Annotated in this window: 52 protein-coding genes (2 of these 52 only partly in view); 17 read left to right on the plus strand and 35 right to left on the minus strand. The window is 38.8% G+C overall.

Going from position 1 to position 57,671, the window contains the following annotated elements:
- Nucleotides 1-280 carry the 5' portion of a hypothetical protein gene (locus ACLCDV_RS13775; protein WP_317666518.1) on the minus strand. It extends 218 nt beyond the left edge of the window, so 280 of the gene's 498 nt are visible here — the first part of the coding sequence; the start codon lies at nt 278-280; the stop codon falls past the left edge of the window.
- Between the two features lie 384 nt (nt 281-664).
- Complete coding sequence (locus tag ACLCDV_RS13780; RefSeq protein WP_317666516.1) at nt 665-1,279, minus strand: hypothetical protein; 615 nt, start codon at nt 1,277-1,279, stop codon at nt 665-667.
- Between the two features lie 434 nt (nt 1,280-1,713).
- On the opposite strand from ACLCDV_RS13780, the gene ACLCDV_RS13785 reads away from it, so the two are divergent.
- The 3 genes from ACLCDV_RS13785 to ACLCDV_RS13795 are packed head-to-tail and all read left to right on the plus strand — an operon-like array spanning nt 1,714 to nt 3,022.
- Nucleotides 1,714-1,926, plus strand: coding sequence for a hypothetical protein (locus ACLCDV_RS13785; RefSeq protein WP_317666514.1), 213 nt, complete (start codon nt 1,714-1,716; stop codon nt 1,924-1,926).
- A gap of 2 nt (nt 1,927-1,928) precedes the next feature.
- Nucleotides 1,929-2,474 (plus strand): hypothetical protein, encoded by a 546-nt coding sequence (locus tag ACLCDV_RS13790; RefSeq protein WP_411971425.1) that lies wholly within the window; start codon nt 1,929-1,931, stop codon nt 2,472-2,474.
- 59 nt (nt 2,475-2,533) lie between these two features.
- A complete protein-coding gene (locus tag ACLCDV_RS13795; RefSeq protein ID WP_317666510.1) occupies nt 2,534-3,022 on the plus strand; it encodes a GNAT family N-acetyltransferase in 489 nt (162 codons plus the stop codon).
- A gap of 23 nt (nt 3,023-3,045) precedes the next feature.
- Here the strand turns inward: ACLCDV_RS13795 and ACLCDV_RS13800 are convergent, their stop codons facing one another.
- Nucleotides 3,046-4,206 (minus strand): redoxin domain-containing protein, encoded by a 1,161-nt coding sequence (locus ACLCDV_RS13800; RefSeq protein WP_411971426.1) that lies wholly within the window; start codon nt 4,204-4,206, stop codon nt 3,046-3,048.
- A gap of 242 nt (nt 4,207-4,448) precedes the next feature.
- Between ACLCDV_RS13800 and ACLCDV_RS13805 the strand changes: the two genes are divergently transcribed.
- A complete protein-coding gene (locus tag ACLCDV_RS13805) occupies nt 4,449-5,171 on the plus strand; it encodes a DUF6090 family protein (RefSeq protein ID WP_317666506.1) in 723 nt (240 codons plus the stop codon).
- A gap of 122 nt (nt 5,172-5,293) precedes the next feature.
- On the opposite strand, the gene ACLCDV_RS13810 is transcribed toward ACLCDV_RS13805, so the two are convergent.
- Together ACLCDV_RS13810 and ACLCDV_RS13815 are read right to left on the minus strand one after the other, a co-directional pair.
- Nucleotides 5,294-5,758: a GNAT family N-acetyltransferase gene (locus tag ACLCDV_RS13810; RefSeq protein ID WP_317666504.1), complete on the minus strand. Its 465-nt coding sequence runs from the start codon at nt 5,756-5,758 to the stop codon at nt 5,294-5,296.
- A gap of 49 nt (nt 5,759-5,807) precedes the next feature.
- Nucleotides 5,808-6,596: a hypothetical protein gene (locus tag ACLCDV_RS13815; RefSeq protein WP_333575328.1), complete on the minus strand. Its 789-nt coding sequence runs from the start codon at nt 6,594-6,596 to the stop codon at nt 5,808-5,810.
- Between the two features lie 325 nt (nt 6,597-6,921).
- Between ACLCDV_RS13815 and ACLCDV_RS13820 the strand changes: the two genes are divergently transcribed.
- Nucleotides 6,922-7,743 (plus strand): AraC family transcriptional regulator, encoded by an 822-nt coding sequence (locus ACLCDV_RS13820; RefSeq protein WP_317666500.1) that lies wholly within the window; start codon nt 6,922-6,924, stop codon nt 7,741-7,743.
- Between the two features lie 39 nt (nt 7,744-7,782).
- Here the strand turns inward: ACLCDV_RS13820 and ACLCDV_RS13825 are convergent, their stop codons facing one another.
- Nucleotides 7,783-7,905, minus strand: a complete 123-nt coding sequence (locus ACLCDV_RS13825) for an iron-containing alcohol dehydrogenase (RefSeq protein WP_411567707.1) — start codon at nt 7,903-7,905, stop codon at nt 7,783-7,785.
- Nucleotides 7,906-7,966: 61 nt separating this feature from the next.
- Between ACLCDV_RS13825 and ACLCDV_RS13830 the strand changes: the two genes are divergently transcribed.
- Nucleotides 7,967-8,248, plus strand: a complete 282-nt coding sequence (locus ACLCDV_RS13830; RefSeq protein WP_411971427.1) for a hypothetical protein — start codon at nt 7,967-7,969, stop codon at nt 8,246-8,248.
- Nucleotides 8,249-8,573: 325 nt separating this feature from the next.
- Here the strand turns inward: ACLCDV_RS13830 and ACLCDV_RS13835 are convergent, their stop codons facing one another.
- The 11 genes from ACLCDV_RS13835 to eat all read right to left on the minus strand — a co-directional run bounded on the left by ACLCDV_RS13835 (nt 8,574) and on the right by eat (nt 20,277).
- Nucleotides 8,574-10,301, minus strand: a complete 1,728-nt coding sequence (locus tag ACLCDV_RS13835) for an amidohydrolase (RefSeq protein ID WP_411971428.1) — start codon at nt 10,299-10,301, stop codon at nt 8,574-8,576.
- A gap of 321 nt (nt 10,302-10,622) precedes the next feature.
- A complete protein-coding gene (locus ACLCDV_RS13840) occupies nt 10,623-11,324 on the minus strand; it encodes an HAD family hydrolase (protein WP_317666494.1) in 702 nt (233 codons plus the stop codon).
- A gap of 27 nt (nt 11,325-11,351) precedes the next feature.
- The gene (locus ACLCDV_RS13845) at nt 11,352-11,840 is read right to left on the minus strand and encodes an NUDIX hydrolase (RefSeq protein ID WP_317666492.1); all 489 of its coding nucleotides are present in this window, start codon (nt 11,838-11,840) and stop codon (nt 11,352-11,354) included.
- A gap of 53 nt (nt 11,841-11,893) precedes the next feature.
- Nucleotides 11,894-12,115, minus strand: a complete 222-nt coding sequence (locus tag ACLCDV_RS13850; RefSeq protein WP_317666490.1) for a hypothetical protein — start codon at nt 12,113-12,115, stop codon at nt 11,894-11,896.
- On the minus strand, nt 12,105-12,944 hold the full coding sequence (locus ACLCDV_RS13855; protein WP_411971429.1) for a class I SAM-dependent methyltransferase: 840 nt from the start codon (nt 12,942-12,944) through the stop codon (nt 12,105-12,107). Before ACLCDV_RS13855 ends, ACLCDV_RS13850 begins: the two co-directional genes overlap by 11 nt.
- 433 nt (nt 12,945-13,377) lie before the next feature.
- On the minus strand, nt 13,378-13,953 hold the full coding sequence (locus tag ACLCDV_RS13860) for a DUF3267 domain-containing protein (protein WP_411971430.1): 576 nt from the start codon (nt 13,951-13,953) through the stop codon (nt 13,378-13,380).
- A gap of 373 nt (nt 13,954-14,326) precedes the next feature.
- Entirely contained in the window at nt 14,327-15,703 is a 1,377-nt protein-coding gene (locus tag ACLCDV_RS13865) for an aldehyde dehydrogenase family protein (RefSeq protein WP_411971431.1), read from the minus strand.
- On the minus strand, nt 15,681-16,430 hold the full coding sequence (locus ACLCDV_RS13870) for a gamma-glutamyl-gamma-aminobutyrate hydrolase family protein (protein WP_411971432.1): 750 nt from the start codon (nt 16,428-16,430) through the stop codon (nt 15,681-15,683). Before ACLCDV_RS13870 ends, ACLCDV_RS13865 begins: the two co-directional genes overlap by 23 nt.
- 1 nt (nt 16,431) lies before the next feature.
- Nucleotides 16,432-17,589: an iron-containing alcohol dehydrogenase gene (locus ACLCDV_RS13875; protein ID WP_411971433.1), complete on the minus strand. Its 1,158-nt coding sequence runs from the start codon at nt 17,587-17,589 to the stop codon at nt 16,432-16,434.
- Nucleotides 17,590-17,596: 7 nt separating this feature from the next.
- The gene (locus ACLCDV_RS13880; RefSeq protein ID WP_411971434.1) at nt 17,597-18,958 is read right to left on the minus strand and encodes a glutamine synthetase family protein; all 1,362 of its coding nucleotides are present in this window, start codon (nt 18,956-18,958) and stop codon (nt 17,597-17,599) included.
- A complete protein-coding gene (eat, locus tag ACLCDV_RS13885) occupies nt 18,955-20,277 on the minus strand; it encodes an ethanolamine permease (protein WP_411971435.1) in 1,323 nt (440 codons plus the stop codon). The genes ACLCDV_RS13880 and eat overlap by 4 nt, the downstream gene beginning before the upstream one ends.
- Nucleotides 20,278-20,468: 191 nt before the next feature.
- On the opposite strand from eat, the gene ACLCDV_RS13890 reads away from it, so the two are divergent.
- On the plus strand, nt 20,469-20,933 hold the full coding sequence (locus tag ACLCDV_RS13890; protein ID WP_333627564.1) for an Lrp/AsnC family transcriptional regulator: 465 nt from the start codon (nt 20,469-20,471) through the stop codon (nt 20,931-20,933).
- 192 nt (nt 20,934-21,125) lie between these two features.
- On the plus strand, nt 21,126-22,703 hold the full coding sequence (locus tag ACLCDV_RS13895) for a Na+/H+ antiporter (protein ID WP_317666472.1): 1,578 nt from the start codon (nt 21,126-21,128) through the stop codon (nt 22,701-22,703).
- Nucleotides 22,704-22,780: 77 nt separating this feature from the next.
- Here the strand turns inward: ACLCDV_RS13895 and ACLCDV_RS13900 are convergent, their stop codons facing one another.
- Both ACLCDV_RS13900 and ACLCDV_RS13905 read right to left on the minus strand, forming a co-directional pair.
- Entirely contained in the window at nt 22,781-23,047 is a 267-nt protein-coding gene (locus ACLCDV_RS13900; protein ID WP_317666470.1) for a hypothetical protein, read from the minus strand.
- Between the two features lie 39 nt (nt 23,048-23,086).
- The gene (locus tag ACLCDV_RS13905; RefSeq protein WP_411971436.1) at nt 23,087-24,892 is read right to left on the minus strand and encodes a serine hydrolase; all 1,806 of its coding nucleotides are present in this window, start codon (nt 24,890-24,892) and stop codon (nt 23,087-23,089) included.
- 262 nt (nt 24,893-25,154) lie between these two features.
- Here ACLCDV_RS13905 and ACLCDV_RS13910 point away from each other — a divergent pair, with 262 nt between their 5' ends.
- Nucleotides 25,155-25,814 (plus strand): FadR/GntR family transcriptional regulator, encoded by a 660-nt coding sequence (locus tag ACLCDV_RS13910; protein ID WP_317666465.1) that lies wholly within the window; start codon nt 25,155-25,157, stop codon nt 25,812-25,814.
- Nucleotides 25,815-25,902: 88 nt separating this feature from the next.
- Nucleotides 25,903-27,114: an MFS transporter gene (locus ACLCDV_RS13915; protein WP_317666463.1), complete on the plus strand. Its 1,212-nt coding sequence runs from the start codon at nt 25,903-25,905 to the stop codon at nt 27,112-27,114.
- 193 nt (nt 27,115-27,307) lie between these two features.
- On the opposite strand, the gene ACLCDV_RS13920 is transcribed toward ACLCDV_RS13915, so the two are convergent.
- Entirely contained in the window at nt 27,308-29,185 is a 1,878-nt protein-coding gene (locus ACLCDV_RS13920; protein ID WP_411971437.1) for a RagB/SusD family nutrient uptake outer membrane protein, read from the minus strand.
- Between the two features lie 35 nt (nt 29,186-29,220).
- Nucleotides 29,221-32,436 (minus strand): SusC/RagA family TonB-linked outer membrane protein, encoded by a 3,216-nt coding sequence (locus tag ACLCDV_RS13925; RefSeq protein WP_411971438.1) that lies wholly within the window; start codon nt 32,434-32,436, stop codon nt 29,221-29,223.
- 493 nt (nt 32,437-32,929) lie between these two features.
- Here ACLCDV_RS13925 and ACLCDV_RS13930 point away from each other — a divergent pair, with 493 nt between their 5' ends.
- On the plus strand, nt 32,930-33,472 hold the full coding sequence (locus ACLCDV_RS13930) for a GNAT family N-acetyltransferase (protein WP_411971439.1): 543 nt from the start codon (nt 32,930-32,932) through the stop codon (nt 33,470-33,472).
- A gap of 43 nt (nt 33,473-33,515) precedes the next feature.
- Here the strand turns inward: ACLCDV_RS13930 and ACLCDV_RS13935 are convergent, their stop codons facing one another.
- From ACLCDV_RS13935 to ACLCDV_RS13960, 6 genes are all read right to left on the minus strand, one after another.
- Nucleotides 33,516-34,412: a polysaccharide deacetylase family protein gene (locus tag ACLCDV_RS13935; protein ID WP_075992649.1), complete on the minus strand. Its 897-nt coding sequence runs from the start codon at nt 34,410-34,412 to the stop codon at nt 33,516-33,518.
- Between the two features lie 247 nt (nt 34,413-34,659).
- Complete coding sequence (locus tag ACLCDV_RS13940; RefSeq protein WP_313188369.1) at nt 34,660-35,409, minus strand: succinate dehydrogenase/fumarate reductase iron-sulfur subunit; 750 nt, start codon at nt 35,407-35,409, stop codon at nt 34,660-34,662.
- 11 nt (nt 35,410-35,420) lie between these two features.
- Nucleotides 35,421-37,337, minus strand: coding sequence for a fumarate reductase/succinate dehydrogenase flavoprotein subunit (locus ACLCDV_RS13945; RefSeq protein WP_317666455.1), 1,917 nt, complete (start codon nt 37,335-37,337; stop codon nt 35,421-35,423).
- A 12-nt stretch (nt 37,338-37,349) separates the two neighbouring features.
- Nucleotides 37,350-38,006 carry a succinate dehydrogenase cytochrome b subunit gene (locus tag ACLCDV_RS13950; protein ID WP_333627576.1) on the minus strand — a complete coding sequence of 219 codons (657 nt, stop codon included), beginning with the start codon at nt 38,004-38,006 and terminating at the stop codon, nt 37,350-37,352.
- A gap of 15 nt (nt 38,007-38,021) precedes the next feature.
- Nucleotides 38,022-39,452: an anion permease gene (locus ACLCDV_RS13955; protein WP_075992653.1), complete on the minus strand. Its 1,431-nt coding sequence runs from the start codon at nt 39,450-39,452 to the stop codon at nt 38,022-38,024.
- Between the two features lie 20 nt (nt 39,453-39,472).
- Entirely contained in the window at nt 39,473-40,639 is a 1,167-nt protein-coding gene (locus ACLCDV_RS13960; RefSeq protein ID WP_411971440.1) for a porin, read from the minus strand.
- Between the two features lie 323 nt (nt 40,640-40,962).
- Here ACLCDV_RS13960 and ACLCDV_RS13965 point away from each other — a divergent pair, with 323 nt between their 5' ends.
- The 5 genes from ACLCDV_RS13965 (at nt 40,963) to ACLCDV_RS13985 (ending at nt 45,099) form a co-directional block, all read left to right on the plus strand.
- Nucleotides 40,963-42,354: a hypothetical protein gene (locus ACLCDV_RS13965; RefSeq protein WP_336836283.1), complete on the plus strand. Its 1,392-nt coding sequence runs from the start codon at nt 40,963-40,965 to the stop codon at nt 42,352-42,354.
- A 104-nt stretch (nt 42,355-42,458) separates the two neighbouring features.
- Entirely contained in the window at nt 42,459-43,490 is a 1,032-nt protein-coding gene (gene glsA, locus ACLCDV_RS13970) for a glutaminase A (protein WP_411971441.1), read from the plus strand.
- A 27-nt stretch (nt 43,491-43,517) separates the two neighbouring features.
- On the plus strand, nt 43,518-43,883 hold the full coding sequence (locus ACLCDV_RS13975; protein WP_333627579.1) for a VOC family protein: 366 nt from the start codon (nt 43,518-43,520) through the stop codon (nt 43,881-43,883).
- A 124-nt stretch (nt 43,884-44,007) separates the two neighbouring features.
- Nucleotides 44,008-44,448, plus strand: coding sequence for a carboxymuconolactone decarboxylase family protein (locus ACLCDV_RS13980; RefSeq protein ID WP_336836279.1), 441 nt, complete (start codon nt 44,008-44,010; stop codon nt 44,446-44,448).
- 138 nt (nt 44,449-44,586) lie between these two features.
- Nucleotides 44,587-45,099, plus strand: coding sequence for an SRPBCC family protein (locus ACLCDV_RS13985; protein WP_088163555.1), 513 nt, complete (start codon nt 44,587-44,589; stop codon nt 45,097-45,099).
- 78 nt (nt 45,100-45,177) lie between these two features.
- On the opposite strand, the gene ACLCDV_RS13990 is transcribed toward ACLCDV_RS13985, so the two are convergent.
- The 8 genes from ACLCDV_RS13990 to ACLCDV_RS14025 form a co-directional block, all read right to left on the minus strand.
- On the minus strand, nt 45,178-45,921 hold the full coding sequence (locus ACLCDV_RS13990; protein WP_317666439.1) for a Bax inhibitor-1 family protein: 744 nt from the start codon (nt 45,919-45,921) through the stop codon (nt 45,178-45,180).
- Between the two features lie 68 nt (nt 45,922-45,989).
- On the minus strand, nt 45,990-47,429 hold the full coding sequence (locus ACLCDV_RS13995; protein ID WP_411971442.1) for a TolC family protein: 1,440 nt from the start codon (nt 47,427-47,429) through the stop codon (nt 45,990-45,992).
- Nucleotides 47,422-50,586 (minus strand): efflux RND transporter permease subunit, encoded by a 3,165-nt coding sequence (locus ACLCDV_RS14000; protein WP_411971443.1) that lies wholly within the window; start codon nt 50,584-50,586, stop codon nt 47,422-47,424. Before ACLCDV_RS14000 ends, ACLCDV_RS13995 begins: the two co-directional genes overlap by 8 nt.
- A gap of 21 nt (nt 50,587-50,607) precedes the next feature.
- The gene (locus ACLCDV_RS14005) at nt 50,608-51,690 is read right to left on the minus strand and encodes an efflux RND transporter periplasmic adaptor subunit (protein WP_145326753.1); all 1,083 of its coding nucleotides are present in this window, start codon (nt 51,688-51,690) and stop codon (nt 50,608-50,610) included.
- Nucleotides 51,691-51,868: 178 nt separating this feature from the next.
- Nucleotides 51,869-52,270 (minus strand): hypothetical protein, encoded by a 402-nt coding sequence (locus ACLCDV_RS14010; RefSeq protein ID WP_336836272.1) that lies wholly within the window; start codon nt 52,268-52,270, stop codon nt 51,869-51,871.
- Between the two features lie 84 nt (nt 52,271-52,354).
- Nucleotides 52,355-53,569 (minus strand): DUF763 domain-containing protein, encoded by a 1,215-nt coding sequence (locus ACLCDV_RS14015; protein ID WP_411971444.1) that lies wholly within the window; start codon nt 53,567-53,569, stop codon nt 52,355-52,357.
- A 158-nt stretch (nt 53,570-53,727) separates the two neighbouring features.
- Nucleotides 53,728-54,378 (minus strand): hypothetical protein, encoded by a 651-nt coding sequence (locus ACLCDV_RS14020; RefSeq protein ID WP_336836267.1) that lies wholly within the window; start codon nt 54,376-54,378, stop codon nt 53,728-53,730.
- Nucleotides 54,379-54,471: 93 nt separating this feature from the next.
- Nucleotides 54,472-57,393: an FAD-binding and (Fe-S)-binding domain-containing protein gene (locus tag ACLCDV_RS14025; RefSeq protein ID WP_411971445.1), complete on the minus strand. Its 2,922-nt coding sequence runs from the start codon at nt 57,391-57,393 to the stop codon at nt 54,472-54,474.
- A 214-nt stretch (nt 57,394-57,607) separates the two neighbouring features.
- Here ACLCDV_RS14025 and ACLCDV_RS14030 point away from each other — a divergent pair, with 214 nt between their 5' ends.
- Nucleotides 57,608-57,671 carry the beginning of an FUSC family protein gene (locus ACLCDV_RS14030; RefSeq protein WP_075992664.1) on the plus strand. 440 nt of this gene lie beyond the right edge of the window, so the window shows 64 of its 504 coding nt (coding positions 1-64); the start codon lies at nt 57,608-57,610; its stop codon lies off the right edge, out of view.

A 57,671-nucleotide genomic window follows, 5' to 3' on the forward strand; every position in this document is an offset into this window, starting at 1 on the left:
TGAGGCGATAACCATTTTTACCCTTCTTCCTCACATTAAAAAAATAGGCTGTAGAGACAAAAATTACAATCATTAAGGCCAATACATGCCCTGGATTAATACCTTTGACACTGGATAAGCCTAAAGCGGTCAACGAGGAAATCAATGTGAAGTAAAAATAAACTTTACCTGTGAGCGCATCCAGATTTATTTTACCACTTTTAAAGAGTGAAAGAAATGCTGAAATAATGGCAACTATTCCGATAATGGTATGAAAAATACCCAAATTTGATAAACCCATGATGTTAATTTTAAAATTTAAACGTTCTATTGATCGTTCAAAATTGCATATCAAAAATGTTTACCTTTTTGCATATTGGTTCAATTATTTGGTTATATAGCTCAAAAATATTGAAAATTTCTTATGTTTCTCAGATCCCCTTCATCAAATCAAGACCTAGGAAAGAAATTAAAGTATTTACAGGTTTCTACCCAAAGCTTGCCCCATAATCTACTACTTGCCTTTCACTTCCACAATTTAAATCTATGTATTACTATTCAGTAAGCAACTGTTAAAAGCCATCTGTTTCTCCATTTCATCTGTAATTAAAAGAGCCTCTCCTGACGTTACACTGATCTGCAAGGCATCACATCGATATAGGCTTATTACACATCTAAACGTATATCAGAAATTCGGAATTGATTTCCTAAAATAGAGATAAGGTCTACGCAAATCATTTGGTCTTCGGATTGTTCTTGGTAAAACCTTTTTGTCTAGTAATTCGAGTCCAATATATTTCTTAAGTAATACAGTCAAACGGTCCTTGCTAAATTGTATTTGATGCTCTCTTTCAAAATCGAGAACCATTTGGTTAAGTGTTTTCTCTGTATGAAAGTAATCAGAAGTATAAATCATTCGAGCGACAAATTCCCGTTGCTTCCTAAGTTCATCATTAATTCCCCGAGACGGAGATACCGACATTTCAAATGACTTAAAACTATTAGCTCGGTCTAAAAATGCCTCTTTAAACTTGACTAATTCTGGAAGTCTATTCCCATCTACAGTCAACTTGATCTCGGGATTGAAGAAATCGGAAAGGTGAATTGAAAAAGGAGAACAAAGCCGAGCAAAACTATCGAGCGAAAGTGATAATGATTCATTTTTTGCGCTTCTAAGTGTTGAATAGGAAATTCCAGTAAAACTTGCAAGGCCTTTTAGAGGCAAGCCTGTTACTTCAGTCAATTCTGTAACTCTTTTTGAAATAAATTTTGCCAATTCATGATCAGTTAGTTTTCCCATTCTTTTCGACGCTTTAATTTTGATTTTTTGTCTACAGAAATAAACATTCATAGATTTTTTGTTCCTTGAATCGTATGGCAAGTTCACCATTTATTTTTTGTCACCACTTCTGTCCTGTTGATAACTAAGATCGGAAGTTTATAGGAGTATCGCAAAAATCTAGACTTCACATAGATATCACAAATTAATAATCAGGAAGATCACTTGTTTTTTTGAAATGACATTGTTGGAATAATTATATAATTCTCTTTCCAATGTCTATTCTTTGTAAAAGTTCCATTTGGTAAGTGTTAGTTTTTCCAATCAGTGTTGATGGTCACTTTAAAAGAGATTTACCAAATCCATAGGATTTTTTATATTAATATTTTTTTATAATATATTAATATATGTTTATATTTAAGTGATATTACTAACTAAAATAAATTACGTTTTAAATGAAAAGGATAATAAAGGAGGAACAACTTGTCAAAATTGGAAAAATGAAGAAAGATCCATTTACAATGTCTGCGGATGAAAAGATTCAATGGAGACAAGAATTGCAAAAGAGTATTCGTTCCTATTTGTTTTCTCGCGAACAGCCATTGGTTTACAGTAAGGATGGGCAATTGGTTGAGGAACGTAAAGATGGGACAATTCAAAGTATCTGATCATGGCCAAAATATATGTGATAACTGGCGCCCCCCATATTGGGAAAAGTACTTGTGGACCATATTTCATTCCCGAAGGGATCAAGATACTTGATCCAAAGCTCTTTGTTCAAAGATATACAGACCAAGGAGTAAAAGATGGATATCGGCGATTTGAAGAACAGCTTTTGGCACTACTAAATAATAACGAGGATTTTGCGGTAGAGGTCGATATCGCGAACAAAACACATCTTCAAATGTTACAAGATATCAAAGCGTTGTTTCCTGAAAATAGGATTGAAATGATCTTTTTTTACACCGACAATATCCAATTATGCTACGCAAGGTCCAAAGGGATGCAAAATAGTAAGAGTGTACTTAGTCCTGAAAAAATAGCAAGTTCCTATATTCATATTATTCCAACTGTAAAACGACATCTGAATCTTTTTTCCTCCATTAAGGGGATCGATATAGGTGATAATTATATTGTACCCGAAACCGTGTTTAACTTTCAAGATACCGCTTCAGGAATCGAAGTTTCGGCCTATCTTCCTTTATGGGCACAATGATTTGATGAATCCTTTACGTTTTTATCAATATATTTGATTGTGAATCTAATATCAAACGCATGGATAACGGCAACTTTCAACTTACCCTTAGGCCGACAGTATTCGCTGACTTAGAAACACACTATGAGTTTCAGCTTGATGAACAAGCAAATCATCTCGCCGCTTTTACCTCGACAAGTTCTTCGGATAAGAAAACTTACATTGAGAAATACGGCAAATTTCTTACTGAGCCAAGCATCAATAATCAGACAATTCTGGTTGATGGAACAATCGCAGGAACTATTGCAAAGTTTGTTATTGAAGGTGATGCCGAGATCACTTATTGGATTGATCGAAAATTCTGGGGACAAGGTGTTGCGACAAAAGCTCTGAAAAACTTTCTTACACTCGAAACAAACCGTCCTATCTATGGTCGTGTAGCTTTTGACAACTTCGGATCACAAAAAGTGTTGGAACATTGTGGTTTTGTTAAAGTTGGTACAGATCGCGGTTATGCAAATGCGCGACAAGCTGAAATTGAGGAATTTATTTATAGACTTGACGATTAATAGAGTAGATCCAATTAAATAGACTATTTGGGATCACTCTTTATCTGAAAGATAGTCTGTACTTTTTCCGCTAGATCTTTTCCCCTAAGGTTGCGGTTTACTATTTTTCCTTGGGGATCCAGTAAAAAGCTTGCTGGAATAGAATTGATGCCATAGCGTTTCGCGGCTTGGCTATCCCAGCCTTTTAAATCAGATGCCTGTGGCCAATTGAGCTTATCATCCGCAATTGCTTTGATCCACTGTTCACGCTGGGCTGCCTTGTCCAATGATATCCCCAAGATTTCGAATCCCGAATCTTTGTATTTATTGTAGAGTGCTACAAGATTAGGATTTTCTTCACGACACGGTCCACACCAACTAGCCCAAAAGTCTACTAAAAGATATTTTCCTCGGAAATCAGATAACTTGATGTAATTACCATTTGCTGTTCGCAGTTCAAGATCGGGTGCTATCTCTCCAACTTTGGTCCTTACCGAAGCTTCCAGTTGCATGGGTATTTCTTTGGCTAAAGGAAACTTTTTGAGCTTTTTGGCTAAACCAACATATACGGCAGCAGCTTCTCTCGTAAATTTCTCCTGTCCAGCAACAAATGATAAACTGATTAAACTTAGATAAGATGATGGATGTTGACGAGCAAATGCTAAATGAACACTGTAAAGTTCATCCATAAGACCTTTCTCCCTATCAATAAATGCATCACGTACTTTAGAGTCATTCTGCTGACTGGCAGGAAGTACATAAAATTCTTTATTGAGTGCTGTAAACTTATCATCGACCGAGGTACGCATTTTTTTGAATATCTCTTGGTCGACGTTAACCTGAGATCCGCTGATAGCAATATTTTTCAGTGAATCCTTTGCTCGCATCACTAACTTACCAGGTTCAAGATAAAAACGAAAAAAATCCATCTGTTCATTACGGGCAGGTCTATTTACAAAAGGATTCTTGTTGAGATATAGCGATGAGGAAATGGGATAATCCACCTCTCCTGAAAAAGAAAAATTTCCATTTTGTGAAAAAGCAGAATCAACGACAGAACGGCCTTCTATTTCATAAATCAAGAATATTTTAGCACCGTCTTTCAATTGGGATATCTCCCCATTTATACGATACCCCTTTTGCCCACGAACGAAAAATGGCAGTATAAAAACCAGTAATAAAAGCGATTTCAGGTATCTTTTCATAGTATACGGTTTATTTGCAGCTGTTTACACAGAAATAAATATAAGTAATTTTTCTATTTTACTGCATTGCAACTTTAATGCATTATTAGATAAGTATAACGAAAGATTTAGCAAGTTGCATTTCAGTTTGAAAAAATGTAATTGAGAAGTTATTAATTTGCGTGTTTTCCCAAACTTTTGCATATTTGTACGTCAGCACCAATATGTAAAAAAATCACCTCTATATTAACTTAAGCTGTAAAATGCAAGACGAGATCATTAAGCACACAAAGAAGATTTACAAAACCGCAAAGGAGCCAAAACATAGCCTTACTGAAAAATTGAAAGAAATTTCCATTGAGATTTTTATTATTGTTTTTGCTGTATCACTTTCCATCTGGCTTCACGGTTGGAGTGAACATCGCCATGAACAACAAGAAGTAAGAGAGTTTTTGGAAGACCTAAAAGTTGATCTAGAAAAAGACGTCAAAGACTTAGAACAACAAAATTCTTACCTTGGCAATACATCTAAAGGTTGTAAATTTTATGGGGATCTAAACCAAAAAAAGATTGACAGCTTGGCTAAAGTTGACCCTAATGAACGTATCAAAATGAATCTTAATCCTATTTTCAAGATTAGAAATACAGGAAATTATGAAGGATTTCGTTCTAGCGGTAAAATTGGTTTGATTAAAGACCGAAAATTAAAAACCGGAATTTTGGAATATTATCAAACAACAGTTCCAGCAAAAGACGATTGGCAAGCCTATTACAACTCACTCGTTTTTAAGCTTGCAGATGAATTAGTAGCAATTCCGGATGCAAATACGAATCCCGATATTATTTACAAAGCAATTAATGCTTCCCCGAAAATAAAAGGAATCCTGTCAAATGCTGCATCCCAAGCAGATATGATTATTCAATTAAATAAAAACGTAATCAAATCTGCCAAAGAAATCATTAAAGAGATTGAACATGATAGCTAATAAAGACAACTGTTAACCACAGCTAAATCCTGTTGTTATGAGAAAGACTGTGTTCGAAAAACCTTAAACGCAGTCTTTTTTAATTTTGTCAACAGAATAATCGCCATAGATCTTCGTCTTAATTAACCATCAATTACCATCCGCATTTCCAATAGATTGGGTTTAAATCCGATTTTTTGATAGGCATTCTTTGCGATGGTATTTTCATCATAAACCTGTAACCTAACTTCTGAAATATTTCTATTTTTAGCCCAGTTTATCAACTTCTGCAGAATCAATTTGTTAATGCCTTGACCCCGATAGGCAGGCTTAACATACATAAAACCTAAATAGGCATACTTTTCATACTTCTGATAAGGCTTTGCATCCAGCAACTTGGCATACCCTGATCCGACAAGTTGATCGTCTTTAACTGCAACGAGAACTTCTGCTTCACTCGACTTGATCAGTTCTAAAAGATCATAATAATGAATTGTGCCGTCCTTTAATGTGTTGTCAAAAGATCGTTCAGCTTCAACAATTCCTTGCTCAAATTCTATTAATAGACTGATTTCATCTTCTTGTGCTTGTCTAATGATTGTTTCCATACTTAACTCTCTAAAATAATTGCATTATTGTACTCATATAAATTTATTTTTATGAATTATCCCCATTAAACTCTCGCTTTTCCAATGTTCCATTTTCGTAAGATTCAGTATAAATCAGCGGTCCCTTTTTCCTTGTATCGATTATCGGTTCACCCGTTTCTTCATTATATTCCTGCAATAATTTGTAGTATTTCCATTTGCCAGTAGGAAGTCCCTCTTTATAAGTTGCTTCTAAATAGATATAGCGATCTATAAATTCCGGATATTGTTCCAAATCCACACAGTGATTTACTTTAAGTTCTATCCATTTTCCTTCTTTACTGTGATTCTTGATCAAGCCCTCTTCTTCATCACTTTTATAAAAACCATTATGATAGTAGTAACGGGAGAATTTTCCATTAGCTAAAATCTGATAGTGATGTATTGGTTTTGGTTTAAAAGGATCCTCATTAAATTCATAATCTTGTAACGAGACTCTATACTTTTTGTCGATATAAAACAATGTATAATCTGCAAATCCCATTTCTCTTTCATGGTGCAGGTATATTCTCTTCATAGCGACAGGTTTATTGTCCTTTACCGAAATTAAATACATTTTTTCGATAAAGGGTTCGGCGTAGCTGACGGTATTATAGACTGCCATAAAATGAAGTGAATACGCTCCGCAAATAAAAAAATCAGAGGCTATACTAACTTTGTCTTGATCTACACGGGTATTTTCATTGAACGGAAAGGCTACATCGTATTCTTCGGGAAGTGATATACTTTTTTTTTCGATTAATTGATCAAACTTTAACGCATTAAGATTGCCAGATTGATTTTGAAGTATGGACAACATAGTGTCAATGTTTAGCTGTTTAGAAATATCAGCATACCCTATTGGGAGTCTTATACAATTTTTCTTATCCGTATTAAAAAAGAAAGACCCTTCATTTGATGTAGACACTGATGTATTTAAATCGACACTTTTCGTCTGTGCTTTACTGCTCTTGGATAAAAACAAAAAGAGAAGGAGAAAACACAAGTAGTTGATATGTTGAAATATGACCTTTTTCATTTGTCCTCAGTGACCGTTTGAAAATTAAAATTTGAGCTTTAGAGAAAGATAATTATAGTTAGAATGTACTACATTTGCCTGGCCTTTACGCGAACAAAAGATAAAAATGAATCAGAACACTACATTGAAAACTATTAACTATTCAGGCATCTTCCTCTCTTGTTTTTCCGAATATAGCAAAAAATGTATCCATGCAACGCCAGAGCATGTACTGCTGTATCTATATTCTGGCGAACTTGTAATTGAAGATAGGGATAAAAAGATTACTATACAAGCTGGTGAGTGCGCATTTATTCGTCGCAACCACCGGCTGTTGATGTATAAGAACAGTAAAGGTGAGGATTTATACAATGGCATTTCCCTTACTTTCAATCGAGCATTGCTCCGGGAGTTCTATAGTAAACTGAGCAAAAATAATTTACCAAAAAAGGCATCACTATCCGATAAGAATGTCTATAAAATTGATATCAGAGCCGATGTTACCAGTCTGTTTCAGTCATTAATCCCCTATTTTGATGAAAAATTAAAACCTTCGGACAGCGTTGCCCAACTTAAACTGCAAGAAGGTATCTATGCTTTATTAAACAACTCGGAGATCTTCTTCCCGATTTTATTCGATTTTGCTGAACCTTGGAAAATTGATATCTTGGAGTTTTTGAACGAAAACTATATGGACGAACTGACGATGGAACAGATCGCATTTTATACTGGTCGAAGTTTAGCAACATTCAAAAGAGATTTTAAAAAGATAAGCAACTTAAGTCCGCAGAAATGGCTAATTAAAAGGCGTCTCGAAGCTGCCTACATTAAATTGAAAGAGGAGCGCAAAAAAGTGAATGATACTTATCTCGAAGTTGGATTCAAAAACCCTTCACATTTTTCTACAGCATTTAAAAAACACTATGGATTTGCTCCTTCCGAAATTTAGTATTTTATAGGTCTTTCTTATTTAAGAGCATATAAGCTTCTACGCAATGCATGAGTGCATCGAGACCTGTATTTTAACCCCTTTTTCCCGATCCGTGATGACTGCAAGCCCAGTCGTTTCCGTACCGGTACCACTCGTTGAGGGAAGATTAGTTGAAACAATTTAACATAAAACAATTCGCTACATGTTTTTTAGATTTATAATTTCATTTATAATTCTGATAATGAATTTAGCACTGCATGCACAGGAACAGACCGAGCCCTGTAGCTATGTAGTTACCAGAACAAATGACACCATTTATGGTCATATAAAAACTCATTTTTTTACCGGAAATTTGAAATTGGTGACGCTGGACGCCACCTATAACGTAGACCCCAACTGTTATGCATCGTACTATAATGCAAGACAGAAGGAGTTGTACCGTAGCAAGATGCTATCTGGTCCAATTCCGGCAAAGATGGCAAAGAGGATCGCTATTGCCCCAAAGTCAAGCTGGCTAAGATGAATCGAAGACGGAAAAATAGCATTGTATGAGCATAAATATTATATATATGGTCAAACGCCTGATATATACTCCAATTTCTTAAACTTTTCGCAACATTTCTTCGACGTTTTTAGTTTGGCCCTTCGTTAGATTTGCGTTTAGAAACCGCTCAGATTATTCCCCCGGAACGTCAGATCTTTTAGCAATATCTTATCGCAGAATGGATTGTGAACGAGCCGAAAAGATAATATTCATTTACTCTTCAATTATATTTCTGTGCTCATAAATGAACAGATATCGATCACCCAAATATTACAACGTTCTTATTGATAAGATGTTAGGTTGATCATTCTCTTTTAAAGACTGTCTTTCCTTCTTTGATCGTTTCAACTACTTTGATTTCCCTTAATTTTTTTGGATGGATTGTTAAAGGGTTCTGATCCAAAATAACCAGATCGGCGAGTTTCCCTCTTTTTAAGGATCCTTTATCATTTTCTTCCTGATACTGATAGGCAGCATTGATTGTAATTGCTTTTAATGCATCCCTGACATCAATACGCTCATCTGGCCCCAAGACCATCCCCGTACGTGTGGTTCTATTAACCGCAGCGTATACCCCGGTCATTAGATCAGGAGGCGTCACAGGGCTATCATGATGGATCGTAAATAGTATTCCAGCTTTTTTTGCTGACTGAGCTGGACTAATAAAAGCAGCACGTTTGGGTCCAAAAACACTTTCATAGTGCCAATCTCCCCATAGATACACGTGTGATGAAAAATACGAGGGTATAACACCTATTTCTTTTATCTTGGCGATGTGATCAGGTCTGCTGTTCTGCACATGTATTAACGTTACCCTAAGCTCAGGCTTGTAAATTCCCTCCATTTTCAATTTGCCGATCACACGAATTGCCTGATCAATTGCTGCATCGCCATTAACGTGTAGCTGCGCCGTAATATGATTTGAAAACACAGTTTTCAAATCATTATAAAGGGTTTCGTCTGAAAAAATTGGAAAGCCCTTGTAATCTGCCGACTGGCCTTCTGGAGGAACAAGATATGGCTCTGTCAACCAAGCCGTTTTCCCTTGAGGAGAACCGTCATCTGAAAATTTAAAACCGCCAAATTTCAACCGCTTTTCGTATTTCATGTAATTGGGTTTAAAGGATTCCCAATCTGCTTTATTTGCTTCAAAGTCGGGAAAATAAATTACATCTGCCTTTAAAAGGTTTTTCGAGGCGGCTTCCTTCAACAGCCCAACACTCACCCCCATCGAACGTCCGTCACAGATCGTCGTTTGTCCATAACTAAGCCATTCGTCTTGGGCCTTAACAAAATCTTTAAGGGATTGAGTTAGTTCGCCTCTGGCTTGAATGGGGTTGGGCATCATTTCCGTTAACTTCACCAAAGCCGCAAAAGATGCATTCTCTTCCAATTTACCGTTTAATCGATTATCCTTGGTCCGGCCATAATGACCTCCCTCTGGGTCCTCTATATCTTCGGAAATACCTAAAAAAGTAAGCATAGCACTATTAACAACGCTTGCATGACCAGAAGCATGAATCACAATAATAGGATTTGTCCTGCTGACTGCATCCAATTCTTGACGGGTCGGATGACGATGTTCTTGCATAATGGCATCGTCATAGCCGTTTCCTAATATCGGCACAGTAGGTCCCATTTTTGTCTGCTGAATAACAGTTATTAAAGCCTTTTGAAGGTCTGGAATGGAATTTACAGTTCCATAAGGGCCTGGAGAAAGGTCTATTGCCTCTTCCATCCCGGCTCTTGAAGTGATATGTCCATGTGCATCTATAAATCCCGGAAGTAAGGTTTTTCCCTTTAAATCAATCTGTAATGTATTCTCACCAATATAGGTCTCCGCTTCTTTTCGACCACCAACGAAAATGATCTTACCATCTTTTAATACCAAGGCCTCTACTTCGGGAAACTCTTCTTCCATGGTAATAATATTTCCGCCAAAATAGATAGTATCTCCTATCTGCCGATTGCTCTTACAGCCTAAAATAAAAATGGATAAAAGGAAAAATAGATATTTCGTCATTGTTTTCATGCGAGCCATTAACTGTATTTATGAATAACAAAAAAAATAGTTAATTGTTTTTCGCTTAATTTAACAGCATCCCTAATCACAAAATCGGATAATATAAATGCTGTAATACAAAATCAATGTCTGATACAGCAAGTTCAAACAAGTTCCTTTTGTAAACTTGTTTAAATACAAAGAGTTATCAGGCTATCGAATTGATTTAAGATACTGGATTAAATATGACAGAGAGTGAATATAGATTTGCTATGCCAGGCACATACGGGTATATGCCACTTCATACGTGGAATAATCGCAAAAAATGCGCACCTAGATACGCATTTTTTATTAAAGCAAGATTGGTAGCAATTGATCTAAACTGCCTACCTGCAAAAAATTGCTGGGTTTAATTTCTGCACTAGCTTGCTCATGCGTCCAAGTAACATGATAAGGAACATGTATCGCTTGTGCACCCATCTCTAAAACTGGTAGAATATCGGAATTAATTGAATTTCCAATCATGATGAAATTCTCAGCTCGGCATTCGATCTTACTCAATAATTTTGCATAATCCTCGCTTTTCTTATTACTCATAATCTCTACATGGTGAAAATATTTTTGAAGACCTGAATTTTTCAACTTTCTCTCTTGATCCAATAGATCACCCTTCGTGGCTACAATCAATTTGTAGTGAGCACTGAGCTGGGCCAAGGTATCCTCAACTCCCTCCAGTAATTCAATCGGCATCTTTAGTAGATCCTGTCCAATACCTATAATTTTGTTTACTATATTTAAAGGTAGTTGACCAGCAGAAATACGGCTAGCAGTCTCTATCATACAAAGAATGAAACCTTTCACGCCATATCCATAAAGCGACAAGTTGTTCATCTCTGTCTCAAATAGCTCTTTTGATATTGCATGCTGCGGAAGATAGTTTTCCAACAGTGTACAAAAATCATGTTCTGCTTTCTGAAAATAGGGTTCGTTTACCCATAAAGTATCATCAGCATCAAATGCAATGACTTTAATAGCGTTTTTATTGACAATCATTTTTATTTCTTATTCAATTTACAAGTTCTATATGATCTTAGTATTGCTATATTGTTCCCATAGCTCTGTTAAGATTAAGGCTGAATCATAGATCGCGTTAAATGCAAAAAACTTTTCCTTCGCCACATAGTCATAGATATAAAGATCAGTTAGAGGTGTCGGAATAGAGTCCAAATCTTTTGCTGATACCCATTCCAAATCGCCTTCATTACAATAAGGTGCTTCTACAAATTCGACATCGGATACATATACATAGCTGATCCAATTGTAATTTAACGGAGAGGTTTCGGTTAAAATTCCACAAAACTGTTTTGAAGTGATCCGGATTCCTGTTTCTTCCATAACCTCACGTGTGACAGCAGTATCAGGGTTTTCAAATGGGTCTATTTTCCCACCAACGGGAACATACATATCCTTATTGGGATCCTTTAGGCGTCTTAGCAATAGAAACTTATCTTTATTTCTCAATATACATAATGTCGCTACTCGCTTCAAACCTATTACTTCGTTGCTCATCTTTTCTCTGTTTGTAACAAAAATAGAAAATGCTACGAGAGTCTTCAAGAATATTAATAAATATTAGCACTTGCCCTTCTTTCTCCTCCTCTCTTCGTTGGGCGATAATTACAACACCGATCCATTATATATTCAATTCTATTCTCAAATAACAGCTGTGCTATTATCTTCATGGTCTCAGCCTCGTTAAATCCCAGCCGCTCACCAAGGTCAACTTCATTTTGTTTGCCTTTATCTTCTACAAAGATCTGATAATATTTTGCCTTATTTTCCATATTTGTCTGTTTTTTGAACTGCCACCATCATGTGTGGACTAAATGGTAAAAGAGACTTATCATTTTCGGTAATCTGTATAAGCTCCAGCAATGTTTTTCGTCTTTTGCTATCCAGCATATTAGCAAAAAAATCTTTATCCAACCAGACCATTCCCTCTACTGCATAAGTATCTAAATGGGTCAATCCTTGGTTTACAAACTCTTCTTTCAACTCTTGGGGTCTATGATAAAATGCTTCTGCGAGAAGCCACGGAAAATCACTGGGTGGATTATGCCGACCATTCGTTAGTTCACCTTTACACATTTGAAAAAAAGTGGCTTTATGGATTAAACCACTTAAAAGACCAACTAAGGTAGAAGCGGTATAGTTTATGGCAAATCCCAGAATAATTCCTCCATTTTTCAATACTCTTTTTGCTTCACAAATTGTCAAATTGCGGTCTTCTTGCTCTTGAAGATGATAAAGTGGCCCATGCAGTATTACCAAGTCTGCATAATTATGAGGAAATTCCAATTTTCGGGATTCTCCCATATGAACAGAAAATTTGTTCCTTAGTTTATGCGCTCTATTTTGTGCCAGCTTTATATGTTTCGAAACAGGCTCAACCAAATGAACCCGATGTCCTTTATTTGCCAGCCATTCAGAATATTTGCCCGTGCCACCGCCGACATCAATTATGGTCAAAGGAGAAGACAAAATGAACCTCTCGATAAGTAATTTGATTCTCTCAAATTCAAATACCCCCATTCCTTTGTTAAGCCGGGTTTCTTCGGACGCTTTTGTATAGAATATTTCGATATCTCTACTTATTAACTGTTTACTACTCATGATACACGCGGTATTATCATCAATTTATAATACAGTTCGTATTACAAATTGAGAAAACATTCGATTTTACAACCAACTGTTTATTTAAGATTAAAAAAATAAAAGGGAATAACCATCCTTACGTTAAAAATCACAAGATTTCAACGTATCCTGTACTCTTTTTAGAGCCGGTCTTCTTAGTTAAGACACTGATGATATGTTAGATAAAGATAACAGATTACAAAAATAAAGATTTTTAACAAATCATGTCTGATTAATTTCAATTATTTATACGGTTTTTCAGGCAAGAAAATAACTAGGATAGTAAAGGACTTGGTTACTAACAACCTAATCTGAATGGTGCGGTCCGATAAGTCATTCTCAAGGCATATGGAAAATAAGAAATGAAGCTGCAACAGTCCCGATATCCTAATACGACGAAGAATAATCGTGACTAATTACTGATCTTCCTATAGATATAACATCCAGCCTCTGTAGGATGATCTTCCACGAGGTCATCCCAATTTTCCTTTCTAATCAGATTAATAATTAAAAAATCTCCACATGCGGCCATCGTGAAAAACATACCAAAGATCAACAAACTAATACTTCCATTGAAGATAGCAACAATAGCAGGGAGAATACCAAGTAAAATAGCAGGTGCGATGGCTCCAATAATATACTCTCTCACTTTCAAGGCGTCTTTACAGTGACAGTATGGTGTAAGCAGTTTCCACATTACGCCAAACTTCATAGACTTGAATCCATTCTTTGCAAAAATAGCCCAAGCGATTCCATGGATCAGTTCATGAACAGCAATCCCAAGCAAAATAATACCAAAAACATAGAAACTACCAGAGAGGCCCAGCCCTCCAAGCATACCTTTAAAATCCAGTTCAGATCTCCAGACTAAGTAGTAGGGTAAACCAAATACAACAACTATTGGAAACAGGATGAGTAATCCAAACTTATTAGCCCAAAGGAGATCAATGGTTAGTTTCTCCTTCTCATATTTTTCAGACTCATACATACTGTTTACATTTGATTATTTAGACACTAATTTTCAGGCTTGCCACTAAATTAACTTTTTTCCAGCAAATTTTATGTTTTAGTTTTTGAATTAGGATCAATAATTGTGATAAGCCCGATCCGCTATAATCATTTTAACGTTAAGATCTTTCGATGATGTTATCTAATAGAAAAGGTCGAGCGTTAAAACCCGACCTTTCAATTAAAAACTAATCTTTCCCTCTCCTATCCTTACTTCTATGTATTGGACTATAATTCATACCATTGGTTTAAACTAAGAAAAGAACCAAAGTTTGATATATCCGAGATCACTTTCCTCCTGCTTTTAATTAACAGCTGTGTAATAGACTAAATAAATTGGGTAAATAAAGTTACTAGGGCCGTAAATGGTAGGCTTTGGGCTGAACAAATGCGCGGATACCTTGAATGGATAAAGTCGAACCCAATCCTGAATTTCGACGTCCTGACCAAGGCACATTAGGACTTACCCTATCACAACAATTCCAATATACTGTTCCTGTATCCATTTTTTCGAGTATACGCATAGCTCTATCGCGATCTGAAGAGAATACCGCCGCTGTAAGGCCATATTTCGTATCTTGCATCAAATTAGTTGCTTCATCATCGGAAGATACCTTCTGAATACCAATCAACGGGCCAAAGGTCTCGTCAAGCATGAGCGCCATGCTATGGTTACAATTTTCGAAAACTGTAGGGGCATAATAATATCCATTTCCTTCGAGCGAATGTCCCCCTAAACGAAGTTTTGCTCCCTTTTCCAGCGCATCTATTACTTGGTCTGCAAGGATATTCAACTGTGCAGCACGGGTTAATGGGCCAATAAATGTGTCGGCATCCATGGGGTCACCCACAGTATAGGATGCGACTTCTTCAACAAAGGCCTCAACAAACTGATCGTATATCTTCTCAGAAACGTAGATGCGTTCGACGGCACAACAGCTCTGTCCATTATTGTAGAACGCTCCTTCAGCAGCCGAAATCGCAGCCCGCCTAACATCTGTCACATCCTCTGCAACATATAGCGGGTCCTTTCCACCTAGTTCAAGCTGTACCGGAACCAATTTATGTGCTACTGTTGTTGCTATATGCAATCCAGTTTTATAGGACCCAGTAAAGAAATAACCGTCCAATGACAATGATAGCATATGCTGACCGATCTGCCCACCACCGACAACGCATTGGAATACATTATCAGGAATGCCTGCTTGATAAAGGTATTTTGCAAACTGCTGTCCCGTCAAAGCCGCAAATTCAGATGGTTTATAGAGAACCGCATTACCCGCAACCAACGCATACAGAAAAACATTAAATCCAACATTGTAAGGAAAGTTCCATGCGGAGATATTGGCAATCACGCCAAGAGGTTCATATCGGATGTTTTCCAAAGTAGCTCCTTCACTTATTATAACTTCTTCAGAAAGCCATTTTACCGCATTCTGCTGAAGATGATCAATACGATTTTGTGCTCCGCCAATCTCATTGTACGATTGTATAATTGGTTTACCCGTTTCTTTGGTAAGGATCTCCGCAAGCTCTTGCTTGTTGGCCGATATCAATTGTCCAAATCGCAGGATACAATCCAGACGATCTTGTAAAGGTACTTTAACCCAATCGCGTTGTCCATGTTTTAACAGCCTCATCATTGCGTCCAACTCAATGGTTGTCGTGGAAGGCAACAGCGCCTCTACAACGCCAGTTGCGGGATTTCTAATTTCTATGTTGTCTTGCATGTTCAATAAAAACATTAAAAATCAAATCTTCATCTAAAAGTATTCCTCCTTGTGTTGGAGAGAACTCGGGATGCCATTGCACCCCCATAACCTTACCGGGCGCTTCTTTAATATATCCAAATGCCTCAATAAATCCATCATCTGAACGCGCATATACCTCAAGGTCGCGCCCGAGATCCTTAATCGCCTGATGATGGACGGTATTTACTAATGGGTTGAGGACATGACCATATAACCTGTCGAAAAGTGTTCCCGATTCAATATGTATCGGATGATTGATCGTATCATATAAAATTGCTGATCGATGAATCCCTGCTTCTGGCAACTGACTGGCAATATCCTGATACATTGTACCTCCAAAATAAACGTTCATCAATTGAAAACCTCTGCAGATACCCAAAACAGGTTTATGATGCTTAATGGCGTAATCCAATATTTTTAACTCATATTGATCCCGATATGGATCCCCTCTCCAGTGGCCTATCGGTTCCTCCCCATAATGCTGTGGCGCTATATCACTCCCGCCCTGAAGAATTATACCGTCCATATCCGCTAAGATATCATCTAATAATGTATTATCAAGATCAGGCAATAGTACCGGAAGAACACCTTTTTTACATATCCATCTGGCCATATCATTTTCCATATAACTCAATGACTTATGACCAAAGACCGCCCTTCCGGTGTCTGGATAAAAAAAACAGGCACTGATACCAATTTTTATCATATTATTTTCCTCCGTATGCGGTCTCATAAATAGCTCGAAAATCTTCTGTGCTAACAGGTTTAGGGTTTGATGGATGGCAAAAATCAACAGATGCCAATTGTGATAGCGGTTCTAAATGCTCCCTTTTTACACCAATGGCTGATAGCTGTGTAGGCAGCCCCAAGCGTAAATTGAGGTTAAATAGATAGTCCACTACGCGATCTCCAGCGTCGTTACCAAGGCCAAGAGCCATGGCCATGCGCTCGAAACGATCTTCGAAACCGGGATAGTTAAACTGCATTCCGTAGGGTAAATTCACAGCGTTGGCTAGTCCATGATGGGTATCAAGGAGCGACGATAGCGGATGTGCCAAGCTATGAACGACTCCCAATCCTTTCTGAAAGGCAACAGCACCCATCAAAGATGCCAAAAGCATTTTTGAGCGCGACGCTAAATCGGATTCCTTGGTTGCCTTTTCAATTGAACCAGCCACCATCGCCATTCCTTCAAGCGCTATCCCATCACACATCGGATGATATCCCTTGGCTAAATAAGCTTCCATATTATGCGTAAGTGCATCCATTCCTGTCGCCGCAGTAATGAACGGCGGAAGATCCATCGTAAGTAAGGGATCAGCAAATACTATCCTTGCCATCAACTTGGGGCTAAACAGAATCCTTTTCTTCTTGGTTTCATCTTCGGAGATAATAGCGCTCCGTCCTACCTCACTTCCAGTTCCCGCCGTTGTAGGTACCGCAATCAAAGGTGGTATTTCATTGGTCACATAAATATCTCCACCAATCAAATCATCATAGTCGAACAGGTCAAGGTGATGATATGCACGCAATGCAATTGCTCGAGCTACGTCCAGTGCAGCCCCGCCACCGACGCCAATTATGGAATCTCTATTTTGTCCCCTAAAGACATCCCCACCCAGGAGTACGTCTGATTTTACAGGATTTTTGTGCAGCTCATGGAAGACGATAACATCAATCCCTTTAATTGTCAGCTTCTGCTGAATTTCTTTAAAAAATGGCAATTGAGCAATAGTGGGATCGGTTACCAACAAAGGGCGACTCAGACCATTTGCCAATAAGTAGTCAGGTAGTTCATTGATAGCCCCTGCACCAAAACGAATCGGTGTCGGAAAATTAAAACCATAAATTCTTTCTGTATCCATCTTTCAGTTAAATAATTTCAAAATATCTTTTTGTTTCCCAATCGGTTACTTGTTCAGAAAACTGCCGCCATTCCCACATTCTGGATTTGCAGAAATGGTCAACAAACTTTTCTCCAAATAATTGAGCTGCTACTTCTGATTGAGCCATTCGGCTGGTAGCCTCATAAAGATTTCTAGGCAAGACCCCATGCTCGAGATCCTTATAACCATTACCAACGGTATGAGTATTGTCCAGTGACAATTCATGTTTGATACCATACAGTCCACTTGCTAAACATGCCGCAATAGCCAGATAGGGATTCACATCCGAGCCGACAACACGATGCTCAATACGTGTAGCTTTAGGTCCTCCTTCGATGACACGGAGTGCTGTGGTGCGATTGTCTACCCCCCAAGTCAACGTTGTGGGCGCCCACGCTCCTTCAGTTAACCGCTTATAGCTGTTAACAGTTGGTGCAAGCAGTGGAAGTATGTCAGGTAAACAATACAGTTGACCGGCAAGAAAATGTTTCATCAGCTTGCTCATTCCAAGCTGATCTTCTTTATCATAGAAGAGGTTTTTCTCTTTGTTAAGATCCCAAAGACTCTGATGCAAGTGTCCGCTACAGCCTGGCAACTCCTTTGTCTGCTTGGCCATGAAACTCGCAGTGATCCCATGTTTCTTTCCAATTTCTTTTACGGCAGATTTAAAAAGTGTCGCTCTGTCTGCAGCTTCAAGAGTTTCACTGCATTGGATAGCTGCTTCCAGTACACCTGGTCCCGTCTCTGTATGTAGACCTTCAAGTGGTACACCAAACTTTTCGAGCATGGCTAGCAAGTCCTGAAAAAAGCCGTAATTATCCGACATCCGCAAGACGGAATAACCAAACATACCCGAAGTAATTGGCATCATGTCTTTAAAGACATTTGGTGAAGATCCGTTATTAGCTTTCACAAAATTAAACCATTCGAATTCCTGTGAAAAAATTGGTTTATATCCTGCGGTCTCTGACTGTGAAAGGATGTTTTTTAGTAGTGCTCTCGGGCATACATTCTGATCTCTAGTATTTGGAGAGTCGAAATCAGCTAAAAAAAAAGGAATATCTTCTTGCCAAGGAATCAGCCGAAATGTGTTTTTATCTATACGTGCAGGAAAATCCCCATATCCAGTATGCCAGCCTGTAACTTCTACATTATCATAAACTTGATCATTAACATCCCATCCGAACACTACCGAACAGAATCCAAATTCATTATCTAGCGCAGAGAGAAACTTATCACGGTGCATAAATTTTCCCCTTAAGACACCGTCTATGTCGGCTACTGCGACTTTGACATGCGTGCTCGCACATTCTTTTAATCTAGAAATAATTTCATTTTTATCGATCATAATTTGGTGGTTTTGTCCCTGTCAAGGAAGATTAGGAAATAGATATAGGATAAAATGACAAGCCCGAAGAATAGTAAAGCCGTCAATGGGTTATAATAGATCATTGCTATCAAACACACGACAGCGATAACTAAAGCCAGCATTGGAAACATTGGATACAGAGGAACTTTAAATGGTCGTTCCAGCATTGGTTCATTCTTTCGCAATGCAAAAAATGACCACATGGAAATAATATAGAGACAGATTGCGCCGAAACAAGCAATAGTAATAATACCCGCAGTCTTACCCGTAAGCAACGCGATTACACCAATTGCCATATTGACAAGCAGTGCATTAGCCGGAGTTTTAAACCGCCTATGTACTTTTCCGAGTATTGATGGTGCATATCCCACCCTTCCAAATTCAAAGGTCGCCCTACCACCAGCGAGTATAATACCATGAAAAGAAGCTATGAGTCCCAGTAGACCAACACCAATTAGTAATTTATAAAGGATATGGTGATTATCGATCACATTTGCAATAGCAAGTGGCAATGGTGAATCTGATGGCTCGGAACTACCCACAGGATACACAACGGCTTCCCAGCCTGCAACACCAACCGCAGACAAAAATGTAACGATACAAAGTACAACTAAAGTTACAATCGCAGATCCGAATCCAATTAACACGTTTTTCTGCGGATTGATAGTTTCTTCGGCAACATTGGCGATGCCTTCAATAGCCAGAAAAAACCAAATTGCAAATGGAATCGCTGCAAAAATACCAGAAAAACCGTTCGGTAAAGCATTGCGCTCAAGGTTGGAATATTCGAATGCTGGTAGCGTTACTCCTGCAAATATCACTAATTCGACTACAGCTAGGACTGTCACAATCAATTCAAATGATGCCGCAAGCTTAACCCCCAATATATTCATTGAAGTGAAAATGGCATAAGCGCCAATAGCGAAAGTAAGATAGCCAACCGTAGGATGTAATAAATGCAAATAAGCACCTATTGCTGCTGCTATTGCAGGAGGAGCGAAAACAAACTCAATGTTTTGTGCAATTCCAGCAACAAACCCCAATTGCTTACCCAATCCCCTATTGGCATATTCAAAGGCACCCCCGGCTTTTGGTATCGCACAGGCCATCTCCGTATAGCTAAAGGTAAATGTTAGATACATGACAATAACAAATATTGTCGCAATGGCCAACCCCAATGTGCCCCCTTCGGCCAAACCGAGATTCCATCCAAAATACATTCCTGAGATCACATAGCCTACACCTAACCCCCACAACATAACAGGACCCAGAACTTTCTTTAATTGAGGCTCACTCATAATTTTATTTAGGTCGGTAATTGATTCTAATTAACTAATATAAATTTACTACTTATTCCTTATTATACAGTGTTATATATCTACCTTTATACCTATTTTAGTAAAATAATATTATTAAACATATATCTGCAGTATAGGGAATCTAACCATACGCTTAGATATATTTTTTTTAGATTTAATTTACTGTCTTTATGAAATTGGATGAGAAAGACCTTATGATTCTGGATCTACTGCAACAAGATGCAAATATCAGTAACAAGGAAATAGCTGATCGTGTTAGTTTATCTATGACTCCTGTATATGAAAGAATTAAGAAATTGACGGCAACTTCGGTTTTAAAGCAGAAGGTCTATCTACTAGATAGAAGAAAACTTGAGCTTAATCTGATGGTTTTAGTATCTATTAGTATGGAGAAACATTCGAATGAAAGTGCACTATTATTTATGGAAGAGATACAAAAGTTTCCGGAAGTAGTTGAGTGTTTTCATGTAACTGGCGCATTTGATTATCAAATCAAGGTGATGGTAAGGGATGTTGATCACTATCACGAATTCAATTTCAGCAAACTGGCAACGATCAAAGGAATCAGACACATGGAAAGTTATTTCGTGATGAAGGAAATTGTGAATACAAACCGTCTTCCGCTCTTTCTCTAATAAAATTACAGCTAGACTCTTTTTGTTTTTTCTTCTGCAAGTAGTAATTTCTCATTTCCGATCAATACAAGTTGAACTCCTACCTACACCACACGCATAGGTTTAGGGCAATATGAAAAGTATTCCGATCGGTCTTCCACGTTTAAATAATTGTGGAAATTTGATTTATATTTATGTACGTAAAGTTTGTATATGTTAGAAAATTTTGAATTCTATTTATTTTTAGTTCTATTGATCACCATGCTAATCATGGTGGCAAGAAAAATCCAGGTCGCATACCCTGTTCTACTCGTATTGGCGGGACTTGTAATAAGTTTTATCCCTGGAGTTCCCCCTATTAAAATAGAGCCTGAATTAATATTCATCATCTTTTTACCACCGCTATTATACGAAGCTGCTTGGTCAACTTCCTGGAAAGAACTCTGGCGATGGCGCAGGATTATCTTCAGCTTTGCCTTCGTCGTCGTATTTTTCACAGCATTATCGGTTGCCATATTTGCTAACTATTTTATACCAGGATTCTCTCTAGCCTTAGGTTTTTTACTAGGAGGAATAGTTTCCCCTCCTGACGCGGTTAGCGCTGGTGCAATTTTAAAATTTGTAAAGGTACCCAAAAGATTAGCCTCCATTCTAGAAGGCGAAAGTTTATTGAACGATGCTTCCTCATTAATAATTTTTCGATTTGCCATGATTGCCGCAGCTACTGGTCAATATGTATGGTACCAAGCTGCTGGAAGCTTTATTTGGATGTGTGTTGGTGGTGTAGGAATTGGTCTTATCATCGCGTATATTTTCCTCAAAATGCACAAACTTTTGCCTACCGATTCCAATACAGACATATTATTAACTTTCATAGCGCCTTTTTCGATGTATTTGATGACAGAACAACTTCACGCTTCAGGGGTTTTGGCGGTAGTGAGTGGCGGACTATTTCTCTCTTACCGAAGTCACGATTTCTTGAGTAGTGCATCTCGGATCCGAACAGTAACCGTATGGGAAAGCTTCTGCTTTTTGTTAAATGGAATCGTCTTTATGCTTATTGGATTAGATTTGCCTGAGATAGTTTCTGGATTGGGCGATACTAATATCTCTACTGCAATTGGCTATGGTGTAGCCGTTACAATAGTACTTATTCTTGTAAGAATTTTTGCAGGATATGCGGCCGTCATTACGACATTGATTATGAGAAATTTTATAACAGTTGCAGATGCACAGTCGCCAGGTTGGCAAACTCCCTTGATTATTGGTTGGACGGGAATGCGTGGTGTCGTTTCCCTGGCCGCAGCACTGTCTATTCCCTTGACGTTAGCAGATGGTACTCCATTTCCCCAAAGAAACCTTATTCTTTTCATCACTTTTGTCGTGATTCTTCTAACTTTACTCGTTCAAGGCCTAACACTTCCTTTTATATTAAGAAAAATCAAATTAGTTGACAGAGATTTTGTACGAAGTGAGAAGGAAATCGACTATGAAATTCAGAATAGACTGGCTCAAGTGGCTGTTGACAAAATCCGAAACGACTATGCCGACAAAGTGGAAAGCTTTCCGACCTTGAAAGATCAGTTACAGAAATATGAAAATCAATTGCGGAGCTCGGAAATCATCATTAATTATGCCGAATACCGTAAAATATATATCGATATTCTTGAGTCACAACGTATCTGGCTTATCAATAAAAATCGGGAAGAACTTTTGTTAGACGAAGAGATTATCAGAAAACATCTTCGTTTATTAGATCTCCAGGAAGAAAGATTAAATATGAGAAGTTAGGTTTTTCAAGATCAGCTTAGTCTTATAGTTTATGACCGACAATGGAGTTTATTGTCGATCATAAACAAATAAGTCAATTACTCTTCATCTAAGTAAATATCGTGAACAACAAATTTAATATTTTTGTTAAATACGAGCATATCTTCGACATCTTCCGAGTCTATAGCATACAGGGTTTCAGCTCCTCCATCATCCAAAAGTTCTGAATCTGGTATAAGCTCGAAAAAAGTAATTCCGTTCACAACAGATAGCTCTTCAACTTTAATATAAGATACGTCTTGGCTTTTCCAAAGTGATAGCATCTCTTTGGAAAATAATTGATAATTATTTGCTTGGTTTGACATGGGCGCAAATTAACAAAAAAATAGTTCATTCTGTCCGTCTTATAACGACTCTAAAACCTTGTTTACTTTCTCATTTTTCGGATTAATTTTTAAGACCTTTTTATAATTCTCCTTTGCACTAGTTTTTTGCCCCGCTTTCAGGTAGGCCTCAGCTATACTATCATAAACATTTTCACTATTCGGATATAGGACCGTATTAACTCTAAACATTTGAATAGCTTGATCTATTTTATTCTGACTAAGCAACTCATAACCAGCACTATTCAAAAAGCCTTCCGAGAGTAATTCATGTGCATTATCAATTTCCTTTGCTTTTTGATAAGCTTTTACTGCATCTTCATAGTTTCCTTGCATAATAAATTCAAAAGGAATAATATCGTTCTCACTAAGTTTGGGATTTCTGGAGTAAATCTTTTTATCACGCAAGATCTGCACAAGTACATATCGATCTGTCACAGAATCTTTTGGGAAGACAACCATCACATTGCGATCTCGCATGGCAAAAGTATCTGCAGCCACTTTAACCAATTCGACTGGCTTATCTAGATTTTGGACAGACATTAGTTTACCATTTTCCTTGTACACTTTTATAAATCCATATTTATCAACCCGATAACGTCCGCCATAGACCTGCAGATCTTGATTTCTTAAAGGCAAAATTTTATTTACAGGAGCAAGATAATTGGGCCATTGATACGTTAATGCGACAGCGCGTACAAGTTCGCTGATAAATTCAGGCTGGTTTGTATTCGTGAGTATGACAACTCCATCTCCGCTTGTTTTACTTCCCACAAAATAAGAGCTAAAGCCTTCGTTCCAACCGCCATGACAAAAATAAGATGAGCCGTTATAATCTTCTAGGAATACACCTAATCCTACAATAGGTTCAATATAGGGACTTGTGAATTCTTCTGCCATCTTCTTAGAGATAACAAGACTACTTTTGCCATTTAAGGTCCGTTGAATATCGATTACGAATCTAGCGTAATCTTCTGCTGTTGACCATAGGCCCGCAGCCGCCTGTTCCGGGTAGACATGATATCTTCCTTCGACCTTTTTGCCATCCATCGTATAAGCCGTCGCCGCAAATTGTCTTTTTGATTCAGGAAGAGGCTGGGCAAAAGTACTATTTTTCATACCCAAAGGTGAGAGTACCTTTTCTTCCATAATACTGCCATAATCTTTTCCTTCAATGTCAACGAGCATCTGTTGAAGTACCGTATACCCACCGCCTGAATATCGAAAATTTGAGCCAGGAAGTTTATCAACATAAACCATCGGTGTATTAGCTGGCTTTACACCACTCAGTATTTCAACCGCTGTAGGAATTGGGTCTATAACTTTATACCCCGGAAATCCAATGACCGTGAAACCAGCCGTATGACTGAGGATATTCTTAAGCGTAACATTTTTTGCTTTGGTCAGGTCATTATCTGATATCCTCCATGATTTCAGATATACATTCACATCGGCATTCGGATTTAACTTGCCAAGCTCCACTTCTTTCAAAGCCGCATATGCACTCACAGGTTTGCTCATGGAGGCCAATTGAAACAGCGTACTGGAGGTGACAGGTGTTTTCGATTCAAGATCCGCAAAGCCGTATGCCTTACTCCATAGCACTTTTTGATCTTTGATTACAGCTATACTTAGTCCGGGAACATGGTAGAATTCCATTCGTGATCGTATATCCCAAGGGGGTTCTCCCTCGAAACGAACTGTTGGTATTAAACTGGATTCGACTTCGGCTATACTGTTCTTCAAACGATGTTTCGTTTGCGCTGAGACTGTTGCTACAGCTATCACTAAAATTGCTATTATAGGTAAAACTTTTATGCTGTCCATAATAATTTAAAATTTGATTTAAGGAGATTATACCTGCGGCACTGAATGTCCGTCGTGCCCTTACATGATCTCGTATGTTTAATACCAACTTTGCCACCAAAATAATATACACCTATAATTCAGCTACATAAAAAACTAATCACAATATAAATCGTTCATATTTGAACATTCTATGTTCGAATATGAACGATAAAATAAAGTTTAAACATTTGCCAAAACAAGAAATTCTATTACCTTTGCAATCATCAGATGATATGACTATATGAAGACTGAAGCTATCGTACGAAAATCTCTGGCAGAGGAAGTTGCCACAGCAATAGAGGAAAAAATAAAATCGGGAGAATTTCCTGTTGAATCTAAGCTTCCAACGGAACCAGAATTGATGAAACAATTTGCTGTGGGCAGATCCAGCATTCGTGAAGCTGTCAAATATTTAAGTCAATCAGGCTATCTAAATGTGCAACAGGGGCTTGGTACTTTTGTCAAAAGTCGTACCGGTCATCATGCCCTTGATTCAAAAATTGAGAAAGCCAATTTTAACGATATTTTTGAAGTTAGACACGTATTAGAGTTACGAATTATTGAAAAAGCAGCCTTAAATCGTACTTCGAAAGGTCTCAAAGATATGGCGCAGGCACTTAAAAATAGAGCTAAATACGCCGAAATGGGAAATTTGACCGCATGCGTTAATGCTGATATTGCCTTTCACAGTGCAATTGCTGAATCATGTGGAAATAGTATTTTGACCGCTTTATATACAACCTTGTCTGAGCATGTCAATAAGTTCTTCATGACTATTTATAAGGATACAGTCCCCTTCCTAACTTCACAACAGCAACACGAGGAACTGATGTTGGCAATCAAAGATAAAGAAGTGAAAAAAGCTGTTGATATTGCTAACCGAATTATCCAACAACTGTAATTTTCCTGTAGCATATGCAAACCATCAATCTCAATATATTTTATTTTTATCAACCAAAACATCAGATGACCTGATGAATATTTCATTTATGAAAACACAATCATTAAACCCGAATGGATCTTGGAAAAGTTCCGAAACCGTCTATCCAATTTTATTTGCGATTAGTCTTTCACACTTGCTAAATGACTTGATTCAATCTGTCATACCAGCAGTGTATCCCATGTTAAAATCAAATTATGCCCTTAGTTTTACCCAAATTGGTATTATAACGTTGGTTTTTCAGCTTACCGCCTCTATTTTGCAACCTTTTGTAGGTTTGTATACAGATAAAAACCCTACTCCCCGGTCACTTGCTGTCGGTATGCTTTTTTCTTTAGCCGGATTGATATGCATTTCTTTTGCGTCAAACTTTATCTACATTCTCCTTTCTGTAAGTCTAATTGGGATGGGTTCGTCTATATTTCATCCTGAAGCTTCTCGAGTTGCTCATTTAGCTTCCGGAGGCAAAAAAGGGCTCGCCCAGTCGATCTTCCAGGTCGGTGGTAATGCTGGTGGTGCGATAGGTCCCCTTCTTGTCGCACTTATTGTGATCCCTTTTGGCCAACAATACATCGGTGTGTTTGGGGTATTGGCCATTGTAGCCGTTATGATTCTTACTTATGTTGGTAATTGGTATCAAATACACCTCAAGCCTAAGACACAAACAACTTCTGTTGCTGCTTCAAAATCTGATCTGTCAAAATCAAAAGTAATATTTGCACTTGTAATTTTATTGATACTCATTTTTTCCAAATATTTTTACATGGCTTCAATGACCAGCTACTTCACCTTTTATTTGATCAATAAATTCCATGTTTCGGTTCAGGAGTCTCAGATTTACTTATTTATATTTCTTGCTTCTGTTGCCGCAGGCACCATATTGGGCGGCCCCTTGGGCGACCGATATGGTCGTAAATTAATTATTTGGGTGTCTATTCTTGGAGCGGCGCCGTTCACCTTACTATTACCCCATGTAGGTCTAGGAGCAACCATTATACTCGCTATTTTAATAGGTCTTATTATCTCGTCTGCATTCTCTGCAATCTTGGTCTATGCAACAGAACTCATCCCAGGAAAGGTCGGTATGATTGCTGGTTTATTTTTTGGCTTTGCTTTTGGTATGGGGGGAATTGGTTCAGCAGTTCTGGGCTGGCTCGCAGATCAAACCTCAATCGAATATGTATTTAATATCTGTGCTTATCTTCCATTAATTGGAGTAGTTACGGGGCTATTACCCAATATAAATCAGAAGAAAAAGTAATTTTAAAATCAGTGCGTCCAAAAAGTTAGTCTTCCGTTTTGTGGGAACTATTTTGAATAGCTGTTACCGCGTCAACCTATCCAAAGAGCTATCGTGAATGACATCATAATAACTAAAATTGTACCTACGCAAACCGTATTATAAATTAGCCGCAAAAAAAAGCTGTCCACATTTGGACAGCTTTTTTTAAATACTAATAACCTGGATTTTGGATCAATTTTGTATTTCGATTAACTTCATCGCGATGTAAAGAAGTATAGTACATCTTGTCATCCCAGTTCCTATTTTCGATGCCTGGATCAATATTGGAGACCGTATATGTATAAGTGTAGTTATCGGGACTATATTGATAAAGGGTTACATTTTTACCAGCTTTTAGGGTTCCCGTAATGTTTATAATATTTGCTTTCCGACCTATAGTTTCTGCAGCGATCATCCAACGTCGAGCATCAAAGAAGCGGTGCTCTTCGTAGGCCAATTCAATACGGCGCTCGTTTCTATAGCGTGCTTTTAATGCCGTGCCTGTTTCACTGGTAGGTATTGCAGGCATTCCAGCTCTAAAGCGGATTTTGTTTAACCATGTTTTGGCTTCATTCTCTTCTCCCAATTCAAGACATGCTTCTACATAGTTCAATATCGCCTCTGTGTAACGAAACATTGGCCAGGGTATGCGCTGCCTTGTGTTCTGATCCTGCATTGTAGGATCCGGATCCGTAAACTTACGAATATAATATCCTGTCCGGGAACCATTCCAGTCTTCAATCGGACTTTTTCTTGTATCGAGACCAAATTGGATTACCTTTTGTCCTTTGGCGTTCATTATTTCGTATTGACCTGTTTGAATTTGGTTCGCCTTATCTCTTTCAGCGACGTCTGCTGTCCTGGGTTTCCAGTCTGCACCATCATATAAAATCGTTGCCTTTAAACGCGGGTCGCGGTTTTGATAAGGATTTGTAGCCATAGAAGGATTGGACCAATCAAATTTTTGGCCGTTAATGGTCTCGTAATCGTCTACCAAGAGTTGTATCGGTGTATTTCCTGCCCAGTTATGATAGCCATTTGGACCGTTATCTCGCCCTACCCAGCCACCACGTTCATCCTTTTCGTCAATAAAGAATCTACCCAGAATGATATCTTTTCCTGCTGTAAAATCAACTGTCTTGCTCCCCCCTCCTAACGATACAGCCATATAGTTGGCCGTGCCTTCACTGGGTGACGCTTGTTGACTCAAGTCTAATTTATAGGCAAATTCCGTATGATCCAATACGGCTTTCGCTGCAGCTTTTGCTTTTGTCCAGCGCTCCACCTGATTGCCACTCGTGTACATTAAATACTCTGGATTTTTATACCCAGCTAATAATGTTGATTTTGCTTTGGCTTTACCCGCATCATGGAGGTCACTGGCGGCATATAAAAGCACCCTTGACTTTAAGGCCAATACAGCTGTTTCATTAGCACGTCCTTTTGCCGATGAAATACCTTTTAATAAAAGAGCTGCGCTATCGAGATCCTTCACGATCGCATTGACACACTCCTCATAGCTGTTTCTCGGAACCATATAGTCTTTATCATTCAATGTATATATCTTATTATCAATGGGTATGCCACCATAAAAGCGTAACAGCTGTTGATAATAATAACCACGTAGGAAGTAGGCTTCGCCTAAAAGCTTATCAGCCTTTGCTTTGTCAAACTTGGGTGAGCTTAAATTAGCAATGGCAATATTTGTTGCACGGATACGTGTATACATACGTCCATATTCATAAGTATCCATTATATAGCCTTGATCAGCTGGATTTGATCGAGATTCGGTGACAGTATTTATCCCGCGGTTAGGGTGTGTAAATAAAGCCTCGTCTGTCATAGATGCCATTTCCTGTTCATAAAAGCCTCCTACTCCAAAACCGTTATAGATTTCTGTCACGAAAGCCTCAGATAACCCTGCATCCGACCAAACGATCTCCTGTGGCACTTCACTGAGTGGCTTTGTATTTACAAAATCGTCATTACAAGCTTGTAATGAAGCAGAAAGTACAAGGAGTATAAGTGATATATTTTTAATTTTTTTCATTTTTTTCTTAGTTAAGTTCTTGCGATAACAGCTGGTTAGAATGATAATAATGCACCGACATTAATCAATCTTGCTTGCGGATAATATTGGCCCAAGGCATTAACTGCTTCTGGATCATACATCTTTATCTTACTCCAAGTGAGGAGGTTCATACCATTGGCATAAAGACGTAATGAACCAATACCAATTTTGCTACAAATACTTGAGGCTAAATTATATCCCAATTCTACGTTTTTCAACCTTAGATAATCTGTACTGCGCATCCAATAGGTATTGTTATAGGAATAATATTGATTTCCACGATCTGTCAAACGGGGATATACACTACTCGGGTTACTAATGCTCCAACGTTTATCGTAGAACTCTTCTACAAAATTTCCGATAGAACCCGATTCATCCGTACCTACACGTATCTCTCCACCTGTAGCTCCCTGAAATAGGACCGATAGATCAAAGTCTTTATAGGTTAAGCTAAAATTGAACCCGCCCTGGAACGTTGGGTCACTATTTTTGTCGCGTCTAACTTTATCATCTGGTGTTATTTTTCCATCACCATTGAAATCTTTATACTTCATATCTCCTGGACGTAGAGTTTTTGTAATGGCACTGTAATCCAATTTATTGTTGGCAATGTCTTCCATGTCGCGAAATACGCCATCATAAACATAATAAATATCCGTTTTGATAGGCTTACCGGTACTTTGTTGCCATGCCGGAGCGCCGGGAGCTTCATCCCAGAAGATAATTTTGTTCTTTGCATATCCACCATTAACACCTACAGTATAGCCCAGATCTCCCACTTTGCCACGGTAACCTAAATTAAACTCCCAGCCCTTATTATCCACTTTACCTATATTTTCAGCGGGTAATGTCATACCCGTACTTTGCGGTATGGAAGCATTTTTGCGCCATAAAATAGAGTTACGACGATTTTTAAAAATGTCGAACTCAAAGTTTAACTTCCCTTGCAAAAACTGAAAGTCAAATCCAAGATTATAATTATTGGCAACCTCCCAAGTAATCATTTCGTTCGGAACACGACTTTCATAAAGAGTTTTCGCAAGTTTATCGTTGACGATGTATGTTCCGAAAGAGTAGGTCGAGAAGTATTGATACTCTTGTAGTTTGTCATCATAATAGATATTATCATTTCCCATCTGACCATATGAGGCGCGTATCTTGAAATAATTGATTACAGGAATATTTTCTTTCCAGAAATTTTCTTCAGATACGACCCATCCCGCCATAGCACCCGGGAAAAAACCAAATCGTTCACTTTCCGGAAACATATACGAGCCGTCATAGCGCCACAGAAATTCCGCAATGTATTTACTTTTGTAATTATAGCTAAAACGACCAAAGTAATTTAACCGTGCTCTTTTCCATGCAGATCCGTCATTGTTTTTTTCTTGTTCTCCACCCGCGAAAAGATAATCGATGGCAGTTGAAAGAAAATAGCGACGATATGCACTAAATTTATCATTATCGATTGTTTCTCTGTTGATACCAGCAATAGCATTCACTTGATGGTCACCAAATTTTCGGTCAAAGCTCAAGATCCCTCCGAGTAAGATATTTAACTGATCTTCATTACTTTGATTCAAATTTGGGTCGGCAGGCCCGCGTCTTCCCGGAACCAGTTGTGGTGTAGTACCATCCGCTTCATAGGCCCCTTGCCAAGAATATAATGTCCAGGGTGTAACCCATGTCTTTTGATTCTTTACGTATTTGTCAACAGAGGCATTCAATGTTAATTTAAGGCCATCTATCCATGGATTTGTGATCTCAACCTGCCCATTTGTTTGAAAATAATACCGTTTATCGTGATCGTAACCTGTCGCATTAGTGGTAATTACCACCGGATTTTCGCCATTTTCGATATCTGGTCCCGGCATTCCATTGGGCCATATTGCAGGTTGTGTTGGATTTCCCCGCATTAGCATTCTGAAGATTGTGCCCGCACTCTTAGTCGGAAAATTTCGATTTTCCTGTCTTCCCAAAACGCCAAATTGTGTTTTAATATACTGGCTGATATTGGCATCCAAATTAATCCTTAAATCATATTGTTTATAGCCTGTAGCCGAATTTTTATAATAAGCATCCTGATTTTGATACCCCAAAGACATTAAATATTTCACATCCTCCGTACCACCATTAATTTGCAAATTATGGCGTTGTTGAGGTGACCAGTCTTTTAAAGTCGCCTTATACCAGTCCGTATTCGGATGTCCCCAAGGATCTGATCCGTCCTTGAACTTTTGGATATCATCTGGTTTAAATGGTGCATCTAATACCCCACCGCCCTGCTTGTTGTAACTACCTTTCTCGTTGATGGCGGTATAAGCCGCAGACCATTCTTCAACAGGAAGGTTATAAATCTCGAGTTCATTTCGGATATCAGCAAATTGAGCTGCATTCGTCAATTTAGGTATGACAGTCGGTTGTGAATATCCTTGGTTAAAAGTGTATGAAAACTGAGGTTTTCCTGTTTTCCCTCTTCTTGTCGTAACCAGAATAACACCATTTGCCGCCCGGGCACCATAAATAGCCGCAGAAGCGTCCTTTAAAACTGAGATGTTTTCTATATCACGAGGATTAATCCGATCGATCCCACCTTCACGCGCTGGAACCCCATCAATAACGACCAATGGACTGCTATTCCCTAATGTATTTGTACCCCGTATTTTTATGTTTGAACCATCGTATCCGGGTTCAGCACTTCCATTAGTCGCGGTTACACCAGGTACTCTTCCAGTTAATGCATTGGAAACGTTTAATGCCGGTGATTGAGCAAGATCACTACCTTTAACAGTAGCTACAGCACCTGTAACCGTTTCCTTGCGTTGTTTTCCGTAACCAACAACAACGACTTCTTCAAGATTGGATTCCGAATTCAAAAGCGTGACATCTATCGCATGCCGTCCTTTTACAGATTCATCCATAGACTGCTTACCCACCATCCTAAAATTAATGATCGCATTCATAGGGACCTTATCCAACTTGTACTTACCCTGACTGTCGGTTTTTGTTACGAGGTTCGTTCCATTTACAGATACTGTTACTCCAGGAATTGGCATTCCTGTTTCATCATGTACCGTTCCGGAAACGCTTTGCTCCTGTTGAAAGAGAATTCCATAGCTTGCGAGGGTTGCAGCATCAACGATTTGAGGACTCAGGGCCACTAAAGAGCACAACGATCCAGTCCAAAACGCTCTCTTCCATTGATTTGAGAAATAATGGCAGTTAATCATAAAAACTGTTTAATTGTTTAAATTTTGTGTTTAATTAGTTATTTTTTTACTCCTTAAAGACATATCGGTTTAGGCGTCTTATCAGAAGTGGTTTATAATTGTTTATCTAACATGAAAATACGAAAATAAATATACAAAGCAAGTGTTAATTTTACACTATTTAACACTTTAACTTTAATCAACTGAAAATAAGCAGTTTGCAAAAATAAAAATGGTTAGTCTTATTTTTCGATCAGGTATAAAACAACCTTATTAGGATGATACCTGGTACAAAAATCGCTAACTGCTCGTCTTTAAAAGAAATTTCTGAAAGAAAAGTATACTCTAGTATATCGAAAGTATATTATCAATTTTTTAAATAATAATATGCATCTTTATTCCTTATAATCAGATCTATAATTGATTGTTTTAAAACAACTATGTGTGTACAAACAATGGAGCTCAATACGGATCTATTAATAGCAAAGAAATAGTTATATCTACGAACAAAACTATGCACCTAAAAATCAGGCAAGAAAAGTCAAGTGATCCAACTATTGTATTCGAACTGATCCGACTCGCTTTTGAGAACGAACAGTATAGCGATCATCAAGAGCACATTCTAGTAGAAAAACTGAGAAAGAAAGCGGAATTTATACCACAACTGTCCATGGTAGCAGAAGTTGAGGGAGAAATAGTAGGCTACATCCTCCTGACAAAGGTGCAGATTATTGATAAAGAGAATCAAAAAGTTTTCGATTCTCTTGCCTTAGCTCCTGTCGCTGTGCTACCTCTATTTCAAGGAAAAGGAATTGGCGGAAAATTAATTCTTGGCGCCCATCAGATTGCAAAAGAATTGGATTTTGGATCGGTAGTTGTGCTCGGACATGCAGACTATTATCCTAAATTTGGATATGTACCTGCATCAGTCTATGGTATAAAATTTCCATTTGATGTTCCTGATGAAAATTGTATGATAAAAGAACTAACAGACAATTCCTTAAAAGGTATACAGGGCACTGTCCATTATCCAGAAGAGTTTGGTGTTATTTCATAAACCAAACTCTTCATTATGATTTGATGCTAATTAACAATTCTATTTAATATTTAATCGGATAGTCTTGCATAAATTCAAACTGATAACCATCTTTTTTCAGTGCATCTATTAAAGAAGACAACTCCTGTTGCCCCTTTTGCGTTTGAAACATATCATCATGCATCAAGAAAACAACATTATTAGGCACCATTGAGCTTTTATTGTTCATATAATTCCGAATATGTGACAAAGTAGACTCCTGGCTCTGTATAGGTGCACCAGTGATGCTATTAAGCCGCCACTCGACATCCCAACCATAAATTGTATATCCGTTCTTATGCAATAGATCGGCGGTACTGGATCCATTCTTAAGGTCGATCTTACGAACATCATCATATATCCAGATATTCCTGCCCGGAAGTCGAACGATCTTATGTTTTAGATTGAGATCTTTTTCATTCTTTTCAAAATCAGCAAATGCATTTTGGGGGTTATTATAAAATCGAGAATACTGATTGTTTGCATGTGTATAGCTATGATTATAACAGGCTATAAGCGGATTGGACTCATAACGGGCAAGATCGCGTTTCCGCCCTTTGCTCATATTAGCGTGCTTGCCAATCAAGAATACACTCACTTTAATGTTTTTTTCTTTCGCGATAGAATCAATAAAGGCGCTACCAATCAATGGTCCGTCATCGAAAGTCAGATAGATATGTTTTGGATACGTATCAAATGCTTTCCGCAGGGAATCCTTAAGTTCACGTTTTTGTTGTTTGATCGGAACAGGATGCAGACTATCTACTGTAAATTGAATCTGATTTTTCTGAAGTGAATCCCACCTATTTAACAAATGTGGTATTTTTTCCTTGACAACCAATTTTTCCGTAAGTGTGTCCTTCAGCTCGCCTTTTCCCAAGACTTTGTTTGAAAAATCCTTACATGCGGTTACACTAAACATTGTACTACAAATGAAAAGTACCACAAACAACCTACTACACTTCATATCAATCGCTAAAACTTTAATGAATTTCTTTTTTCAAAATTACTACAAAAACCTATTTATTAACCATAAAATCTTACAAATCCCTACTTTCAGGGATAAGGTTAGTAACCTTCATCAATCCCGTACACCTCTTTTATGGCTTCAGTTTTTATTATAAATCCGATATAAGAAACAATCGTGCCACTTTTTTGACAGTTGGTCTCTATTTCTTTTTAAAAAATAGTGCTTTGTTATATTCAAAATTCATGCGCGCTATATTCAAAACTGATATACCTTGTGGGCATTCCACCTCGCAGGCTTCTGTATTCGTGCAGTGACCAAATGACTCCAGATCCATTTGCTTCACCATATTTAAAACACGTTCACTGCGCTCTTCTTTTCCCTGTGGAAGCAAAGCCATATGGGTAATCTTTGCGGAGGTAAATAATGCAGCACTACCATTTTTACACGTTGCAACACAAGCACCACAACCAATACAGGCCGCTGAGTCAAATGCTGACTCAGCTAACTCATGAGAAATAGGGATCACTGTCGCGTCTGGGGCTTGACCAGTATTGATGGATACAAATCCCCCGGAAGAAATAATTCGGTCAAAAGCCGAACGGTCCACTTTCAAATCCTTTTTAACCTGAAATGCTGCTGATCGAAAAGGTTCGATAAGAATCGTATCGTTATCTTTGAATGAACGTAAATGTAGCTGACAGGTGGTTGTATGCTTAAGAGGTCCATGTGCGATGCCATTGATCATCATACCGCATTGCCCACAGATCCCCTCGCGACAATCATGGTCAAACTCTACAGGTTCGTCTCCATGCGTAATAAGCTGTTCATTTAGGGTATCCAACATCTCCAAAAACGACATATGTGGATTGAGATCTGTTAAGGTGTAAGTAACTAATTTTCCTGTAGCGTTGCGATCTTTTTGCCGCCATATTTTAAGGTGTAAATCCATAATCGTTCTATTTATTTATAGCTTCTTACAGTTGGTTGTATTTCTTCAAAAATTAATGGTTCCCGAATTAGCTCAGGTTCTTGCCCTTCTCCCTTCCAGGCCCAAGCGGAAATAAACTGGTATTCAGCGTCATTCCGTAATGCCTCCCCATCTGCAGTCTGATATTCCTCCCGGAAATGTGCCCCACAGGATTCGTTCCGCGTCAACGCATCATAACACATCAATTCTCCAATTTCAAAGTAATCGGCTACACGTCCAGCTTTTTCCAATTCCGTATTTAAGGTATTGGCTTCACCACTAACAATTACATCTTTATAAAACTCTTGCTTCAGCCTATTAATCTCCACAATAGCATAACGGAGGCCTTTCTCATTACGCGCGAGCCCACAATAGTCATAGAGTATTTTACCCAGTGTTTTATGAAAATAATCTACGGTTTTACTGCCTTTAATCTTTAAAAATCGATCAATTTGCGCACGAACACCTGCCTCTGCACGTTCAAACTCAATATGGTCCGTAGAAATTTTGCCCGTGTGAATATCGTTTGCCAAATAATTTGCAATCGTATAGGGCGCAATAAAATAACCATCCACAGAGGCTTGGAGCAAGGAATTGGCACCCAATCTATTTGCACCGTGGTCTGCAAAATTAGCTTCACCTAACGCAAATAAGCCCGGCAGGCTTGTCATCAGCTCATAATCTATCCATAATCCCCCCATTGAAAAATGCGCGGAAGGTGAAATCATCATCGGTTCTTTATAAGCATCATATCCCGTAATCTTTTCATACATATCGAACAGATTACCATATTTCTCTTGTATTTTCTGTTTCCCCTGTTCTCTAATAGCTTTTGCAAAATCAAGGTAAACAGCATTTTTAAGTGGACCAATCCCAAAGCCAGCATCAATCCTTTCTTTGGCCGCTCGAGATGAAATGTCCCTTGGAGCAAGATTACCAAATGCCGGATAACGACGTTCTAAATAGTAATCTCTCTCTTCCTCAGGAATAGCGTTTGGTTCCCGCTTCTCATCTTCTTTCAAGGGAACCCAAATCCTTCCGTCATTACGTAAGGACTCTGACATTAGTGTTAATTTAGACTGATAATCGCCAGACTGCGGCAACGAAGTCGGATGAATCTGAATCCAGCTCGGGGAGGCCATTAATGCCCCCTTCTTGTGTGCCCGCCAAATGGCAGAGCCATTACAGCCCATTGCTAGTGTCGATAGATAATAAATTTTACCATACCCTCCGGTTGCTAATATAACTGTATGTGCAGCGTGTCGTTCAAGCTCCCCTGTATCGAGATTTCGAACAATAACGCCACGGGCCTTTCCATCTATTACAACGATGTCGAGCATTTCATGTCTGGAAAAAAGCTGTACGGCACCTTTGCCGACCTGGCGCATAAGTGCCTGATAAGCTCCCAAAAGAAGCTGCTGTCCAGTTTGACCTCTCGCATAGAATGTACGACTTACCTGTACACCTCCGAAAGATCGATTGTTCAAATAGCCTCCATATTCACGACCGAAAGGAACACCCTGTGCAACTGCCTGGTCGATTAAATTGAGCGAACATTCGGCCATACGATAGACATTGGCCTCACGGGCACGAAAATCACCGCCCTTTAGCGTATCAACAAACATACGATAAACACTGTCCCCGTCATTTTTATAATTTTTTGCGGCATTTACACCACCTTGAGCAGCCACAGAATGTGCCCTTCTCGGACTGTCTTGAAAGCAGAAGGATTTTACCTGATACCCCATCTCCCCAAGAGAAGCTGCAATGGAGCTACCCGCCAGTCCGGTTCCGATAACGATAACATCCAGTTTTTTACGATTTGCAGGATTAACAAGCTTGGCAGTCTTTTTATAACGGGTCCATTTTTGATCCAACGGTCCATCCGGTATTTTTGAATTTAATGTCATGACTTCTCCCCCTTATTTAACTGTAAAAAATATATAAATAGGCATCAAAGCAAAACCAATGCTTATGATGACCGAATAGCTGATACCAATAATCTTAAACCATTTAACAAATTTGGGATGGAATAACCCCAAAGTTCGAATCGCACTATGAATCCCATGAATAAGATGATAACACAGGGCAACCATCGATAAAACGTAAATAAGTACATACCACCATTGCTGAAAAACCTCGATTACAAGCACATATAAATCCTTGTTACCGCGTTCATCAAGTGGAGGAGCGCCAAATTTATACACGTACCAAAAATTCTGGAAATGGATAACTAAAAAAATGAGGATCAGGGTCCCTAAAATCCCCATATTGCGCGAATACCACTTGCTTGCTCTTCCCCGATGATCTGAAACATAGTGGGCACCGGTCTTTTTATTCTTTACGGTGATGATCAATCCGTCCAAAGCATGCACAATAATGCTTGCATAAAGTACGTAAGAAATAATTTTGATCAAGATATTGCCTGCCAAAAAATGTGAGTAGGCATTAAATTGTAGATGTGCTTGTTCCTGCGGTAAGAATAGCTGTAAGTTCCCTAGAAAGTGAATCAGTAAAAAGAACGCTAAAAATAAACCCGTCAGACACATAAGCATCTTTTTTGACAATGTAGATAACATAATAAGATCTTAATTTTAATAATAGCCTATAACCTTCATCCACAATCCACCAACGCCCATATAAATAACCAATAATACGATACCAATTTCCAGTCCACGTAGCCACCATGATTTTAAATCGACGTATCCGCTTCCAAAAAATACCGGTGCAGGGCCATGGCCATAATGTGTCAAAACACCATAGATAGAGCCCAAGAATCCAAGCATCATTGCAAGCAGCATTGGCGGAATACCCAAAGAAACACCAACCCCCAACAAGGCCGCATACATAGCCGCAACATGGGCGGTAGCACTCGCAAAAATGTAGTGACTAAAGAAATAAACAAGAATGATGACCGGAAAGGCTATTTGCCAGCTCAAATCACCAATCTGTACTTTGATCAGGTCGCTAAACCAACCGATAAAGCCAAGCTCATTTAAAGAACTGGCCATCATAACCAAAACAGCAAACCAAACAATCGTATCCCATGCTCCTTTTTCGGCTTTAACATCCTCCCAGGTCAATACAGAGGTCAGTAAAAGCAGTGTCAAACCGATGAAGGCTGTGGTTGTCGCATCAATTGAAAAAGAACCACCAAAAATCCATAATGCCAATAAGATAAAGAACGCCAAAAGCATCAACCATTCATTTCTGGAAATTGGTCCCATCTCTTTTAATTTCTGCGCCGCCATCTTAGGTGCATCACCTGTTTTTTTCAATTCAGGTGGATATAACTTATAAAGAACAAGCGGTACGACAAAAAATGCGACAATACCGGGTATAAATCCAGCAATCGCCCAGGACATCCAGGTAATATCAATTCCTAGGTTCGCAGCAAATTTTTGACACATTGGATTACTGGCCGTTCCCGTCAAAAACATCGAAGAAGCAATTAGATTCATATAATAACTATTTAAAGTTAGATAGGATCCCAATTTTCGATGTGTCTCTGGCTTATCTGGAACAGAATCAAAACTAATTGCCATCGATTTCATGATGGGATAAATAATCCCTCCCCCTCGGGCTGTATTACTTGGAATCGCCGGAGCCAAACAAACATCCGCCAAGCCCAATCCATAAGCAAGTCCTAATGAACTCTTTCCAAAAACTCGAATAAAAAGAAAGGCAATTCGATTTCCCAGTCCAGTTTTAATAAAACCCCGGGCAATAAAAAAGGAGATACCAATCAACCAAATTACCTTATCTCCGAAACCTGTCAAAGCTTTAGTAATCGACTTACCCGCATCTCCCGGGGCCAATACTTGTGTCAGGGCCGTAAACGCAATGGCCATCATACACATCGTACCCATAGGAGCCGCTTTTAAAATAATCCCAAGAATGGTTGCGGCGAAAATTGCAAATAAATGCCAGGCTTCCGGACTGACGCCTTTCGGTATTGGGATAAACCATAAAATGAGTGCTACTAGAAAAGTAATGGCAACATTTTTAATACTGATTTCTTTCATGATAAACGTAGTTTAATAGATTAGAATCGACTTTGTACTTGAACAATAAATAAATTTTTATTGAATTCGCTGGTATTCTCGGTCTGCTTTTTATATCGGTCCAACTGAAGTCCCAACTGTATCCTTGCACCATAATTTTTTAAAAATTCCAAGCCAAACATCGGCGTATATGTTTGACGCGCATTTGCATTGAGTTTGTAATTTGGGTCAATATACTCATACCGACATGATAGCTCAAAAGCACTTAGATTGAAATAATTCACTTCATATCTTAAGTTGGGTAGAAAATAGATACCGCGGACCAAATAGTCGCTCAACTTGGATGTTCGCGCACTTTCTTCCAAAGAATAATACAGGTTATGATTGATCGCCTGTTTTGCTTCCAGTTGCATATCAAGATTCCATCGTTTACCAAAATTGACATTCCCAGTTAGATCTACACCTAATGCATGTACCTGTTTTTTCATCACATCGCCAACGCCTCCATTAAGCCCTAAATTAATACCATACTTCTTTGAAAGCCCAAAGACCAGACGGGTGGCATATTGCTTACCATTATCGTTATCAACAACTTGATTCTTCCCGTTCCCGTTCACCACAGATAAGGAATAACTAAAGGGCATATCGCCTAGCGTAGTCTCGCCTGTCGCAGCAACCCCGATTTGAAAACTTGCCCAACCTAATTTACCGAATTCAAGATACTGGTTCGACCAGTCCAAAGATTTGATGATGTCAATAGGGTAAGTTTCCTCGATGCCAAACCAAGGACGAAATTGGCCCACTGTGATTGCCAATTTGGGACTAAATGTATATTTCAAGTAGGCATTTTCGAGCACTTTTGTTTTGGGATCGCTTTTGAAATCTGCGAGGTTAGCTAATACAGCAACTTCAGTACGCTTGCTAATCTGAGCGCGCATCTGTACCCGCATATATTTTACCATAAAATTGTTATCCGTACCTGAACCATCACTGTGATGTAGCCCATTGACATCGACATCTTTTGTAGCACTAACAAGGTAACGGGCCTGAAACAAACCTTTCACCTGAAGCTTGGGATAAGTCGTGTCATCTTTTTTTTGTTGCACAGAATCAACTTTATTTTCTTGTACAGTACCTGGTTCTTGCCCTTTGACCAAGGTATGGCTCAATAAACATGCAATAGAAATTGGAATGTAGCGTTTCTTCATACTTAAACAATTTTTTTCTTAGCCAGTAGCCCAGCTCACTTCTCATTGTTAATAATCTTGTCGTTCTAAATCTAATGTTGTAGGTACAACACATAGCTTTAAAAAATGTTTTGTTATTCTAATAAAATTTAATAACTGTAAGAAAATCAAACGGATTAAAAAAAGATCAGGTATAAATTCCACGTTTTTATGTAATTTCACAGGCGAATTTCAATACAATCTAAATTTAAGACCTATAGATTGATCTTTTCATGAATTTTGCAGTTCATGAGAAAACTTCATCATTTAAATATGGAATACATTTTAGAATCGATAAATATATTATGAAAGAAAAACTACTCAGAACATGCTTTATTGGCCTTGCGCTCCTTTTGATCCAAAGCTTTTCAGTATCAAGCGTTCACGCCACAGACAAAGAAAAAACCGCTATGTTTTGGACCTGGCTAGATTACAACGCTAAAACAAACTTTGATTCTATTTGCCGTGAGATGAACTATCTAGGGATCGATGGCGTGATGTTAAATGCTGCTAGTCCAGATGAGTATCGTGTAGCGATTCCTATTGCAAAAAAATACGGAATCCAGGTTATAGCCTGGCTTTGGACGATGAATCTGGAACACGACAGAGATAAAATACTTAAAGAGCATCCAGATTGGTTCAGTGTCAATCGCAACGGAAAAAGTCTCGCAGATACCACTGCATACGTTGGTTATTATAAATTTTTATCGCCTGTAGTACCAGGAGTAAAAGAATATATCAAAAAGAAAATTGAATCCTATTGTGAAGTTGAGGGATTGGAGGGTATCTCTATTGACTACAATCGTTATGTGGATGTTGTCCTCCCCACAACCCTTTGGCCTAAATACAATATTGTCCAAGATCGCGAGTATCCGGCTTGGGATTACGGATATCACCCCATTGCAATAGAAAAATTTAAAAAACAATATGGCTATGACCCTCGTACACAAAAAGATCCATCGAAAGATCTCAAATGGCGCCAATTTCGTTGCGATCAGATAACAGATATCGCCAATATGATTGCAGAAATTGTTCATTCTCATGGCAAAACAATGGCAGCATCCCCATTTCCGACCCCCAAAATGGCTTCGCGTATGGTACGTCAAGATTGGGGTAAGTGGAATTTAGATGTTGTTTTTCCGATGGTGTACAGTAATTTCTATACAGAAGATCCAAGCTTTATTAGCGATTGTACCTTAGAAAATGTGCGCGACAAAGGTCCAAATACGACCCTATATTGTGGATTGATGGCAAAAAATAATGAGGAAATTTTTGCCGATATGGATGAGGCGCTAAATAATGGTGCGCAGGGAATTTCTATTTTTACCATCCATAGCTTAAAAGACCCTCAGATCAAGGAAAAATTCAGAGCCTATACAGCTGCGGCGAAAGCGAGAAAAGCTCAAAATAATGGAACTTTAACACGGTTGGCGCACGTGAAAATCGAAAATAATCCCTTCAAAAAAGAAGGAATTATGAAATTAATCAACCAAAAGATACAAGATTTGGTCCGTTCAGAAAACCCTGCTGCCAGCCCGATAGCATTATCTAGATATAAAAAAATAGATGCATATGATGTCACTCAAAAATACCTCGTTACTGATAAGGTGAGCAAAAAGAATTTTTACGTCACCTTCTTTTTCTATGGCGGTATACTTTCCGGTTGGAATGTAGACCCAGCTCCAAATGCAGCCTAAAGGATGACCTACTAGGAAGAGGTGCTAAAAACGTTATCTATTTGGCACCTCTTTTCTTATTAATACACTGTTCCCTATCTTTGGAACGAATAAATAATTAAAAAATGAGAAAAAATGTTAGGTTGGTAGCCTGTATTATTGGCTTGATATCTTGCGGATCAATTCCTGTAGCCTTTGCTCAAAATAGCATTCAAAACCAGCAGGGTGCTAAATCTGCGATTGTTGATAAAGCATTGTTGGATAGAATATTGGATAAAAATAGACAGTCATTCAAAGAAGGTAAAGTAGCCGACTATATTCCGGAATTGGGTAAAGCCAACGCATCGTCTATTGCTCTTTCGGTCGTAAATAGTGATGGAACAATTGTTAGTATCGGCGACGTACAGCAAAGATTTACAATTCAGAGTATTTCAAAAATTGTTTCCCTAATAATTGCCGTACTGGAAAATGGCGAGCAAGTTGTTTTTAATAATATGGGATACTATGGCACGGACAAACCATTCAATCATTTTGCGAATTTGGAAACATCGGGTAAACCACTCAATCCAATGATGAACGCTGGCGCCATTTTAACGACATCGCTTATTAAAGGAACAGGTGAGGAACCTTTTCTTAAAATACGCAATATGATTCGTTTTATAACAAATAATGAAAAGATTGATTATAGTAAATCCGTATATAATTCGGAACGGGAGACTGGAAATCGAAACAGAGGTATGTTCTACCTGATGCGCAACAATGGACTCATTGATGGTGAAGGTGAAGATAAACTAAATAATTATTTTAAACAGTGCTCAATTGAGATAACCGCAGAGGATCTGGCTAAAATAGGTTTCTTTTTTGCCAATCACTGTGTGCGCTATGATGGAAATAAGCAATACAATAATCCAAGTCTATCTCAGCTAGTTCAATCGCAAATGCTCATTGCAGGGATGTACGAATTTAGCGGCGAATATGCCAGAACTGTGGGACTTCCAAGTAAATCGGGTGTTGGTGGCGGAATCGCTGTAAGTGTACCGAATAAAATGGGTATAGGGGCCTATAGTCCAGCCTTGGATCAACACGGTAACTCAGTGGCCGCTTATCGCATGATATTAGATTTGGTGAGAGAGAAATCACTAAGCCTCTTTTATTAACCTTAATAAATTCAAGTCAACGATAACATGATACGGACAGAACCAATCATCGCAGTGGATAACGTTCCCAAAAGCTCACAATTCTATCAAAAGCTTTTAGGCTGTACCGGTCAACATGGAGGAGAAACATTTGAAATTCTCACAGATAACGGAACTGTTATTCTCTGTTTACACAAATGGGGTGAACATGATCACCCTACTATGCGGAATCAAATACATGCAGGGAATGGATTCATATTATTCTTTAGAGTAGACAATTTACAGCAAATTTTCGAAAATGCCACTTTGCTAAATGCAGTCATAGAGAAGGATATACATTACAACGAGAATTCTTTGAAGGATCAATTTATCCTACGTGACCCCGATAACTATTACCTGATTGTATCAGCCTAGTCAGATCTATTTGTTTGTCAATCGCGTGCAGGATTGTATTCATCAGTAAAATCTCCGTTCTTAAACCAGTTTAACTTTTGTATTGAATGTTTGATGCAACTTTGTCTTATCAAAATTTAAAACAATGACTACACGATTTAATATTGCAAAAGTAGATGCAACCGCCTATAAGGCGATGATGGGATTGGAAACATATCTCAACGATATTTTTTTAAATCCTATTCAGAAGGAACTCATAAAAATACGTGCTTCACAGATCAATGGCTGCGCCTTTTGTTTAGATATGCACACAAAGGATGCACTGAAGTATGGTGAAACTCCACAACGGATATTTTTATTAAATGCCTGGCGAGAAACCGATCTATTCACCAAGGAAGAGCAGATATTGTTGGAGATGACAGAAGAGATCACTTTAATCCATCATAAGGGATTAACAGAGAGCACTTTTCAAAAAGCAAAAGAGATATTTGGAGAAAAAGAGATTGCTCAGATTATTATGGCGATTATTACCATAAATGCATGGAATAGAATTGGCATCAGCACGCATTTGGAACTATTAAAGTAGTTTTAGGCGCTTTCGCAAAAAAGCCTTTTCCAATATTGGAAAAGGCTTTTTCATTTACAAATAATTTCCTTTTATTTTCCTGTTAAAATCCCAATTATCATTTATCTTTATTAGGAAAACCTATATAAATACATGATTATGAAAATCATAAAAAAAATCCTCATCGTTTTAGCGATCATCATCGCTATCCCCTTAATTACGGCGATCTTCGTTAGTAAAGACTTCTCGGCCCAAAGTGAGATCACGATCGATAAGCCAAAGCAGGAAGTGTTCAACTATGTAAAAATGCTTAAGAACCAAGATAACTTTGGTGTATGGCAGCTTTCAGACCCAGAAATGAAAAAAACTGAACAGGGTGTAGATGGTCAAGTTGGCTATAAATCCAGCTGGGATGGTAAGAAAGTTGGTAAAGGTTCACAGACTATTACAAAAATCGTCGATGGCGAAACGATCGAAACGTCCCTCGATTTCGGCATGGGTGAACCAGCCAAAGGTTATTTTATCCTAAAAGAGATCTCGCCTAATCAAACCTCAGTGACTTGGGGGATTTCAGGAAAATCGCCCTATCCATGGAACTTTATGAACTTATTTATGAATATGAACAAAGATTTCGATCAGGGACTGAAAAATCTGAAAAACAGACTAAAATAGAGACTATACAAAGTAAAAACGGTGATTAAAATAAACTTTACTTTAACCACCGATTCTTATTTTCAAAATGAACAAAATTTATCTTCTGCGCATTAAAATTCGTAGAATGTACCAGAACAGCAACATTATCGATGAAAATAGCTGTAGGGCCGCCCCAACATATTGTTCGTTGCCGTAACTATACTTCAGATTTTGAGTTTGATAGAGTATGCTTCCGGAAGCAAGGCCAATCATTGCAACCGAGAACCATAATCCAAGCTCAAAACCAAAAATAGCACCAGCGACAATTGCCCCCAGGGATAAGAAGCCTCCAATTACCAGGATATTCCTGAGGAATGAAAAATCTTTATTGGATACAAATGCTACGACGGTAAGCCCGGTAAACAATGCCAAAGTCATTATACTTGCTTGATAAATGACACTAATACCTTCCGTCATAAACACCGCCATAAAAATCATTGGCAGAAAGATGATTGCTTCCAGTACAATATAGAAAGCTAGTCCTAGATATTGGGTTTGACGGCTTTGCGAGAGCGTCCATCTTGATGAAAGTGTGGAACCTAACCAAAAACATCCCAATAAAAACAACCAAATAAATTTTCCGCTAACCATCCAAACGATAAAATCATAAGGGATCAATTTGATCAGCAAAGTTTCCAAAACGATAAATGCCAAAATCGAAAGCGCAACATGAAGATAAGTTTTTTTATAAAACACTCCCCTTTCAGCGTCATCATTGATAAGAATGTACTCTTGTGATTCCATAAAACAAATACGATTGATTAAATAAGGATTAAAAATAAGCATTAATTCTATTTCCACAAGAAAGAAGTTTGCACGGGCTTATAAAAAAAGAACCCCGCCTAGCGGGGTCCATTCAAACAAACAACTTATTTCCAGCCTCCTCCCAAATCTTTATAGATATTGACAACAGCATTGAGCTGCTGCTTCTTCGTTTCTATCAATTCAAGTTTCGAATCCAGCACATCGCGTTGTGTCATCAAAACCTCCATGTAGTCTGCCCTCGCTGATTTAAAGAGATCATTTGACACAGACACGGAATTATTCAGAACCTCAACTTCTTTTGTTTTGAAATCGTAGCTGCGCCCTAGGTTTTCAATATTAGAAAGTTGTGTAGAGACTTCTAAGTAAGCATTCAGAATTGTCTTCTCGTAATTATATACAGCCTGTATTTGTTTCGCATTGGCCGTATTAAATTCCGCTTTAAGCCCATTTTTGTTGATCAATGGTGCTGCAAGCTCCCCTATTAGATTATACAAAACTGATTCAGGCATCTTAAATAGATAGGAAGGCTTGAATGCCTGTAAACCCAAAGCGGCCGAAATCTCCAAAGAAGGGTAAAACTCTTTCCTTGCGATCTGTACGTCCAATTTCGCGGCAGCAAGCTCATACTCTGCCTCACGAATATCAGGTCTATTGCTTAGTAATTGGCTCGGTATGCCTGTTTGAACCTTCGCCGGGATCAAATCGACAAAATTGCTTTTGTCGCGTTTGATCTCTTGTGGAAAACGTCCCAACAGAAAATTAATGCGGTTTTCAGTTTCTTTGATCTGCTGCCTCGTCTCAAATTCCATACCTTTGGTTTTCAATACTTCAGCTTCAAACTTTTGAACCGCCAGTTCTGTTACACGAGCAGCCTGCTTCTGCAATCGGATTACCGCAAGTGCATTGTCCTGTAGCTCGATATTCTGTTTGATAATGGCCAACTGATTGTCCAATGCCAATAATTCATAATACGAACGGGCGACCTCGGCAATAAGGCTACTCAAGACAAAATTTTTCCCCTCTACCGTAGCAAGGTAGCGGTTGAGTGCGGCTTGCTCGGAGTCCTTAAGTTTTTTCCAAACGTCGATTTCCCAGCTTGCATACGCACCAATTGTCAAATCTCCTAGTGGATCCGGCATTTCCTTTCCAGGAGCAATTTCTGTGCTGGCATCACCTGCCCCTTGGCTGGTATATCGTCCAACTTTTTCAACACCTCCTCCAGCACGTAAACCAACGGTAGGTTTCAACGCCCCTTTTCGTAAAAGAATATCATTCTTTGCGATTGCCAACTCCTGCAAAGTAACATTCAGTTCCTGATTGTTTTTTAACGCTGTATCTATTAATACAACTAGATTTGGATCAGTAAAAAATTCACGCCACTTAACCGATGCTGAATTTGTTGTGTCAGATTTATCTACGTCTGTAAATTGCTGCGGAACAAATTTATTCTCCTGTATTTGTGTCGCTTTCGGAACCTTACATCCCGTCACTGCTGCTGAAAGCGAAAATGCAATGACCCATTGTATTTTTCTGCGATTAGTCATTATTATCAAGTTCTTCAGTTAATGGATTTTCATCTTCGTGTTTAATAAGCTTACGTCTAGAGGCAATAGTTCCGAAGATATAGTACAAGCCTGGTATCACTAAAATACCGAACACTGTTCCAAACAACATACCTCCCGCTGCTGCCGTACCGATCGTACGGTTCCCTATTGCACCTGGGCCAGACGCCATAACTAAGGGAATCAAGCCTGCGATAAAGGCAAAAGACGTCATCAAGATGGGTCTAAACCTAACTTTTGCACCATCCAAGGCAGCTTCGATAATACTCAATCCTTGCGAATGCCGCTGGGCAGCAAACTCAACAATCAAAACAGCATTTTTACCAAGTAAACCTATGAGCATGACCAAAGCGACCTGTGCATAAATGTTGTTTTCCAATCCCAATAACTTCAATAATAGAAAGGCCCCAAAGATTCCGATTGGTAAAGAAAGCAACACCGCAAAAGGCATAATAAAGCTCTCATATTGAGCGGAAAGTATCAAATAAACGAAACCAAGACAAATTAAGAAGATATAAATTGCCTGATTTCCACGACCTACCTGATCTTTGGAGATACCAGCCCAGTCAATGCCATAGCCTCGAGGTAACGTTTTGGCAGCGACTTCATTAATTACCTGAATTGCTTCACCACTACTGTAACCCGGTGCGGCAGAGCCTGAGATCTCAGATGCCATATACATATTGTGCCGAGTGATCTCAGAAAGACCGTAAACCTTTTCCATATGCATAAATGCTGAAAATGGAACCATTTCGTCTTTTTCATTCTTCACATATAGCTTTAAGATATCTTCCGGCAAAGCCCTGTATTGAGGCAAAGCCTGAACCATAACTTTATATTGGCGGTCATACTTAATGAAGTTCGTTTCGTAATTACTACCAACCAAAGTCGAAAGCGTATTCAGCGCATTATCAATGGTAACACCCTTCTGTTGCGCCAGATCATTGTCTATATGCAACATATACTGCGGAAAACTCGCGCTGTAGAAGGTAAATACAGAAGATAATTCAGGTCTCTTGTTCAGCTCACGTACAAAATCCTTACTTACCGTTTCCATTTTCTTGTAGTCACCAGAACCTGCTTTGTCCAGAAGACGAAGCTCAAACCCACCCGCGGCACCATAGCCCGGTACGGCTGGTGGTTGGAAAAACTCGATAGACGCCCCTGGGATATTTTTGGCAGCGGCCTCTAGTTGCTCAATAATCTCTTGCGAGGATTCTTTACGTTCTTCCCAGCTTTTCAAGTTGATCAAACAAGTACCCGTATTTGCCCCGGTTCCTTCAGTCAGGATTTCATAACCAGCTAACGACGATACCGATTGTACACCATCAATGTTTTCAGCTTCTTTTTGCAATGTCTGGGCCGCTAGATTGGTTCGTTCCAATGTTGATCCTGGCGGCGTTTGAATAATGGCATAAATCATCCCCTGGTCTTCATTGGGGATAAAACCTGCAGGAACAGCATTATTCAAAAAGTAAGCTCCAATACAAAAACCAATTAATACTAAAAATGTAAACACCCGTTTATCCACTATCCCTTTCAACAAGTAAACATATTTGTTGGACATCTTATCAAACAATCTATTGAAGGAATCAAGAAACTTATCGATAATAGATTTCTTTCTTGCCTTGCCATGATTATTCTTCAGCATGATCGCACATAATGCTGGAGTCAGTGTCAATGCCACAACACCCGATAGGATGATAGATGTTGCCATGGTAATGGAAAACTGCCGATAGAATATCCCTACGGGACCAGACATAAAGGCAACGGGGACAAAAACCGCCGCCATGAGGAATGTGATCGCAACAATGGCACCGCTGATTTCATGCATCGCTTTTTTGGTCGCCTTATAGGCCGAAATATGAAGCTCTTCCATTTTGGCATGGACAGCTTCAATAACCACAATCGCATCATCCACAACCACACCAATGGCAAGCACCAATGCAAATAGGGTGATCAAGTTGATGGTAATTCCAAAAAATTGCATGAACAAAAATGATCCCACCAATGAAACCGGCACTGCAATGGTTGGAATCAAGGTCGAGCGCCAATCTCCTAAGAATAGAAAGACGACAATAGCAACAAGCACAAATGCTTCCAATAAAGTATGGACTACCTTTTCCATGGATGCATCCAAAAATTTTGAAACGTCATAACTGATTTCGTAATCCAGTCCTTTAGGAAAAGATGCCTTCAATTCCTTCATTTTGCTTTTAACGTCTTGGATTACCTGAGAAGCATTACTTCCATAGGATTGTTTTAAGACAATGGCTGCGGATGGTTTTCCGTTCAGTGTAGAATAGATATCATACATCGCCGAACCGAATTTGATGTCCGCAACATCTTTTAAGCGTAACATTTCACCATTCTCACCCGCACGTAACACGATATTGCCATAGCCTTCAGTTGTCGTAAAACGTCCTGGGTATTTCAATACATATTCAAAAGATTGGGAGGTCATACCAGATGACTCGCCCGCTTTACCTGGCGAGGCTTCCAAACTCTGTTCTGATAAGGCTTTCATCACCTCTTCTGCAGAAATCTTGTAGGCTGTCATACGATCTGGTTTCAACCAAATACGCATCGCTAATTCGCGCGTTCCAAGAATATTAGCCACCCCAACACCGTCTACACGACGTAATTCGGAGACAATGTTCATGTCCGCATAGTTATACATAAAGTTTCCATCAAGCTCCTTGTCTTTGCTATAGAGATTGATGTACATGAGCATATTGGATTCTTCACGTGTAATCTTCACCCCCTCACGTACCACAATTGGAGGAAGCTTATTCACCACAGAAGCCACACGGTTCTGCACATTTAATGAAGCCTGATTCGGATCTGTTCCTAGGTTGAATACCACCTGGATACTTGCTTCCCCGTCGTTACCGGCATCAGAAGCCATGTATTTCATGCCCGGAACCCCATTTATCGCCCGCTCTAGCGGTATGATAACTGATTTAATCATCAACTCACCATTTGCTCCAGGGTACTCCGCAGTGATATTCACCTTCGGTGGCGATATAGATGGAAATTGTGTTACAGGAAGCTGTACCATAGAAAGCACACCCAAAAACACAATGATCAGTGATATAACGATTGAAAGTACTGGTCTATTTATAAAACGACTAAACATAGTAATTTAAGTGTAAGGGGTCTATTCTGTTTTTAACTTCAAATTTGAAATGGCGTCTTTAGGTTGCACAAAGCTGTAGCTGATTTTATCATCCTCTTTTGCTTTCTGAATACCGTCCAACAAAAATTTATCATCTTTTTGAAGTCCGCTCGTTACCACATACAGATCTGGTAGGGAGTTACCGATTGTGATATGACGAGCTTTTAATTTCCCATCCTTATCGACTACATACACATATTTACGGTCCTGCATTTCGTATGTCGCTTTCTGTGGAATAATTAAAACTTGTTTCAACGGAAAGTTCATCACCACCTTGCCGCTCTCGCCATGTTTTAATAGACGGTTTGGGTTGGGAAATTTCGCTCTAAAAGCAATATTTCCTGTTTCACTGTTAAATTCACTTTCTATGGTCTCTACAAGACCATTTTGAGCAAATAGCTCATTATTGGCAAGTAGCAGGCCCACATGGGTATCCCCGCGTTTACTAACATTAGTTTGATAACTTAAATATTCTGGTTCGGAAACATTGAAATAAACCAACATCTCACTATTATCGGACAGACTTGTCAATAATTCACCTTCATCCACCAAACTTCCCAATTTCAATGGAATCCGATCAATGGTTCCGTCAAAAGGTGCCCTGATTTCTGTAAAGGAGAGATGTAATTTTGCAATCGCTGCCTCGGCTTTGGCTTGCTCAAGCTTCGCTTTAGCCATAGCAAGTTCGTTGGGCGATACAACATTTTTATCAGCTAATGTTTTTGTATTTTGAACTTCAATTTCCGCTACATTAACTTCTGCAGAAGATTTGCGGTATTCGGCCTCATACATCTTCGGCATAATCCGAAAAAGTAGTTGCCCCTTATGGACAAATTGTCCTTCGTCCACGAAAATCTGTTCAAGATAGCCCTTCTCTTGAGCCCGAAGCTCGATATTTCGGAAAGATCTAATCTGGGAGACAAAATCCTTACGGATAGTTGTATCCATTTGTACCGGAGAGGTCGCTGTGAATTTCTCTTTTTCTTCCTTTTCTTCCTTTTTGGAAGTACACCCGATTTGGCATAAGCTAATAGCCAAACTAGCGAGCATAAATACTCTTTTCATTTGTAAGCGTCTAATTAAAAAAATAAGTTTGATTGTTTGTTGTGCTGGTTGGTGAAATAACCTCTACTTTGGTTTATGGCCGTTTCGACTTGTTAATAGATTGTACAAATCGATTACAACGCAATGGAGCATCCCTTAGGATATCCACCAAAGCATATGAAATTTCGAAGGGAATATTTTAAATTCTCCAGTTTTGTTGAAGAACGTATCTTTGAGGGAAAAGATAGGCTATGAAATTGCAAAAAGGAATCTTCTTTGCAAATCGAAAAACAAAAACAAAAAGGACAATTGCAAAAAGCAGCAGCGCAACAAATTGAGACGTTACCTGCAAATCCTTGGTCAATTGAAAATTCTCGGCATCAAACTCCTCTATAACGGGATTATCACTGTGTATATTACCATAAAATAGCGGATCGATGTGATCAACCGATGCATCAATATACTGCTGCATGTCAGCATGATTATGCTGATACATAAAACTGACAGCTGGTCGATCGGATTCAATGAGCACAGCATGGCTATTACTGCTTCTGATAAATAAGAAGCATAGGAAAAGGAATATGGTAATAACCGCTTTCATTGCGGAGCAAATATACTAGCGTACAAATAATTTTAACGATCTTTAACACATTTTAACAAAACAATTACAATCCGCAGATTTCCGCTAGAAAAGTGATAATTGCAAACCCCGTCCATTTGTTCGCAAAGGTTCTGCATCTCCAAAGACTGTCCTGCCTCCATACTTCCAAGAATCCCTCCGTTCCTCCGCTATAATTTGCTGAATATCAAACTGTGGCTGAAAATCTCTTTCGCTATCCAGGACGATCTGGTGCAACTTGTTTATTGATTTTAACTTTTCACCATAACCCAGTTTAGATTTTTCCACACCTTTTTGTAAAATCTGAATGCTCTCATCGTAAATGGTTAATGGAACCGGAAAAGGATGTCCATCTTTTCCGCCATGAGCAAAGGAAAATCGTGCGGGGTCGTTGAACCGTGAAGGCGCTCCATGGATCACCTCACTAACCAGGGCCAATGACTGTAACGTGCGTGGACCAACTCCTTTTAACAGCAGTAGATCTTCAAAATGGCTTGGTTGACTTTCTCGGGCGACGTACAACATCGCTCCCAATCTTTTCAAGTCAACATCTGCAGCACGTACATCGTGATGAGCTGGCATAATAAGTTTAGCGAAATCTTGCATTACTTTACTTGAATCCTCTCTCACTATAGTCATGATACCGGCTCTATTGGCAGCCGCTTCTGCAGCTGTCAAGTTGAGGATTATACCTTGCGAAGGCCCACTGATACCAGCATGAGGTTCTTCAACGAACGATTTGACCTTTTCAGAATGCCAATGGTAGCGACGAGCAGTACCATCTTTTTCATGCATACCTTGCTGGACAACAGACCAATTACCCTGATCTGTTACGATAAAATTATGTAAATACAGTTGGTAACCATCTTGAATGGCTGTGTTATCCACTTTAGCGACAAGCTTACTGCTGCGAATCAATCCGTTGCCATCCAACCCAATTCGATCTGACAACTGAAGTAGTTCCTGTGGAGTCTGCATTGACAACTTGCCTTTCCCCCCACAGATATAAAGCCCCAGCGACTTCGCATCTGGATTAATAGCGCGTTTTAATGCCCCCATAACAGCCGTTGTGATACCTGAAGAATGCCAATCCATCCCAAGAACAGCACCGAAACTCTGAAACCAGAATGGATCCGCCAGTCTTCTTAAAACTTCATCTTTACCATAATCCATGAGGATAACTTCAACTATTGAACGGCCTAGGGAAGCCATTCGTTCGTAAAGCCACGCTGGTACTTTTCCATAATGTAATGGGAGATCTGCAGTGCCGGAACGTTTCATTGTAAACTAAATATATTAGTACAAATCTATCTCTTTTTCATATAAAATAAAAACGGCTAGATAATTTCTAGCCGTTTTTATTTTATAATCAATCTATACACTACACCTGAGCATACAACTTAGGGCTCATCGAAGTAGCGGCACATGTCACAGCTTCCCTATTTACCGGTTAACGCTGACAACAAACCAGCACGGAACGAAGGATCTTTCTCTGAAAATTCAATAGAATGCTTATATGTGTCTACATTAAAGAAGAGCTCCGCTGGAGCAGCTTTTTTATTATCCAAAAATAATTTAAAGCTATAGGCTGTTTTTTTGGACAAGTCAGCATTCACCTTATTGGATGAAAACACATTCGGAAGAATTACATCTTTTGTAAAAGAATCCGTTGTAGGCGTCTGAAATAATTCCCCTAACGCTTTAATTAAATTGTCAGACTGTTGGCCCGATGACGAGATTCTAATTTTACCTTTGGTAAAACCGACGTCATCACTCGGCTGGCCATCTATTATACCTGCGGGTATAAAATCTACAATTTCAAACTTCGCTCCAACAGTATCTTGTTTGTAAAGAGATTTTGTGATATAAATACGACTTGAATCGGTTAAGATCTCATCTGTGATACGTAGAAAAAAGTTCTTCTTTTCCGCGCCCGGTGTACCATTCGTAAATTGTTCGATTTTTACACCTTCAATTTTGTTAACCGTTGTTGTATCACTTCCATCAGTTTTCTTCTGATTGGAATTTCCGCAACTAGCCATCAGCACCGTAGCGGTAGCAAGAAATGCTATAGATTGAATCTTGTACATATTGAATTGTTTGTTATCAGTTATTAATGAATATTGCTCTTATAATATTACCATTATTACTGATAACAAACAACTATTATCAATGTTTTTATTTTATTTCAATAAAGCATCGTATAAAATTTCCACAGGATGATAGGATTTTCTTCCAACACCATCTTTAATCTGATGCCTACAGGAAGTGCCCGCCGCAGCAATTAGCGTATCGGATGATGTTTTACGTATGGTAGGTAACAAAACCAGTTCGGCCACTTTCATCGAAACATCATAATGTTCAGCCTCATAACCAAATGATCCTGCCATACCACAACAGCCCGAAGGAATAGTTTCTACGCTAAAATTCGTCGGGAATGATAGAACCTGTTCTGTCACAGTCACGAGGTGAAAAGCCTTTTGGTAACAGTGACCATGCAGCTTTATCTTTTTTGCTGTTCCAGTAAACTGTTCCGGATGAATACGTCCTGCCTTCATTTCAGTCAACAGAAATTCGTCAATCATCAACGCATTTTTGGCTACTTTTTGTGCGTCAACACGTAAATCATCGTCTACTAAACTCAAATACTCGTCTCTAAATGTAATTATTCCTGAAGGTTCAACGCCTAAAAGTGGCGTATCATCCGTAATTAATCCCTTTAAGAAATGGATATTTTGATTCGCAATCTTCTTTGCTTCTTTCACAAACCCTTTGGAAAGATAAGTCCGTCCACTTTGCACATGTTTTGGAATGACTACTTCATACCCCAATGCCGTCAATAATTTGTATGCTGTAATACCGATCTCTGCATCATTATATTCCGTAAACTCATCCGAAAAAAGATAAACACGACGCTTGGCATCACTTACCACTGCTTGTTTTTTTACCCATTGGGTTAAGGTTGTTCCATTGACGGTTGGCAAGGAACGCTTTGGCGCAAATCCTACTGTTTTTTTGACCATTCCTGACAAGAAATCATTTTTGACCACAAAATTATAAAGAGGTGCTACCCACGATCCGAGTTTCTGAGACTGGGTGAAATTAGCAATTAATTTTGTTCTAAACCCCGCACCATGCTCATCATAATAGTGTTGTAAAAATTCAGCTTTCATTTTAGCAACATCAACGCTGGAAGGGCACTCCGTTTTACAGCCTTTGCAGCTTAAACAGAGATCCATGACCTCTTTGATCTCTTCATGATCGAAACGGTTTTTCTTTGTGGAATTCGTCAAAAACTGACGTAGCATATTTGCCCGTGCCCGTGTTGTATCTTTTTCATCACGTGTAGCCATAAACGACGGACACATTGTTCCACCGGTAATTTCAGTCTTTCGGCAATCTCCCGAACCAGAACACTTCTCCGCCAGCCGAAGGATAGACTCATCTTTGGAGAAATCGAAGTAGGTCTTTATTTTAGTTCGGTTGTTATCGTTATCATAGCGCAAATGAGAATCCATCGGCGGTGTGTTAACAATCTTATTTGCATTAAAAACTCCCTGTGGGTCAAAGATGAATTTGACTTCCTCAAGTAATTTATAAACTTTTTCGCCAAGCACTTTGCCAATAAACTCTCCGCGCAGACGACCATCACCGTGCTCACCACTCAGCGAACCGTTATATTTTAACACAAGATCACTCGTCTTCTCGAGGATTGAACGAAAAGTACGTTTCCCGGCTGCTGTTTTCAGATTTACAAAGGGTTCGATATGCAGCTCTCCCGCTCCTGCATGCGCATAATAAGATGCGTGTACACCCTCTTCTATCAAAAGCTTTTGAATATCCCGCACGTAAGCAGGTAGGTCCTCAGGGGAAACAGCACAATCTTCAATCAAATTTACAGGCTGACTGTCCCCAGGCAAATTACGGATTAAACCAAGGCCCGCTTTGCGTACATCCCAAACTAAATTCGTCTGTTCAATACCGGTAATATAAGGATAGGCATATCCTAAGCCACGAGCAATTAGATCTGCTTTCAATGCCATCGCTTTCGCCTCTGTTTCAGCTGCTGTCTGCCCCCTAAACTCAACAATTAATAAAGCCTGTGGATCGCCCTCAATAAAAAAACGATTATACTTATAGGTTGGATGCCCAACCGTGAAATCCATGATGTATTTGTCTACCAGTTCAGATGCTTCTGGCTTATGCTCCAGGGCAATCACGTTGCCATGCATACACTCTACCATATCTGCAAAATGAACACAGAGTAAACCTAGCTCCTGAGGTGGTAAGGACATCAATTTGAGTTTCGCCTCTGTAACGATCGCCAAAGTTCCCTCGGATCCTGCTAATAAATTACACATATTGAAAGGGGCCGAACGATCAGCAAGAATATCCAATGCATAACCGGTATTTCTTCTTGTGATGGATCGTTTGGGGTAGCCCGCTTCTATGGCACTTAAATGCTGTGGATCTATCAATAATTCATTCATATTACGGTAGATATCCCCCTCACGACCAGCTAATAATAATTTCTTAAAATATGCTGCTTCATCAAGCGCCTCAAAAGTCACTTCAGAACAGTCGTCCAAAAGTACGTTGGCCGAAATCAAATTGTGCCGTGTATCTCCCCAGACAATTGAATGCAAACCCGAAGAGTTATTGCCAATCATTCCACCAACCATGGCACGGCTTGCCGTCGAAGTTTCAGGCCCAAACATCAGTCCGAATGGTTTAAGATAACTATTTAAGTCGTCACGGATCACGCCTGGTTGCACCCGAACCCACTGCTCTTCGACATTAAGTTCAATAATACCGTTAAAATGACGCGAAATATCCATAATAATACCATGGCCTACAACCTGTCCCGCCAAAGAGGTACCGGCAGTACGTGGTATTATTGTTATCCTATGCTGCTGTGCAAAATCAATTAATTTTTTAATGTCATCAATATCAGCTGGTATTGCTACAGCCAACGGCTTTTCCTGATAAACAGACGCATCGGTCGAATAGGCAAGCAACATCGTTTGATCCTTGGTTTCATTGGTATAAAAGAGCTCCCCTTTGAGTTGAGACGCTAATAAGGCTAATTGATTTTGATCTTTCACTTAATCTGCATTTAATGTATGAAACAAATTTAGTCAAATTTATGCATTGGAAAAAGAGATGAATGCAAGAAATGCACAAATCAAAAACAAAAAACGCATAAAAACGCAAAACAGGGTAATTTACCACAAAAGTCAATTTTATTTCGTTCCTTCAAACAATGCGTGTATTTTTGTGGCGCTACATCATTTAGTTAACGATTGATATCTTCCTTATATGCGTAATCTATTCCTTCGCTATACGCTTCATTCTGATTTTATTATATACACCATTCGGGTAT

It is taken from the genome of Sphingobacterium sp. Lzh-3 (genome assembly GCF_046764375.1).
Taxonomy (GTDB): Bacteria; Bacteroidota; Bacteroidia; order Sphingobacteriales; family Sphingobacteriaceae; genus Sphingobacterium.

Excerpts from the sequence above, each read along its gene's own strand:
- ACLCDV_RS13780 (WP_317666516.1), bottom strand. The coding sequence starts at position 1,279 with ATGGGAAAACTAACTGATCATGAATTGGCAAAATTTATTTCAAAAAGA.
- ACLCDV_RS13785 (WP_317666514.1), top strand. The coding sequence starts at position 1,714 with ATGAAAAGGATAATAAAGGAGGAACAACTTGTCAAAATTGGAAAAATG.
- ACLCDV_RS13790 (WP_411971425.1), top strand. The coding sequence starts at position 1,929 with ATGGCCAAAATATATGTGATAACTGGCGCCCCCCATATTGGGAAAAGT.
- ACLCDV_RS13795 (WP_317666510.1), top strand. The coding sequence starts at position 2,534 with ATGGATAACGGCAACTTTCAACTTACCCTTAGGCCGACAGTATTCGCT.
- ACLCDV_RS13800 (WP_411971426.1), bottom strand. The coding sequence starts at position 4,206 with ATGAAAAGATACCTGAAATCGCTTTTATTACTGGTTTTTATACTGCCA.
- ACLCDV_RS13805 (WP_317666506.1), top strand. The coding sequence starts at position 4,449 with ATGCAAGACGAGATCATTAAGCACACAAAGAAGATTTACAAAACCGCA.
- ACLCDV_RS13810 (WP_317666504.1), bottom strand. The coding sequence starts at position 5,758 with ATGGAAACAATCATTAGACAAGCACAAGAAGATGAAATCAGTCTATTA.
- ACLCDV_RS13815 (WP_333575328.1), bottom strand. The coding sequence starts at position 6,596 with ATGTTGTCCATACTTCAAAATCAATCTGGCAATCTTAATGCGTTAAAG.
- ACLCDV_RS13820 (WP_317666500.1), top strand. The coding sequence starts at position 6,922 with ATGAATCAGAACACTACATTGAAAACTATTAACTATTCAGGCATCTTC.
- ACLCDV_RS13830 (WP_411971427.1), top strand. The coding sequence starts at position 7,967 with ATGAATTTAGCACTGCATGCACAGGAACAGACCGAGCCCTGTAGCTAT.
- ACLCDV_RS13835 (WP_411971428.1), bottom strand. The coding sequence starts at position 10,301 with ATGAAAACAATGACGAAATATCTATTTTTCCTTTTATCCATTTTTATT.
- ACLCDV_RS13840 (WP_317666494.1), bottom strand. The coding sequence starts at position 11,324 with ATGATTGTCAATAAAAACGCTATTAAAGTCATTGCATTTGATGCTGAT.
- ACLCDV_RS13845 (WP_317666492.1), bottom strand. The coding sequence starts at position 11,840 with ATGAGCAACGAAGTAATAGGTTTGAAGCGAGTAGCGACATTATGTATA.
- ACLCDV_RS13850 (WP_317666490.1), bottom strand. The coding sequence starts at position 12,115 with ATGGAAAATAAGGCAAAATATTATCAGATCTTTGTAGAAGATAAAGGC.
- ACLCDV_RS13855 (WP_411971429.1), bottom strand. The coding sequence starts at position 12,944 with ATGAGTAGTAAACAGTTAATAAGTAGAGATATCGAAATATTCTATACA.
- ACLCDV_RS13860 (WP_411971430.1), bottom strand. The coding sequence starts at position 13,953 with ATGTATGAGTCTGAAAAATATGAGAAGGAGAAACTAACCATTGATCTC.
- ACLCDV_RS13865 (WP_411971431.1), bottom strand. The coding sequence starts at position 15,703 with ATGCAAGACAACATAGAAATTAGAAATCCCGCAACTGGCGTTGTAGAG.
- ACLCDV_RS13870 (WP_411971432.1), bottom strand. The coding sequence starts at position 16,430 with ATGATAAAAATTGGTATCAGTGCCTGTTTTTTTTATCCAGACACCGGA.
- ACLCDV_RS13875 (WP_411971433.1), bottom strand. The coding sequence starts at position 17,589 with ATGGATACAGAAAGAATTTATGGTTTTAATTTTCCGACACCGATTCGT.
- ACLCDV_RS13880 (WP_411971434.1), bottom strand. The coding sequence starts at position 18,958 with ATGATCGATAAAAATGAAATTATTTCTAGATTAAAAGAATGTGCGAGC.
- eat (WP_411971435.1), bottom strand. The coding sequence starts at position 20,277 with ATGAGTGAGCCTCAATTAAAGAAAGTTCTGGGTCCTGTTATGTTGTGG.
- ACLCDV_RS13890 (WP_333627564.1), top strand. The coding sequence starts at position 20,469 with ATGAAATTGGATGAGAAAGACCTTATGATTCTGGATCTACTGCAACAA.
- ACLCDV_RS13895 (WP_317666472.1), top strand. The coding sequence starts at position 21,126 with ATGTTAGAAAATTTTGAATTCTATTTATTTTTAGTTCTATTGATCACC.
- ACLCDV_RS13900 (WP_317666470.1), bottom strand. The coding sequence starts at position 23,047 with ATGTCAAACCAAGCAAATAATTATCAATTATTTTCCAAAGAGATGCTA.
- ACLCDV_RS13905 (WP_411971436.1), bottom strand. The coding sequence starts at position 24,892 with ATGGACAGCATAAAAGTTTTACCTATAATAGCAATTTTAGTGATAGCT.
- ACLCDV_RS13910 (WP_317666465.1), top strand. The coding sequence starts at position 25,155 with ATGAAGACTGAAGCTATCGTACGAAAATCTCTGGCAGAGGAAGTTGCC.
- ACLCDV_RS13915 (WP_317666463.1), top strand. The coding sequence starts at position 25,903 with ATGAAAACACAATCATTAAACCCGAATGGATCTTGGAAAAGTTCCGAA.
- ACLCDV_RS13920 (WP_411971437.1), bottom strand. The coding sequence starts at position 29,185 with ATGAAAAAAATTAAAAATATATCACTTATACTCCTTGTACTTTCTGCT.
- ACLCDV_RS13925 (WP_411971438.1), bottom strand. The coding sequence starts at position 32,436 with ATGATTAACTGCCATTATTTCTCAAATCAATGGAAGAGAGCGTTTTGG.
- ACLCDV_RS13930 (WP_411971439.1), top strand. The coding sequence starts at position 32,930 with ATGCACCTAAAAATCAGGCAAGAAAAGTCAAGTGATCCAACTATTGTA.
- ACLCDV_RS13935 (WP_075992649.1), bottom strand. The coding sequence starts at position 34,412 with ATGTTTAGTGTAACCGCATGTAAGGATTTTTCAAACAAAGTCTTGGGA.
- ACLCDV_RS13940 (WP_313188369.1), bottom strand. The coding sequence starts at position 35,409 with ATGGATTTACACCTTAAAATATGGCGGCAAAAAGATCGCAACGCTACA.
- ACLCDV_RS13945 (WP_317666455.1), bottom strand. The coding sequence starts at position 37,337 with ATGACATTAAATTCAAAAATACCGGATGGACCGTTGGATCAAAAATGG.
- ACLCDV_RS13950 (WP_333627576.1), bottom strand. The coding sequence starts at position 38,006 with ATGTTATCTACATTGTCAAAAAAGATGCTTATGTGTCTGACGGGTTTA.
- ACLCDV_RS13955 (WP_075992653.1), bottom strand. The coding sequence starts at position 39,452 with ATGAAAGAAATCAGTATTAAAAATGTTGCCATTACTTTTCTAGTAGCA.
- ACLCDV_RS13960 (WP_411971440.1), bottom strand. The coding sequence starts at position 40,639 with ATGAAGAAACGCTACATTCCAATTTCTATTGCATGTTTATTGAGCCAT.
- ACLCDV_RS13965 (WP_336836283.1), top strand. The coding sequence starts at position 40,963 with ATGAAAGAAAAACTACTCAGAACATGCTTTATTGGCCTTGCGCTCCTT.
- glsA (WP_411971441.1), top strand. The coding sequence starts at position 42,459 with ATGAGAAAAAATGTTAGGTTGGTAGCCTGTATTATTGGCTTGATATCT.
- ACLCDV_RS13975 (WP_333627579.1), top strand. The coding sequence starts at position 43,518 with ATGATACGGACAGAACCAATCATCGCAGTGGATAACGTTCCCAAAAGC.
- ACLCDV_RS13980 (WP_336836279.1), top strand. The coding sequence starts at position 44,008 with ATGACTACACGATTTAATATTGCAAAAGTAGATGCAACCGCCTATAAG.
- ACLCDV_RS13985 (WP_088163555.1), top strand. The coding sequence starts at position 44,587 with ATGAAAATCATAAAAAAAATCCTCATCGTTTTAGCGATCATCATCGCT.
- ACLCDV_RS13995 (WP_411971442.1), bottom strand. The coding sequence starts at position 47,429 with ATGACTAATCGCAGAAAAATACAATGGGTCATTGCATTTTCGCTTTCA.
- ACLCDV_RS14000 (WP_411971443.1), bottom strand. The coding sequence starts at position 50,586 with ATGTTTAGTCGTTTTATAAATAGACCAGTACTTTCAATCGTTATATCA.
- ACLCDV_RS14005 (WP_145326753.1), bottom strand. The coding sequence starts at position 51,690 with ATGAAAAGAGTATTTATGCTCGCTAGTTTGGCTATTAGCTTATGCCAA.
- ACLCDV_RS14010 (WP_336836272.1), bottom strand. The coding sequence starts at position 52,270 with ATGAAAGCGGTTATTACCATATTCCTTTTCCTATGCTTCTTATTTATC.
- ACLCDV_RS14015 (WP_411971444.1), bottom strand. The coding sequence starts at position 53,569 with ATGAAACGTTCCGGCACTGCAGATCTCCCATTACATTATGGAAAAGTA.
- ACLCDV_RS14020 (WP_336836267.1), bottom strand. The coding sequence starts at position 54,378 with ATGTACAAGATTCAATCTATAGCATTTCTTGCTACCGCTACGGTGCTG.